The sequence below is a fragment of the Halomonas sp. Cn5-12 genome, assembly GCF_021532545.1.
GTDB classification, from domain to species: Bacteria; Pseudomonadota; Gammaproteobacteria; order Pseudomonadales; family Halomonadaceae; genus Vreelandella; species Vreelandella aquamarina.
Genome location: NZ_JAKGAY010000002.1, coordinates 169,874 through 224,322 on the forward strand (window position 1 = coordinate 169,874; position 54,449 = coordinate 224,322).

Below are 54,449 nucleotides of genomic sequence, written 5' to 3' on the forward strand. Positions count from 1 at the left end.
TAAGCGCCTGCGTGCTGCCCTGCGGCAAGCGGATACGGTTGCCCGGCTAGGGGGCGATGAATTTGTACTACTGCTTACTAATATCGTTGATAAAGGGCAAGTGATTGACGTGGCGGAGCGTTTATTGCCAGCGCTCGCTAAGCCTTACTGTATTGCTGGCCATGAGCTGTATTTGACCGCCAGCGTGGGTATTGCCATGAGCCAGCCCGATACTCCCCAACCACAAACCCTGATTCAGCAAGCGGATATGGCGATGTACAAAGCGAAGCAGCAAGGCCGTAACGCCTATGCGTGGTTCAGCCACGACATCAACGAAGTGGCCAACGAGCGGGTCAGCCTGCGTAACGACCTGCAGGAAGCCATCGACCACCAAGGCTTTGAATTGCATTATCAGCCGCTGTTTAACCGGCATGGGCGAATCGACAGCGTGGAAGCACTGCTGCGCTGGCCGCACCCTATTAAAGGTTATATTTCCCCTGCCCGCTTTATTCCCTTGGCGGAGGCTACTGGGCAAATTATGCCGATTAGCGAATGGGTGCTGCAGCGGGCCTGTAAGGATATGCTCAAGTTACAGCGCAGCGGGTTGGGGGAGCTGCGGGTCGCGGTGAATCTTTCGCCTTTGCAGTTCCACCGTGACAGTTTTCTAGCCACGCTGCGTCAAACGTTATTGGATACTGGATTGCCAGCAGAGCAGTTGGCCCTAGAGTTGACCGAAGGCATCCTGATGGATAATACCGACGCAGCAATCAATATTCTTAATGAGTTACACACTATGCAGGTCAGTGTGTCGATTGATGATTTTGGTACTGGCTACTCAAGTTTGAGCTATCTCAAACACTTGCCGATCAGCACGATCAAAATTGATCGCAGTTTTATCAGTGAGATCACCAACAGCGACGGTGATTCAGCTATTGTGCAGGGGGTGATCTCCATGGCTCATCACCTAGGCCTTAATGTGGTGGCTGAAGGCGTGGAAACCAACGAGCAGCATCAGCGACTGTTGGCGTACCGCTGTGATTTATTCCAAGGTTTTGGGCTAGCGAAACCCATGCCGCTGGCAGAGCTTGAGCGTTTAATGGCCGAACAGGAAGTGTCTACCTCTACGACCAGCTAACGAGCCGCTATGGAAAACACAGCCACTTCTCCATGGTATTTGTACCTGCTTGAGTGTAGGCGCGGTACCTATGTAGGGATTACTAACAACCTCGCCAAACGCTACCAAGCCCACGCGACGGGTAAAGGCGCGCGCTATACCCGGGCAAACCCGCCACTAGCGTTACTGGGCGCGCAACCCTTTGCCGACCGTGCCGCTGCCAGCCGTGCTGAGTATCAGTTAAAGCAGCAGACCCCAGCCCAAAAGCGTCGTTGGGCAGCTGACTGGCCGTATCACGCATAAAGAAGGAAACCGCATGCTAACGTTTTTTTCCGAAGGTAGCCGCCAGCGCCAAGCCCGTAGCGAACTGCACGATGGCGCTTTAGTTACCCCCTTTGAGTGCCCCGAGCGGATGGATTTGGTATTGGCTGCCTTGAGCAAAGCCGCGTTTGAAGTTCGTTCGCCCAGTGACTACGGCCTTGCGCCCGTGCTGGCGGTTCACGATGCTGATTACGTCGCGTTCTTGGAAAACTGCTGGCAGGCATGGCAAGCGGCGGGCCACGCGGGCGAGGCCATCCCCAATATCTGGCCAGCCCGTACGATGCGCGGTGACCGTATTCCCCAGTCGGTGAGCGGCCAGTTGGGCTACTACGCCCTTGCTGCTGAAACCTCAATTACGGAAGGCACCTTTGCCGCTGCCATGGCAAGTAAAGATACCGCGCTGGCGGCAATCGATCATACCCTCGCTACTGGCGAGCCGACCTTCGGCCTGTGCCGACCGCCGGGCCACCACGCGGCGGTGGATCAATTCGGCGGCTACTGCTTTTTCAATAATGCCGCCATCGCTGCCCAGCGCGCGCTGGACGCTGGCAAGCGCCGTGTCGCGATTCTCGACGTGGATTTTCATCACGGTAACGGCACCCAGCAGATCTTCTATCGCCGTGACGATGTGCTGTTCGCCTCGCTCCACGGCGACCCTGACGTGACCTTCCCCTACTTTTCGGGCTACACCGACGAAACCGGCGAAGGAGTAGGTGAGGGCTTCACGATCAATTACCCGCTGCCGCCGGGCACCTCCGTTGCGACGTGGATGGCCGCGCTAGACGATGCGCTGGCGCGCATTCATCAGGCCGAGTGCGAGCTGCTGGTGGTGTCGCTGGGTGTGGATATTTTTGAAGACGACCCGATCAGCGCCTTTACCTTTCAACACGCCGACTTTATTGCGCTTGGGCAACGTCTTGCCGAGGCCGGGCTACCCTGCGTGTTTTTAATGGAAGGGGGCTACGCCGTTGCGGATATCGGGGTCAACGTGGTGAACGTACTGCAAGGTTTTAATGAAGCGAAAAGGGCGTGAAAAAAGGCATTAAGGTGACAGTTACACGAAATTCGGGCAGTCTTATGCCTTTTTGGCCTATCCTGTAGGCGGTTACCTCTTTTTCACCTTATCGTTCAACGTGGGGAGCGGCGCGTGGCAGTTTACGGCGGTATTCAGGCACATGAAGTGGAGCGTTGGCTAAATGCCCTCACCAACGCGGCCTACGACCGACGCTGCCCGCTCACTAAAGTGCACGGGGGCAACGCCCGTGCCCGCACTGCTCGCCAGGATTTACTTCACCTGGCGACCGCGTTTCGAGGCGGCGAGCGCAGCCGCGATGCCGTTGCCGATGGCCTAAGCCGTTGGTGCCAGCACTATCTGACCGAAGCAGAGTGGTACGTGCTGGTAGGCGGGCGCAGGCCAGCTGCCCAAGCGAAGCCTGCCCCGCGTGTGAGCGAGCCATCCTATGACACACTGAACGCCGACGAGCAAGCCGCTGACGATGCCTTGGAAGTGCTTTACCAACACCGCGTGGGTTAACCAACGGTCGCTCGCGCTGTTACAATGGATGCATGAACAGTGCCTCTGCCGCTCCGGCGACCGCCTCCCTCGATGATCCTTTCTACTACTTAGCGAATTTTCGCTTCGTGGTCGCGTGGGTGCAGGCGCGCCACGGGGATTTACTCAGTGCCGATGAGCATCACGTTCTTCAGCAGTGGTCGCAGCTGCCTCGCGCTTCTCAAGCGCTATTAGTGCGGATGGTGATGCGTAAAGGCGAGCTGTTTCGTGTGGATAAGCTCAGCTACCCTGAAATTGGCGACACCCATCAGGCGTTGGCGCCGCTACTGGCGCTTGGCTGGGTAGATGACGCGCCGCTGTTAAGTGGGGAGGAGGTGTTTCGGCTGCTGCGCTTAAGCGAGCTGCGCCACGCCTTGCAAGCTCCTATCAGAGCCGCTGGGCTGTCGTCTAATGCCACCAAAACGGCGCTCCAATCTGTGTTAATACCTGTGCTTACCGATTCAATACCGCTGCGCCAGTGGTGGCCTACCGCCACAACGCACATCGTGCGACTCAACGTCATGGCGCTATGCGACCGCCTGCGGCTGATGTTCTTTGGCAACCTGCGTCAGGACTGGGCCGAGTTCGTGCTCACCGAGCTTGGCTTGCAGCGTTTTGAACAAGTGCCGCTGACCGCAGAGTCTCGCGCGTTTCAGCGCCGGGAAGAGGTGGATACCTACCTCACGCTGCACCGCCTGCGCGAGCGCCTGGAGAGCGGCGAGCCGCCAGATCGACTGGCCGCTGATGTGCCCGCAGCCTCCGGCAACCGCTGGCTAGACGCACGCCGTTCGCGGCTGCTGCTGACCCTGGGGCAAACGGCGGAACGCAGCGGTGAAGCAGAACAAGCGCTTTTGCTGTACGCCGAATCGACTAACAGCGAGGCACGCATACGCAGGCTGCGAGTATTGGAACGCCTGAAGCGCTACTCAGAAGCTTATGAACTCGCTCAGGCCGCGCGCGAGCAGGCGAGAGAGAGCGAAACCCAAGCGCTTGGGCGCTTGTTGCCGCGCTTGGCGCGCAAGTTGAACCAGCCCGCCCCCCAGGTAGTGAAAGCAGCCGAGGCCCCGACCTACGTGCTGGAGCTTCCTGGCCCTCAATCGGTAGAGCGCGCCGTTGCCGAACACTTATCCACCGCCAGTACTCCGGTGTTCTATGTGGAAAACTGCCTAATTACCGGGCTTTTTGGCCTGTTGCTCTGGCCAGCGATTTTCAAACCGCTGCCGGGGGCGTTTTTTCATCCGTTTCATAGTGGGCCTGCGGATTTGTACCGCGAGGACTTTGTTCGCCAGCGCCAAGCCGAGATCGACGCCTGCCTGGCGCAGCTAGACGACGGGCGCTACCGCGAGACGATGCGAGCGACTTGGCACGCGAAGCAGGGCATTACCTCGCCGTTTGTGCACTGGGGTGTCTTGAGCGAACCGCTGTTAACAGCCGCGCTTAGCTGCCTGCCCGCCGCGCACCTACGCGCCTGCTTTATCCGCTTGCTAAGTGACCTAAAGCACAATCGGGCAGGCCTGCCGGATCTTATTCAGCTAATGCCCGATGCGCCCGCCGGGAAGCCTCGCTACCGTATGATCGAAGTGAAAGGCCCCGGTGACCGCCTGCAGGATAACCAGCGCCGCTGGATTGATTTCTTCTGCCGTCACGACATACCGGTCGAGGTGTGCCACGTGCGCTGGCAGCCTACTTCATGAGCCGCTATCGGGTCGCGGTGCGTACGCTGTGCGATTTCACCGCACGCCAGGGCGACCTCGACCACCGTTTTACCCCCGCTCCCAGCGCCCAAGAGGGCATTGAAGGCCACGCGCTGGTGGCCAAACGGCGGGAAAACATAGCGGGCTACCTGGCCGAATTACCGCTCTCCGGCGAATATCAGGGGCTACGCGTGGCGGGCCGCGCCGATGGCTTCGATGTGGCGGCGAATTGCGTTGAAGAGGTCAAGACCCATCGCGGCAGCCTAGCGCGCATGGCGGATAACCAGCGAGCACTGCATTGGGCTCAGGTGAGGGTATACGGCGCGCTGCTCTGCGCCGAGCGCGGCCTTTCACACATCACGCTGGCGCTGGTGTACCTGGATATTGCCAGCGGCCAGGAAACCCGGCTGACGCTTGATGCCCGTGCCGAGGAGCTAGCGGCGTTTTTTGCCGACCAGTGCCAGCGCTTTTTAGCCTGGGCCGAGCAGGAGGCCGCCCACCGCGAGTGCCGCGATGCGTGGCTCGCCACGCTGACCTTTCCCCACGTGGACTTTCGTCCAGGGCAGCGGGCGTTGGCCGAAGATGTGTTCAAAGCCGCCAGCACCGGACGCTGCCTGCTGGCCCAAGCGCCCACCGGCATTGGCAAAACCCTGGGCACGCTGTTTCCCATGCTCTCCGCGATGCCCCGCCAGCGGCTCGACCGCATCGCTTTTCTCACTATGAAAACCCCTGGCCGCCGCCTCGCGCTGGATGCCTTGGCGAGCCTAGATGCCCCCGCGCAGCCGTTGAAGGTGCTGGAACTCGTCGCCCGCGATAAAGCCTGTGAATACCCCGGTGCCGCCTGTCAGGGCGATGCCTGCCCTTTAGCAAAAGGGTTTTACGACCGTTTGCCTGCCGCCCGCCAAGCGGCGGTGGAAAAAGGCTGGCTAGCGCGCGATGCGCTGCGGGAGGTGGCGCTGGCGCATCAGGTTTGCCCCTACTACTTAGGCCAGGAGCTGGCCCGCTGGGCCGATGTGACGGTGGGGGATGTAAACCACTGGTTCGATAGCCACGCGCTGCTGCACGGGCTTGCTCAAGCCAACGACTGGCGAGTGGGGCTGCTGGTAGATGAGGCGCATAACCTGGTAGACCGTGCTCGCGGCATGTACAGCGCCGCGCTCTCCCAGCAGCGCTTGAGCTTCCTGCGCCGTCACTCCCCGCCCGCCTTAGCCAAGCCGCTGGCCCGCGTAGGCAGGCAGTGGCAGGCGCTCAATAAAGAGGTGGCCGCCCAAGCGCCGGAGCGGCGTTACCACTTGCTAGAAACGCTGCCCACCAAACTGGTGAGCGCACTGCATACCCTTGCTGGGGCGATGACTGATTATCTCGTGGAGCACCCCGAAGGGGCGAATCAGGCGCTTCAAGAGCTGCTGTTTGAAGCGCTGGCGTTCTGCCGCTTGGCGGAATCGTTTGACGAGCATTCCCTGTGCGATCTGGAAAGTCAGGGCAAAGGAAGTGCGGTGCTTGGGCTACGCAATGTGATCCCGGCGGACTTTCTCGCCCCGCGCTTTAAGCGCGCTCACTGCACGGTGCTGTTTTCCGCCACGCTGTCGCCCTTTCACTACTATCGCGACCTGCTGGGGCTGCCGGAGCACAGCGTCTGGCGCGAGGTGGCCTCTCCCTTCGTGGCGCAGCAGCTGGAGGTCCATGTGCGTAGCGAGATCTCTACCCGCTACCATCAGCGCACGGCGTCGGTGCCTCCGATTGTTGCGACACTGGCGGCGCACTATCAGCACAAGCCGGGGCACTACTTGGCATTTTTCAGTAGCTTTGCTTACCTCGAACAGGTGATGAACGCATTCGAGCAGGCGCACCCTGAGATTCCCGTTTTCGGGCAAACGCGCGGCATGCAGGAGCCTGAGCGCGAGGCGTTTTTGGCGCGCTTTGCCCCCGGCGGTAAAGGCATCGGTTTTGCCGTGTTGGGCGGTGCCTTTGCGGAGGGCATTGACCTTCCCGGTGAACGATTGATCGGTGCCTTTGTGGCAACACTGGGCTTGCCGCCGTTTAACGACTTTAACGAAGCGCTGAAAGCCCGATTGCAGGCGCGCTTTGGCCGGGGAGACGACTATACCTACCGTATTCCTGGGATGATCAAGGTGATACAGGCCGCCGGGCGAGTGATCCGCAGCCCCGACGATGAAGGGGTTGTGGTATTAATGGATGACCGTTTTGCCCATGCCCAGGTGCGCGCACTGCTGCCGCGCTGGTGGCAGCTGGGCTGATCCCATCACTGTAAGGAAACCTATCAACGCTATGGCAGATTTACTTTGGTATCAGTACGTGCTGATTGGGCTGATCTTTGCCTGGAGCGGTTTTGTGCGCACGAGCTTAGGTTTTGGCGGCGCGGTATTGGCGCTGCCGTTTCTCCTGCTCGTCGTCAACGAACCATTGGTGTTCCTGCCGATTATTGCTATTCATCTGCTGATTTTTTCCAGTTGGATTGCCTGGAATGGGCATCGTCAGCTGCAGCAGGCGGGCAGCAGCGCTGCGGTTCAGAGCAACATCGACTGGGGCTATTTAGGTAAAGCGCTCAAGATCATGATCGTGCCCAAGCTGGTAGGGGTAGTTGGGTTGCTCACTCTGCCCGCCAATGTGATGACCAGTATCATCTTCGGTATCGTGATCATCTACGCTATCGGCTATGTGCTGAATAAACCGTTTAGAAGTAACAATAAGTACGTGGATTATGTACTGCTGGGGCTGGGAGGCTACGTTAGCGGCACGTCGCTGATTGGCGCACCGCTGATTGTGTCCGTGTTCGCCACTCACGTCGCGAAAGAGCAGTTACGCGACACCATGTTTGTGCTGTGGTTTATTTTGGTCGTGATCAAAATGGTGTCGTTTGTGATTGCGGGCGTTGACCTACAGCTCATCCACCAGCTCTGGCTGTTGCCCTGCGCTTTTGTCGGCCACTTACTCGGCGAAAAAGCCCACCGCTACTTGCTGAATGCCGACACCGGGCTGTTTTTCCGCGTGCTGGGCGCCGTGCTGATATTGGTCAGCGTGGTCGGCCTGCTTAACCCGCCGAGCTAACCCGCACGCACACAAAAACGGCCACTTGCTCTAAGAGCTAAGTGGCCGTTTTCATTGAATTCTTGGTCGGAATAGCAGGATTCGAACCTACGACCTCTGCCTCCCGAAGGCGTTTATGGGGTAAATAAGTAGGAACAGGTATAAACAATAATGAATAAATATATCCTTTACATACAACCACTTGCTTTTGTTGTTTAGGTTCTTCCTTGTTCCTTGATGTGCCTAGATATATCCTCTAAGTGTCACCTATCTGTCACCTAGAAAATGAGGCGCATCATGGCAGGCACTGAAACCCGCATAAAGCTGACCTCCAAGAGCGTCGAAAAGCTGGCGCGAGAACAGCCATCCGCCGATGTGTGGGATACCGAGCTTGCTGGCTTCCATGTGCGCTCAAGCATGCGCGGCTTAACCTTTCGCCTTTACTACCGCACCAAGACGGGCAAGCGCCGAATGATGACGCTGGGCACCTATGGCGCGTTAACACTTGCCCAGGCCCGCCGGGATGCTACCGAAGCCCTCGCCATTGTTGCGCAAGGGGGAGACCCCCGCGCTGTTATCGAAGCGGCCAAGGCCGAAAGCCAGCGCCAAGAACAGTTAACGTTACGCGCGTATCTCTCTGGCCCTTATGCCGCTTACCAGGGTCGTCGTAAAGACGGTGCTGGTACGCTGCGGCGCATAGAAAAGGGTTTTGCTGACTGGTTAGATAAACCAATGGGGGATCTGACTCAAGCAGACGTGGAGCGCTGGCAGGCTAAGCAGGAAAGCGCCGATAAACCGCTTGCTTTCAGCACTCTCGAACGCTCATTTGGTGCGCTTTGCTCGGTGCTATCACACGCCGCTAAACGCGGTGTAATTCCCGTTAACCCGCTTGCGCGTATCAGCTTGCAGCGTCCCGCGCTCACTGATGAGGAAATGACCGAGCAAGCCTCACAGCGACGCTATCTTGAGCCGCAAGAGGTGGAAGCCCTGTTTGCTGGCCTAGACGCTTACCAAGAGGGGAGGCGCGAACAGCGACGCAGCAGCCGCGCCCATGGGAAGCCCTACTTGCCCGATCTGGATAGCCTTGATTACGTCGATCATGTGAAGCCGTGGGTGCTCACCATGTATTACACGGGCTTTCGGCCTGGTGACATTACGGGCCTACGTTGGGAGCACGTGAACCTAACGTTCAAGACGATCCGTAAGACCATCGAGAAAACTGCGCACCATCACCCAGAGCCACAAACCTTCCCGCTTTCCAGCGCGGCCACAGCCGTTTTGAATACTTGGCACGAACAGCAGGGAAAGCCCAAGACAGGGCTTGTGTTTCCTAACCCGGAAACCGGTAAACGCTTTGACAGAACCGTAATGCAAAAGCCATGGGCCAAAGTGCGCAAGTTTGCCGAATTACCCAGCGACCTGGTGCTTTATACCCTTCGGCATAACTTCGCGTCCCAGTTGGTAATGGCCGGTGCTGACTTGCTGGCGGTATCCAAACTGATGGCCCATAGCGACATACAGACGACGATTCAGCACTACGCCCACCTTCGCCCTGACCATACGCGCGACATCGTAGAAGCGTTCGCCCAGCAGGTGCCGGGTGGCGACTCACTGACAAGCGAAAGCAATGAGCCCAACGCAACGCTTGCCGTTGTCTCAACCAACGCCTAAACTTATAAAACCTTATGACCTATCAAGTGCAATGGACGCTTAAAGCGGCCAAACAAGCCAAGAAGCTACATGCGTCTGACCGCGCCATGGTCATTGAACGGGTGGGCAGCCTAACCACTTGGCCAGAGTGTAAAGAGACCCACGACATCAAGCCCCTCACCCGCCACCAGTACCAATACCGCCTACGTGTAGGCCGCTATCGTGTGCTGTTCGATGTGGAAACGGGCCTTCAAGTGGTCTCTATCGAGGAGGTGAAAAAACGCGATGAACGCACTTATTGATTACCAAATTAGCGAGCAGGCAGGCCGCCGCTATGCCGTGCTGCCATTAGAGCAGTTTACTGCCCTGGTGGAGCGTGCTGGAGAGGTTGACGCGCTGACGCTGCCGCATGAGATCGTAAGCCGCCACCTGGTCGATGACGTGCCGCTAACACGCTGCTGGCGCGAGTACCTTGATATCACCCAGGCTGAGCTTGCGCGCCGCCTGAGCGTCTCCCAGGCGCAGGTAGCACAGTGGGAAAGCGCCAGCGCCAAGCCTCGCCATACCACCTTGAAGAAGCTGGCCACCGCCATGGGCATTCATATTCGCCAGCTCACGCTAGAAGATTAACGCGGCACATGCCGCCCGCTTTGGCTGGCTAGGGCCGATCACCTGAAAGCGCGGATAACTCCACCGTGTTAGCCAGCCAATCTACTTGGAGTGCGTTAGGAGTAGCGCATGAATTCCGACTTCATGAACCTTGCCAGAAAAAGTCAGTGCGAAAGCCACAACCAACCATCCGATGACTTGTTCTGGCTGGCCCGTCCATCAATACGAGCACAAGACGCTTTATATCTTCTGGCCAATATCCAGCCAAGCAGCTTTATAAACACCCTTGAGAGGCTGCACCCATGGCAGGTAGACGCTCTGGAAGTGGTTTTTAGGCTGATGCAGGAAGAGGGTATTGAGAAACACGAAAAGCCATACCTTCAATGGCTGAAATGGGCGGATAACCACACTGAGCTAGACTTCCCCATGATGACGAAGCGCATCAAGAAGATACTTCGGGCCATAGACGCAAACATTCAACACGAAGCCGATAGCGCTATGCCTGAAGAGCTAGCCATAGCGCTAGATGCCTGGCGATCTGTTAGCCCCCACCTTCCTGCCGGAAAGGCTGTTAAGGCGGCGCTAGATGAGTGGCTGGTTCGCCATCAACCCGGCCTTTCAAAGGAGGCGAGGAGTCGGATTGCCATAATCGCAAACTGGAACAAGCGTGGTGGCGCGACATCAGTAGGAAAATAACCTACCCACCTATAAAAGCCCCTATTAACGGGGCTTTAAAATAACCTACCCACCCTTTTTCCACGAAACCTACCCAACTGTTCTATCTGTTTTGGGCTTAATTCACAGCTCACCATTGTCAGCGTCCATTATGAACAGAGAGACGCTGCAATGACTGACAGAACGCAAACCCCTACCACCCTGCTAGAGGGTGCCCTTGAGCGCTATCGTGCAGGTTTCGACCCTGCATTGATCGAGCTACCCGAACGCGCTGTATTCCCCCACCTGATACCTGCTCAGCCGGGTACGGCACGCAAGAGCCGTATCACTGGCTTATTGCTTGGTCGCCCAGCGCCCAAGTTTGTGCGCCGTGGCCGCCGCATCCGTTATCGCTTGGCTGATGTGCTGGAATGGCTGCGCGCTGGTGACGCCGTGGGCAGTATCGCTGAGGAAAACGTAAAGCGTCGGGAGGTGGCCTAATGTTGACCTCTGCTACCAACCCCGGCTATGCTTCATGTGCTGGCGCAAAATCGTCAGCCGGGCGTAGGAACCCGTTTATCTCTAGGCGCAACAGCGCCCCCATATCAGCAGGCGCTTTTTTTGTGCCCGCTGAACGTCATGGCGGCTGTGCGTGGGCAAGCTTCGGCTTGGCCGGTTTCCTAGAGTGCCGGTTTCCTACCCTGCGTACAGTCGCCACCCAATCCCGTAGGAAGGATCGTGGCGACTCCTCAACTCTAGGAGTGTCACCAATGACGGCATCAATCCGCCTATCCAGCCTGATTACCCGCAGCCTTAAAGGCCGCGCCGCTGCCCATCGTGCAATGGCGAAAGCCGCCTTGTTCGCTGATTCCAGCACCCGTACCCGCCTAAAGCGTTACAACTCCCATATTGAAAAAGCTCAACAGCTAGAAGCCCGCGCCCAGGAAGCCGCCAAGTGCAGCGCTGGGGGTGTGGCATGAGTCGCGTTCAGCCCCAACTCGAAAAGCTAGACGATCTGTTCGGCACCATTAGCGGTCTTACCCACATCATCCAGGAAGACCTGATCCGCAAGGCCAGCGAAGGCGAAAAATCGATATTCGATGATAGTCATATTGGCTGCCTGCTATCCGCCATTGATGAACTTGCCAATCGCGGTTACGGCGCCCTGGATGCCATCGATCGCGCCTCGCAAGAACAGGAGGTGCGCTCATGAGCGACTTTCAAGCCTACAACGAAGCCAGTCAGCATCTTAATATTCTGCGTAACACCGTCGCGCTGGTGGAGATCGCGCTTAACGATGCCGCTGAAGGTGATAAGCAGGTTGCGCCCCACGTCTTGGCGGCTGTTTTGTATGGTACCCAGCACCACCTCGATACGTTAGAGCAACTTACCACCTGCCTCTTTCAAACCACTGCACACAAGCCCCAGCCAGTCCCCGACCCCGGTACCAAGCTCACTGGCCTACTTCGCACGATGCGGCAAGAAGCTGCTGATGCAGAAGAGCGTGGCCACGAAATAATGCCTAGTGCACTTACTCACTACGCGCACCTGTTTGAAGAAGCCCTTGCAGCTAGCCAGATGCAATCGGAGGTATCCCATGGATAAGGCAGCCATTCAGCACATTATGCTCGACGTCGAGATTGCAGAGATTCGCTTTGAGCACGCTAGCGCGCTGTTTGACGCCATCGCAAAGATGCTTGAAAGCGGCGAACACAAGACGGCGGCACGCCTAGCCAAACTTGGGCATGAAATCACCCGGGAAGGTGCTGACGATGTAAGTGAGCTAGGCGGTTCGATTGAGCAGGAAGGGGGCAAACAATGATCACCACCGATATTACTCTGCATGCTGAAGACAGCCTCGAGCTGGTAGCGCAGTTGCGCGCCATGGCTGACCAGATTGAGCAAAACGGTAGCGTCGAACTGCCCAGTGCTGGCGCGTCGAAGCGGATTTATCATGAGGGTGAATTGGCCGGTGAAATGAGCTCGCCAGCCGTCGTAAGCGTTAATGAAGCCGCTGAGTCAGCCATCATTGAGTGCGAATTAAGCGCCGATTTTATGGAGATGGCCGCAAGCGCCCAAGCCACGCTCAATCACTTTATCCGAATCAGTGAGCCTGAGTTCTTAGGCGGCCTGCTGGATGCAAGCGACCTGATCGCGATAGAGATGACCAAGCGTGCCCATGCCTTGGGCAGCCTGGTGGCCGGGGGTGAGTGATGACAGCCACAAAGCAACAAGCCCCGGCCCTCAATAGAGGAGCCGAGGCCCGTGCAAGCGTCCTGCCAACGCAAAACCAGTATAGCAGCATTGAGCAGGCGCTAGTCGATGCCTTAGCCGCTTATGGCGTTACCGGGCTGGCAATCCGCGCAGATGGTGCCCTGCACCGTTTTGATAGTGCCGACAAGCCTAAAGGCAACCGTAACGGCTGGTATGTGTGCCCTTCGCTGGAAGTGGGCGTTTATGGCTTCTGGCATACCGGAGAGCAGCACACTATCGGCATTGGCGGCGAGATTGACCCCACAGCCGCCGCTGAGGCCCGTTTAGCCTACCAGCGGGCACGGGAGAAACGCGAGGAAGAGCAGCGCCAGCAACACGCTAAGACAGCCGACCAGACGCGCTGTGAATGGCCGCTGCTGGTGCCTGCAAGCCCTACCCATGCCTACCTAGCCACCAAGGGAGTAAAACCCCACAACCTACGCCAGATGCGCGGCCTGCTGGTGGTCCCGCTTACCGATGGGCATCGCCTAGTGAATTGGCAGACCATCGCACCGGATGGGTCCAAATACTTCCAGACAGGTGGCAAGGTGAAAGGCTGCTATTCCCCAATAGGGAATATTGTGCAGCACCAACCATTGCTGATAGCTGAAGGCTGGGCAACCGCTGCCACCCTTCACGAAGCGACAGGCTACGCGGTAGCTGCTGCCATGAATGCGGGCAACCTGCTGCCGGTGGCGAAAAGTCTACGCGATCGCTACCCCATGCACCCCATTATCGTATGCGCTGATAACGACCATGGCACCGCTGGCAATCCTGGCGTGACCAAGGGCAAGGAAGCCGCTTCAGCCATTGGGGCGCGCTGTGTGTGGCCTGAGACTCACGAGGGCGTTACAGACTTTAACGACCTATCACGGCTAGGGGGAGGGCTGGCGCTATGACAGCAGCTCCCAACCTTCGAAAAGTGGCCGCAGCCGTGCAGGAAACAGTCAACGAAATGCGCCTGAACGCCGTTAGCTTACCCGGCCTAATTGGCATGGATTTACCAGAGCGCACAATGCTGCTATCCCCATGGCTGCCGTCAAGCGGCTTGGCGATGGTCTACGCACCACGCGGGCTGGGCAAGACGTGGTTCGCAATGGGCGTAGCCTACGCTAGTGCTTCAGGAGGCGATTTTCTTGGATGGGAAGCACCTGAGCCCATCCCAGTGCTTTATATCGATGGAGAGATGCCCGCTGTAGCGCTTCAGGAGCGCTTTGTAAGCATTGTGAACAGCGCTCCCTACCAAGCCCCACCTGATAACCTACAAATCCTTACGCCTGACCTACAGGAACGCGGTATGCCTGACTTGGCCAGCCTAGAGGGGCAACTTGCGATTGAGCCTTTCACCGATCCCGCCAAGCTGATCGTGGTGGACAACATCGCCACACTATGCCGCAGCGGTAAAGAAAACGAAGGTGAGTCATGGCTAGGGGTTCAAGAGTGGGCACTGCGCATGCGCGCCCAGGGCAAAACTGTGCTTTTCGTTCACCACAGTGGCAAGGGAGGCCAGCAACGTGGCACCAGCCGACGAGAGGACGTACTTGATACGGTCATAGCCCTACGCTATCCCAAAGGCGAGGAAGACGCCCAGGGGGCTAAATTCGAGCTTCATTTTGAAAAGAATCGTGGTTTCTACGGCGATGATGCTAAGAGCCGTGAAATAGAGTTAGTAAGCGCACCAGGCGGACGCATTTCTTGGGCCTATCAATCCCTACAGGACAGCACGTATCAGCGTGTCGTTTCTCTGCTTAACGAAGGGCTCACCCAAGTCGAAGTTGCGCGAGAACTGGAGATTAACAAGTCCAACGTCAACCGACACGCGAAACGTGCCGAGCGCGAAGGGTTATACACCAAGCCTAAGCGGGAGCCTAAGCCATGATGCCCACTGATCCAAAGTTGCGGGTTGCGCCCCCTAGGCAACGCAACGCGCAACTTTCGCAGAAAGGAAGCGCAACTTTTTCAGGTGATGGCGCAACCGATAGCGCAACCGTCGATTTAAAAACTCTTGCGAACAGGTACTTGCAGAGAAAAGAGCGCAACCAGCAACGCAACCAAGCCGCAACCGAAGGCCCAAAAACAGCGCAACTTTCAGAGGATTATCAGGGGGTAAAAGTTGCGCCAGCCACAGAAGGTTTTACCTACAGCGAGGAAGCTCCCGATTGGTTAACGTGGATCGCTACACAATGCCCCCTAGCGCCGGAAGATCGCCGCCATGTTGCCATGGGGCTACTACGCCTTCATCCACGTATTCAGCAACGTATAGCCGAGCGTTACGTTGAAACCTGGCAGATGGCAGCAAGCTTAGAGCCGAAGCCACACCGTAAAGATAATGCAGGTCGCAACGCTGCCAATTTGGTTATCACTCGACTAAAGCGAGAGGGTGAGTATGCCCGGTAAACCATCCGCCCAAGCCTACGCCGACAAGCGCCACAATGAATTGAGGGAGGCGGCCGCCATGCTAGATGAAGCCATCATCGAAGCCCGCCGCTTGGCGGCCAACCTTCACGGTATCGCCCCGGACGTTGCACACAGCGCCTACATGGTGTGGATAGCGCTGGGGTCAGACCACGATCACGAAACCTTAATGGGCTGCGCGGCCACGCTGGAAACCATCGACCAGCGGCTACCAACGGGCACACTGGCCGCCCTGGTGCGTGTACGCCTTGTCCGCCTGCAAGGGCTGGTGAACGCCTTGCTTGATGACGATCTACCGCCAATCGTCTAATTCCATATTTGAAGGTGCCTGTATGCAACCACCGAACCGGCAAGAGTTGACAAAAATTAACAAGCAACTCGGAAAGAAGATTCAGGATGCCCGAAGCCTTGCCGGCTTTTCCAGAACGGAGTTAGCCAACTTGATCGGCATTTCCGTTCAGTGGATGAAGTGTCTGGAGCTTGGTATTGATGTAGATGATGGCGTGCCGGGGTGGATAACAAACTGCATCGCCCGGGTCTGCGGCGTGAAAGGTGACTTCTTGCTTGGGCTGACTGAGGAAAGCGAGCCCGACGAGCCGGGACCAACATGGAGAGAGCTCGCCTGCTTGTGCAATAAGTCCGCGGCGCGAGACCGAATGCATTACATCGCCGAGATCGCTCAACGTGACATCCATCTTGCTGAGTTTCGGGAGATGGCTGCTAACGTCGATGCCGCTGCCAAAGCGGCACAAGCTGCCCTGGAAAGGGTGGCAGAGCTCAATACCCAATGGGAAGACATGCGAGGCGGTGCGCGCTTGGCATTGACCATTACAGAGCTCGATGAAGCGGTGGGGATTCTTGGGAAACGCGCCAGCGTCTACGTGAGTCGTCAGGTAATCGCTGAGGCCGCCGAAACTCTGGAAGACTTGAAGATAGCTTGCCCTCCCCCCGAGCCTCACTTCTAGCGCCTCTTTCTTGCTTATAACCCCGCCATGGTGCGGGGTTTTGCGTATCAGGCATTCGCTTTGTTGTAACCGGAAAAATGCCCAAATTGACTGTTTCATATGCCTCATTGTGGTCAGTGCGTTCAAACAGAGGAAGCGCCAATGAAAGCCACCAATGAGTCAAAAGCCCGCAAAGAGAGGCGTGAAGCCATTATCAATGCTGCATATGATCTGGATCCGAGTCTTGTACTAATCCGACCTTGTGAGGCGGCTGATATTTTAAGTGTTTCTCCATCACTGCTAGCGAATGCCCGTAGCAGTGGGCGAATGCTTGGCCGTCCAGCTCCAAAGCACGTCCAGTTAGATACGACTGTCCGTTACCGCCTCAGCGACCTTACTGCATGGCTCGAAAGCGCCTTAGAGGATGCCACCAGTGCGCCAGGTGCTAAGCCAGTCGCCCAAGGAGCCAGTACTCATGCCTAAAACTACTCATAACTACCAGAACGATAGCGATACTTCCGAGCAGTCAGAGCAAATAACGCTGCTCAATGACGTTGAAGGCATCCTCGAAGCCCTAGCCAGTGAGCTGCTCGAGGTGGCCGCAGGTGAGCAGCTTACCCAGGGCCGCGCCATTCTCGGACTAGCGGGTATTGACCTGGCCATTTCCTCCCTTCGTGAATGCATCCTCCTCCAATGCATGGATGCATCAGACGAAGAACCTAACGCGGACGAAGGCTAATGGCTGGCGCACGTAGGCCAGCGCCAGCCAACAACGCCGCTAACCTGAAGGGCGCCGCGGCTGAGGCGCGCAAGGTTCAGAGCGAACAGCTTAGCGAGCGCGCCAAAGCTGAGAACATTCTAAGCCCCGAGCAAATGCGATCGGGCAACGTACCGGTCAATGCTGGCGGCTTGATGATGACCATGTTGGGTGGCGAACTTCGCCCCATGACGTCAGATGATCTGGCACAGCTTCGCCAAAAGGCCCGCGAGCTAGGCCGCCGCTTTGAAGGGGGCATTACGGCACGCCAAGTGGTCGATATGTCCCTGTCTGAAGACCGGAAGCGCGCTCGCTCTCAAATCACCACGGTCATACCCGCTGGCGCTCGTGCGCTGAAGGCAGGCGGCAAGGTAACTGCCCTGGAAGTGCGTTTCATGACCAACGCAGGGCCTGATAGCGATGTAAGCCGTCACCACGTCATGGTGGAGTTTACCGGCTACCCCGAGCAGGTTATTGCAGGCGAAGACACGGCCCAGCGAGCGGCTTGGCAGCTTCGCAAGAAAGGCATCCGGTTCAACTGCGACTGTGGACGTCACCGCTACTGGTACCGCTACTTAGCCACCGTAGGCAACTTTAACGCAGGTCCGCGTGAAGACGGCTTTCCCAAGATTCGAAACCCCAACCTGGTGGGCGTGGCCTGCAAGCACGTACTGCGCGTGATGTCGGAGATCGAGGCAGGCAACGCCGTGCAAATGTTCTTGGCGCGCGCTATCGAGAAAGGCCGTAAGAGCGGCGATGGCAGTGGCCACATACGCCAGCTTCAGAAAGACGCCGATCGCATGGCTGACAAGCAGGCGGCACGGCCTACCGGTGGGCGCGCTGTGACGGGTGATAGGGAGTTTGACCGTTCCCGGGCATCGCTGCGCAAAAAGAGCCGAGCGACGAAGACTAAGCCGGACAAACTCGCCAACGGCAGTAAGAAACTGGAAGTGCTAGCGAAGATGAACACCGCCGATGGTGACGCCGCATTTGAGCGGATGGTAGCTGAAATGGGCGTTGAGCGTGCCGAAGAGCTCCTGACGGGGATGCGCAATGCCAAAAAATAACGCGCCTCTCACGCCACAGGAGCGCCAGCGGCTGGAAGATGCGCTTAGCCGCCGCGTTATCACCGGCGATCGTGCTGCCCACAACCAGCTATGCGTATTGCGCCGTATTTGGGCGAGACAAGCCCAGCAATCAATCACCGCTGCCAAAGGGCAGCTTCAGCAACTCATCAAACACCACTAATCGGAGAACTACCCATGACTGAAAACACCACCACAAGCCTTAAAACCGCCGCTGTTCAACTTGATACCCTGGCAGATCCGCGCTTGGCGGCCGAAGGCCAGAGTCTACTGGCACGACTTGATAAGCTCGCTGCCGACATGGCGAAGGCGCCGCGAAAAGCGCGAATCTCTCTTTTGCTGGATGAACATGACGGATCCGTCACCAATCTGCTTTTAGACCTGAGAGCCAAAGTCGAAGACGCTGAGAAGCTTAAAGAGGCAGTGGGGAAAGAGGATGGTCGTCTGCTGAGCCAAAGGGAAACGCTCGATAATGTGCTTCAAAGCACCACCGTTGCACTTCACAACCAGAAGCGTCGCCTTACGGATGAGAAGCTGGGTATTGAGCAGCGCATTAAACAATTAGACCGTGAGCGCCATGTGGCGATTGAACGCCTTATCGACGCGGGTTTAACGCCTGAAGAGGCAGCCGGTCGAGCGAAACCAGAAAAGTCAGCTGTCAATGAGCTATCAGCGAAACTCGAAGCGTTACCTACCACTGGTGAGAATATCCAATGGCGCTTGGGTAGCTATGTCCATCGCTTACAGATGATGGAGCAAGCCAAAACGCCCGGGGAGTTGACCGCATGAGCATAAGCAACGTGACACCCGCTCCGGCAGAGATCCACGCCACCCTTGAAGAGCAAACCAAGGAATTGCTGAACGTGCTAGAAACCTTCCCGGCAGTGCAGCGCTTTCAGGCCGATAAGCGGTTATACGGTAACGATGAAAACGCTTTAAAGGCTGCCATGATGCGACTTCAGAACGCACGCCTATTACTTCAAGCGGTTCATAAATGCGCTGAGGGAGAAGATTGATATGGCAACGCGGCTTTCTGATATGCGGGTTACCGCTGCCGCACCAGGTGGGGGCATTGGCCCCCACTGGGACGGCATCAATAAGCACCTAATCGCTAGCATCTACGAGGTGGGCCCTAACGGCGACCCGCTTTACGAGAACGGCAGCATCCTTCAGTGCTTGTTCGTGGATGATGCCAACCTAGAAGCAACATTCGACTGGCGATCGCCGTTTGAAAACTCGGGCTCAGATTCACTTTCACCCAGTCTTAGCGCAATGCTCCAATCTGGGACGATTCAGCCAATTATTGAAACCGTGAGGGGGATGCTATCCAGCGAAGAGCGGGAGAAGTTCGACAAGGCCACGCCGGGTAGCTTCGCTGATAAAACGACCGCCGCCGTTGAGCATGCGCGTGGGCGTACGGGCATTACCAAGCTGAATTCGACACAGGTGTTCACCGGAATGGCACCTATCAAGTTGAACGTGACGATCATGCTTCGCGCCTGGCGTGACCCTCAGACAGAAGTAGAGGAAGCCATCAACCTTTTAATGGATTGGGCGTTACCTCGCTACTTAGCACCTGAGGGAACGCTACTCACGGCAGCACTAGATTGGGCGGGATCTGAAAACAGAACGGCAAAGTCTTTGGTTGAAGCTGCGTTGCCGTCTGAAGTCCCCGCACTGTTGGCCGTTCGCTACAAGCAACGTGTTTTTGCCCCGCTGGTTATCGAGAGCATTGGTCTACCGCTTAACTCGCCTTCCGACAAACTCGGTCGCTTTGTACAAATGCAGATACCCGTGACGTTTGCGACGCTGACGGCATGGGATGGTCAAGGCTGGCAAGGGGCGCAGCCTCAAAACGGCTTCTAAAAGACACAGACACGCTTAGCGCAGGTGATGATATGGCAGCGAAGATGACCACGAGGCAGTGGCAGAAAGCCCGTAAGCTGTGGGAGGCGGATTCCCGCGAGGGCTTCGCCTGGTTGGTTCGAGAGCTATCGCTACCTGTATCGCGGGTGGCTGTTAGCAGGCGTGCCAAAGCGGATGAATGGCAAAAGCGGGCACAGCCTACAGACCCTGCCAGCAACACAGAGGAGGAGGTTACGCACGGGGTTACGGTTACGCCCCAGGTTACGCAAGAGGTTACGCCCGTAACCAACGACCGAGGCCGACCCAGTGAATACCAGCCTGAGTATGCAGAGCAGGCTTACCGCTTGATGCTGCTGGGCATGACGCGCAGTCAGGTGGCGGAATTCTTCGAGGTGAGCGAGGCCACAATCTACAACTGGTGTAATGAATACCCGGAATTTTTAGAGTCCATAAGGCGAGGGGCAGCGCTGGCAGATGCCGAGGTAGCTGAAGCACTCTACAAGAGAGCTGTCGGGGTGGTACTGCCAGAGACCCACGTCTCCAACTACCAAGGCGAGGTCACGTTAACCGGGCTTCATCGCCACTACCCACCGGACACCCAGGCCGCTCGCTTGTGGCTGAAGAACCGGCAGCCTGAATTGTGGAAAGACAAGGTGGAGATCGAAGAGAAGCCCACTATTACTCCCATTGACCATGAAGCCATGCGAAAGAACATTGAGGCTGCGTTAGAGCATGCTGCTGAAGTCGAGCGGAATATGATTGGTAGGGCTAGGCGCCTTGGCTTACAGCATGACGATGGCACCTATCCCGGTGAAACCTATGAGAGCGACTACACGGAGCTAAGCGGGGATGATGCAGGGATGGAACAATGAGGATACTCCCCGTTGGGGGTTATCGTCACACTGAAGGGCTGCGTTCGTCACGGCCCTTCTCTTGTTCTGGAGAGCTTAGAAAAGCCGAAATTTCAGACGGGTGTCACCTATATGTCACCTAGCGCCAGACCCAACGAAAAACGGCCACTTGCTGGTTTAGCTAAGTGGCCGTTTTTGATGGATTCTTTGGTCGGAATAGCAGGATTCGAACCTACGACCTCTGCCTCCCGAAGGCAGCGCTCTACCAAGCTGAGCTATATTCCGAACGTTGCTGAGGCGCGCTCAACAACGGGACGAATCATACGCAGGCGAAGGGCTTTTTTCAAGCCTCTTTTTTCATCTAGGGTCTCCCCATTTTTTCCGGCGTGTCATCGGCATAGTCCTCCTGAGGAGGTGAACAAGCCTGGTATTCGTGCCTCGGCGTCTGGCGCTCTTCTCCAGAGGGGGTAGAAAACACTTCGGCCTTGAGCAAACAGCCGTTGCCAGCCTCGCTGCAGGCTATAGAACGGGAATATCAGCCGGTGGTGTCGCTTCTGACGTTGCGCGTGCCGCACCAACTCCGGCGCTCGGTCCTGATAGGCCGCAAGCAGTGCCCAGGCCAGGCTGGCCAGCGCCACCAGGTTCTGCAGCGTCGTGAAACGGCGCGCCTGGACACCCTCCAGGCCGAACCCCTGCTTGGTGAACCGGTACCCCTCCTCGCAGGCCCAGCGATCCAGGTAAGCCTGAATCATCCGCTCGCCTTGGCGGCGACCACGCACCGGGCGCGTCGTCACCAGCACCAGGCGCTCCGACTTCTCATGATCGACAACGATCATCCACAGCGGCGTCTCCGGATGCTCCCGCAGTGTGACCTTGGTGATGCCGAACCGCACCGGGATATGCTGCCCACGGCGCAAGTGGCCGCGGTGTTTCAGTGGCAGATCTCGGGCAATCTGCTGCGATGTCTTGGCGGTATCTCGCCACTGCCAGAAGCGCTGATTGGCGGCCCGGACCAGCACATGACGCTCGGCGCGCAGCCAGGCATCCCACAGCCGCCCTCGATCGCCGCCACGATCGATGACCCACAGTGGCCGGCCCTCCACATGGCGCTGCACGGTATCCATCACGCTCAGGATATCGGTGTTTTCACTGCGGTAGCTGCCGCGAGCCGGCGATAGCAGCCGCGTGAGCAGTGGCCAGGTGGTGCCCCGCTTCAGGTCGCGTGCCACCACGCTGATCAGCGGATAACCGCCGACGATCTCGCCGGTATCACCGTCGCGAACGCGGGTTCGGTATTCACTGGCCGGGGCGCCATCCCGGTTCAGGTCGCCCGGATCGATGGCCAGCACCATGTCATCGGTGATGTAAGGCGTGATCCGCTGGAGCTGCAGTTGCTCCGCGGCCCAAGCAAGCTCGCTGTGCCGGGACAGCATGCGCGACAACCGCTTCTGCGTGTGGTGCAGCCGACAGGGTTCCTTCAAGGCGCGGGCGATCTCGGCCTGGCGCAAACTACCGCTGGCCAGGATGCCAAAGAGCGTTTCTGCCGCCAGCTTCACGACGGGGCGAGCGAGGTGATCCGACAGGTCGTCACACCAGCCGATCAGGCGAGCTTTCCATTTGGCGCGGTCTTTGGCATCTTGAAGCATCGGGGTTTTCCTTTTGGTTCATGGTGTTAGGGGTAACAACATGATACCGGCGGGAAAGCCCCGATCTCGTTGATAGCACTGAAATTTTCAACGCTATTCAGGCAGTTACAGCACCACCTGTGGAAAAGTGGGGAGACGCTAGTCTTTTTTCATGCCCTTTCTTTGTGCAACGTGAAGAACGCTGGCAGTTAGGCTTGGCGGTCCACGGCTAAGCGGGCAAGTTGAGCCATGCTGTCGCGATAAGGGCTGGGGGGCAGGGCATCTAGCTCAGCCAGTGCTTTGTCCGCCATCTCTTCTGCCCGTGCTCGGGTGTACGCCAGCGCCCCGGTGTCGTGAATAATTGCCAGTACGTCGTCTAATTGTTCCAGGCCGCCTTTACGAATCACCTGACGAATCAGCTTGGCTTGCTCAGGGGTGCCGCGCTCCATGGCGTGAATGAGCGGTAGCGTGGGCTTGCCTTCGGCCAAGTCGTCGCCAACGTTTTTGCCCATTGCCTCGGCGTCGCCTTGATAGTCCAGCAAGTCGTCAATCAGTTGGAAAGCGAGACCCAGGTAGCGGCCGTAATGCTGCAGGGCGCGCTCCTGTTCTGGCGTAGCTTCTGCGAGCACTGCGCCGCTATGGGAGGCCGCTTCAAACAGCATCGCGGTTTTGCCTAGGATGGTCTCGAAGTAATCCGCCTCGGAAATGCTGGGGTTGCCAATGTTGGTCAACTGCAGCACTTCACCTTCTGCGATCACGCAGGTGGCTCCGGATAGGATCGCCATGATGCGCATGGAGCCTACATCCACCATCATTTGGAACGAGCGGGAGTAGAGGAAATCGCCTACCAGCACCGAGGGCGCATTGCCCCAGGCGTCGTTGGCGGTTTTTTTGCCCCGGCGCATGTGCGACTCGTCCACCACGTCGTCGTGCAGCAGGGTCGAGGTGTGCATGAACTCGATCAGCGTGGCGAGGGTGATGTGCTTGTCGCCTTCGTAGCCCAGCGAGCGCGCTGCCAGCAGTACCAGCAGCGGGCGCAGGCGCTTGCCGCCGCTTTCGATGATGTACTGGCCGATGGTTTCCACCAGCGGCACGCGAGAATTCAACTGCGTCACAATGGTGCGGTTGACGGCCTCAAAATCATCGGCCACCACGGCGTGCAGCGGTGAAGGCGAAGGGCTGGCAGGCGGGGTTGGGGAGACGTTGGCTGTCATGGGTTCCGTTCATCGCGGCAGGTAAGAGTGGGGGTCATGCTATGGGGCTGCCTGTAAGGCGTCAAGGCATAGCCGCGCTAAGCAGGCATAGGCAGGCGTTTGGAAGATTGACAAGCCCCGGTGGCCTTGTGGTATGAAGCGATAGTCGTTATAATCCGCGACCCACTCATCATGCTCCCTGTCAGATGGCTGCCAAAAGAGGCGCCACTCGCAGCAGGTCGATAAGAGCGGAAGGCGATGAGCGTTGGTTACGCGGGGCGTAACCGGCATTAACGACAAGTCCGGAGAGCGACATGTACGCAGTTATTAAAAGCGGTGGTAAACAGTACCGCGTTCAAGAAGGTCAAACCCTCAAGCTCGAGAAAATCGAAGTCGCTACCGGCGAAACGATTGAGTTTGATGAAGTGCTGCTGGTTGCAGACGGCGATGACGTAAACATTGGCGCACCTTTCATTAGCGGTGCCAAAGTTTCCGCTGAAATCGTTTCCCACGGCCGTGGCGATAAAGTGACGATCATCAAATTCCGTCGCCGGAAGCACCACATGAAGCGTCAGGGCCACCGTCAGTGGTTCACTGAAGTCAAAATTACCGGAATTTCTGCGTAAGCAGCCAATTCCCTTTAGGAGGATTTTGCAATGGCACATAAAAAGGCAGCCGGCTCCACGCGTAACGGTCGCGATTCCGAATCCAAACGCCTTGGTGTAAAACTCTTCGGTGGCCAAGCGGCAACCGCTGGTAACATCATCGTGCGTCAGCGCGGCACGCGCTTCCACGCTGGCACTGGCGTTGGCCTGGGCCGTGACCACACGCTGTTCGCTCTGAACGACGGTGTCGTCAAGTTCGAGACCAAAGGTCCGAAAAACCGTAAATTCGTCAGCATCGTTTCTGCCTAAGCAACTCAGGTTGCGCAGTGCGAAGATGACGAAAGAAAAGCCCCGCCATGGCGGGGCTTTTTTGTCTTTTCGATCCCTTTTTCCCGCATAAGGCGGGTGGGGATAGTGCAGTGAGGGCGGCGGAAGCGGCCGGGAGAATCCAATGCAGTTCGTCGATGAAGCCTCGATTATTGTTGAGGCAGGTAAAGGCGGCAATGGCTGTCTGAGCTTTCGCCGCGAGAAATATGTGCCCAAGGGTGGCCCCGATGGTGGCGATGGCGGCCACGGTGGCAGCGTTTATCTGATTGGTGATGATTCGCTCAACACCTTGATTGATTTCAAATTTCAGCGTTTCTACAAAGCTGAAAATGGGCAAGGCGGCATGGGCCGCCAGATGAGCGGTAAAGCTGGTGAAGACTTGCACGTAAAAGTGCCGGTAGGCACCACGGTGATTGATGAAGACACCCTTGAGGTGATTGCCGATGTGACCGAGATCGGGCAGGTCGTGCTGGTGGCGGCCGGTGGTCGTCGTGGCCTGGGTAACATTCACTTCAAATCCTCTACCAACCGCGCGCCGCGGCGCACCACGCCGGGCACCGAAGGCGACCGTCGTAACCTGCGCCTGGAAATGAAAGTGATGGCGGATGTGGGCCTGCTGGGCATGCCCAACGCCGGTAAGTCGACGCTGATTCGTTCGGTCTCTGCGGCCAAGCCCAAAGTGGCCAACTACCCGTTCACCACCCTGGTGCCAAACCTGGGCGTGGTGAAGCTGGGGATGCATGAGCACTTTGTAATGGCCGACGTACCGGGGCTGATTGAAGGTGCCTCCGACGGTGCTGGCCTGGGGCTGCGCTTCTTGAAGCACCTGACCCGCACGCGGCTGCTGTTCCACGTGGTGGATGTGGCGCCGTTCGACGAGTCTGATCCGGTCGAGGCTGCCCAGGCCATCGTGCACGAGCTGGGCCAGTTCTCCCCGGCGCTCTCCGAGCGGCCGCGCTGGCTGGTGTTGAACAAGTTCGACCTGCTGCCGGAAGAGGAGCGCGAAGCGCGGGCCCAGGCGATCATCGAGGCGCTGAACTGGGATGGTCCAGTGTTCCGTATTTCGGCGATCAGCAGCGAAGGCACTGACAAGCTGGTGCAGGCGGCGTACCGCTGGCTCACCGAGCAGCAGCGTCTGGAAAACGAAGACGAAGAGGCCCATGCCCGCGAGCAGGAGATGCGCCGTCGCATGGAGGAGGAGTCGGTGGCCCGTACCGAAGCCCGCCTTGGCCGTCGTCGTAAGCGCGATGATGAAGAAGACGATGACGATTTCGACGACGATGATTACGATGTCGAAGTGGAGTACGCCCCGTAAGCCAGTGGCGTACTAGCTAGGATTAATCGCGTGAGCGCAATGGCGTGGGAGAGTCGCGACGTGGAAAGCAACGAGCAGTTGCCGGGCCGTGAGGCGCTGAGTAGCGCCCGCCGGGTAGTGGTCAAAATTGGCAGCGCGCTGCTCACTAATGATGGTCGCGGTCTGGACGAAGCGGCCATTGGCGGCTGGGTGGATCAAATTGCCGCCCTGCATCAGCAGGGTAAAGAGGTGGTGCTGGTCTCCTCCGGTGCGGTGGCAGCTGGCATGGTGCGCTTGGGCTGGCAGGCGCGTCCGAGCGCCGTGCACGAGCTTCAGGCGGCCGCCGCCGTGGGCCAAAATGGCCTGACCCAGTGCTACGAGCAGCACTTTGCTCGCCACGGCATGCTCACCGCGCAGATTCTGCTCACCCACGACGACCTCTCTAACCGCAAGCGCTACCTGAACGCGCTCTCGGCATTGCGCACGCTGGTCGAGATGCGCGTGGTACCGGTGATCAACGAAAACGATACCGTCGTCACCGACGAGATCCGCTTTGGCGATAATGACACCCTCGGCGCGCTGGTGGCGAACCTGCTGGAAGCCGATGCGCTGCTGCTGCTCACCGACCAAGAAGGCCTGTTCGATGCCGACCCTCGCCACAACCCTGACGCCACGCTGATTACTGAGGGGCGTGCTGACGACCCCCGCTTGGCCGCCGTGGCAGGCAGCGGCGGGGCGTTGGGCCGGGGTGGTATGAGCACCAAAGTGCGCGCTGCCCAGCTCGCGGCGCGTTCCGGCGCGGTAACTGTGATTGCCAGTGGTCGCCAGCCGGAGGTAATTACTCGGGTAATGAACGGTGAAGCACTCGGCACGCTGCTGCGCCCGGATCAAGCCCCTATGGCAGCGCGCAAGCGCTGGCTAGCGGGTCAGCTTCAGGTGCGCGGTACGCTGGTGCTGGATGCGGGCGCGGTCAACGTGCTGCGTGGTAAAGGCTCTAGCCTGCTGGCCGTTGGCGTGCGTGACGTGCAGGGCAGTTTTAAGCGCGGCGACATGGTGCTGTGTGTGGATGAGCAGGGCACTCGCGTGGCCAAGGGCTTGGTCAATTACGGGGCCGACGAAGCTCGCCAGCTAGCGGGCCAGCCAAGCCACCAAATCGAAGCCATCCTTGGTTACGTGGAAGCCCACGAGCTGATTCATCGCGATAATCTCGTGGTGGTATAAGGCGGGTGGATTAACCACGCCGCTTAGGCGGTAGCGGTACCTGGCGCGGCCAGTCGTTGGGTACCACCATCAACCGCGTTAGCAGTCTCTCCTGGCTACTATTTTCCTGGCAACTCTTTTCCCAGTAGTTCTCTTCCCAGCAGTTCTCTCCTCCCTTCGGGTCGTACAGCATCACTTGCTGCGGCCCGTAGCGGTTGACCTGTGTCATCACGGCCTCCATCCGCTCATTGGCGTTGCCAAATGCGTCGAGCGATGGCGGCGCTAACCAGTGGGGCTTTGCTAGCCACGCGACTTTTAGCGCCGTGCTGTAGCGTTGGGCCACGCTGGGCCAAGCGTGTTGATGGCACCACCACCCCCGCCGATGCTCGGCCGTTGCCCCGACAGGCGGTGGCAAATTGGCCTGCCATGGATAAAACAGTACGCCGGGCATGGCAAGCTGCTGAGTCAGCAGGTTGCTTAGCGTGGTCGCTTCGCCCGTATCTCTGGGCGTTAACCAGTGAGCAATATTCGCCTGCGCCGTGCGAGTACGGGAGAGCGGTAGCTGATGATGGAGCAGGTGGCTGCACTTCAAGGCCAAACTGTCCAAGCCACCGGGCCCAATCCAGCGGCTTTGGCTGTTGGCTTCGCCTGGCCCGTCGGGAAGCCCAAGATAAAACTTGATCGCTACTTCCAAATGCACCGGCACTGGGTTTGTCCGCGTGCGATAAAGCATATCCAGCTCGCCCAGCGTCGTGCGGCGTTGAGTAATACGCAGATTATTGGCCAGCAGGCGGGTATTAGGGGCGTTATCCAGTAACAGCTGCCACAGCCGCTCATGGTAGTGGCCCATGCGCGTCGCTAGCTTGCCATTCAGCGCCTCAACGCCGGGCAGTAGAGCGGTCAGCCACGTATGGTGATTGTCTGTAAGGCCCAGCGTTAAGCCTGTGGGCCGTCCAGGATAAGCGCCAAGGGTGACTAAATCGGGGGTTGCTAACAGCCAAGCGAGATCGCGCAGCACTGTATGGCGTATCGCGTCGCTGACACCTTCGGCGGAGGTCGTCAAAAAGTCTCTCCTATTCGCTAGCTTGAGAGGCGGCTGTGCTAACCGCCGGTGGCTACGCTAACGACATTCATGTGGGATGCCAATCAAATCCTAGTGAATGCGTAGGTACAAAAAAGCGGCGAGCCCGAAGGCCCGCCGCAGAGAGTGTATGAATAGAGTGTATTAACAGAGCGTACTAACAGAATGTACGGCTAGATGTACGAGACGCGAATGCGATTAGTCGCGATCCATCTGGGTGACTTCAAAAGAACCCTGGCGCAGGCTCAGTTCCAGCTCGCGACCGTTTTGCTCGCGGCCTTCAACATCGATGATGCCGCTTTTATCGATATCGATGCTTTCAAATTCGGTCATACCTTCCTGGCTGGCAGCATTGAGTGCTTGGCGAACGTCATCTTCGCTCATACCCCAGGCACCGGTAATCAGGCGCTTACGCTCTTCTTGCAGGGTGTCGCCGTTATCCATGGAGAAGTCCACATCGGCGTACCACTCATCGTCTAACCAGCCTTCTACTTCTACACGGCCACGGTCATCAACATTAATCTCTTCAAGCTGAGTGAACCCGTAGTCGGCAGCGTAGGTCAGAATGTCATCAATCCGGTCGACCGGCTGAGTGTCTGCCTGGGCGCTACCTGCAGCAGCGGCAAGCAGAAGAGCAGAAGTTGGGATCAGCAGCATTTTTTTCATAACGTTCATATCAAATTCCTTCTTTGCTTAGTGAATGCATTGTCGGATGATGCCTAACGAAGGTCAGTTAGCGAATGCGACAGGGTATTTATATCATTGTGGTTCTTTCCTTAACCTGACAAAGCTGTTCATCTAGCGTTCATGTTGCCTTTGGCATCCTACTGTTATGAAAAATACGTCTCTTCTCCCACTCAAGCAGCGCTCCTGGCAACGGCTCCCCTATAAGTTTGCGCTGATGTTGGCGTTGGTGCTCATGCTGATGCTGATGCTGATGCTGATGGGTAGCGCGACCGGTGACCAACATTGGGAAGCGTTACACAGCGAGGTTCGGCGTGGTGATGTAGTGCCGTTGGAGACCATTCTTGACTGGCTGGACGCCCACTACATCGGTGATGTGTTGGAAGTCGAAATTGATCGTGATGACGGGCTGGTTGAGTATGAAATTAAGCTGCTTGGCCCCCAGGGGCAGGTAGTGGAGTTTGAGTTCGACGGTCACAGTGGCCAGCTTATGCAAATAGAGGGCGTGCGCATCCGCGAGATGCAGCGTTAAGACGTTTGCCTGCGTCCCCCACCTTCCTGCCTCCATTGGGTTTATTGATAAGGTTTTTTTGATGAAGTGTTTACTGGTAGAGGATGACCAGGCGCTTGCCCGTGAGCTGAGTCAAGCGTTGCAAGATGGTGACTGGATCGTTGAGCTGGCGGAAAACGGCCAGGAAGCAGATTTTTTGGTGCGCACGGAGGCGTACGATACGGTCATTTTGGATATTGGCCTGCCCGATGGCGATGGCACTCGCTGGCTCTCTTCTTGGCGGGAGGATGGTATTGATCTGCCGGTACTGATCTTAACGGCCCGTGAACGCTGGGCCGATAAAGCCGCTGGCTTTACCGCCGGGGCCGATGACTACGTCACCAAACCCTTTGAACCCGCCGAAGTGCTGTTTCGCCTGCGGGCCTTGGTGCGCCGTACCCATGGCCATGCGCACCCGGTGCTTAAAGTGGGCGAGCTTAGCCTGGATACTCACACCCAGCATGTCACCTTGGCGGGGCGTCCCGTGAGCTTAACCGCTCAGGAAACCCGCCTATTAAGCTACTTAATGCATGCCGCGCCGCGAGTGGTCAGCCGCAGCGAGCTGTCTGAGCACGTTTACGACCGTGACCACGAGCCCGACTCCAACGTCATTGATGTTCAGGTCAGTCGGTTGCGGCGCAAGCTAGGCGCGTGGCGCATTGCCACGCTGCGCGGTCAGGGGTATCGCCTGTTAGCCGATGAGCCGAGCGATTCATGAGCGCCGATGTGCTCTCTTGGAGTCAGCGCTGGGCTAGCCGCTCCATCAATCTACGCCTGCTGTTGGCGGTGCTGCTCATGGTGCTGCTGGCGCTGCCGGTTGCTGGTTGGCTATTGGCCCACCATTACCGCACCGCTGCGGTCAATGCGTTTGATGAACGGCTGGAAGCGACGCTCAATGTGGTGATTGCTGGGGTCACCTACGACCCGCTGAACCAGCAGCTGAACTATGAGCGCGCCCTGGGCGACTCGCGTTTTGACCATGTCTATTCCGGCTGGTATTGGCAAATCACCGATGAGGCGAACCGCTCGGTCGCATCGCGCTCGTTATGGGATCAGCGTTTGCCGGTGCTGGAGAGCGAGCGGGTGACCGCCCGCACGTTACCAGGCCCAAGGGGACAGCAGTTACGTGTCGTTGAACGCGATATTTATCTAGCGCCTTTAGAAACACCGCTGCACGTGAGCGTGGCTGCGCGGGACGATGATTTACGCGAAGATATTCAGGAGTTTCAGCAGATGCTGTGGCTGGGCCTGCTGGGCCTAGGGGCGCTGCTACTGGGCGTACTGGCGCTTCAGGTACGCTGGGGGTTAGCGCCGCTGCGGCGTATGAATGCTAACCTGCGCGAGGTGGAGCAGGGGCGAGCAGAGCAGTTAGAAACTCGTTTGCCCGACGAGCTGGCCACATTGGCAAAATCCATGAACGCCGTGCTGGCCCGTGACCAGCGGCTCATCGAACGGGGCCGCCACACGGCAGGTAACCTCGCTCACGCCCTAAAAACGCCGATTAGTGTGATGCGGCTGTTGGCCAAACAGCTACCGGGCGAGAGTCGCGATACCTGGGAGGCCGAGCTGTCGCGTATCGACAGTGCCGTGCGCCACCATCTGGCGCGAGCTTCCGCTGCGGGCGAGGGAGTACGCTTTGCTCCGGTGGCTCTCCAAGGCACACTGGCCCCGCTCATCACCGGGCTTGCCCGGCTAGCGCAGCGCCGCCATATTACCCTGCGCCAAACCGTGGATAGCGGCGTGCGGGTGCATATGGATGGTCAGGACCTGCAGGAGATGGTGGGTAATCTACTGGACAACGCCCTGCGCTGGGGCAAAAGCGATGTGCATATCCGCTTGCAGGCTCAAAGCGAGATGCTGTTGCTGGTTGTCAGCGATGACGGCCCCGGCATGACGCCGCAAGAGTGTCAAGCCGCTGTCCAGCGCGGCAGGCGGCTGGATGAGCAGCGCTCTGGCAGCGGATTGGGATTAGCCATCGTGACGGACCTTGTCACGCTTTATCATGGCCAGATGCGTCTTCAGCGCGCCGAGTCTGGCGGTTTAGAGGTAGTCATTGAACTGCCTGTGGTCGCTACTTAACGATCTTAAGAGCGATGCAACACACAGCACAGAGGGTGTGAAATGACACAAATCGCCACGACGTTACCCGACGTACTGGTTGGACCTTTGCTGCGTCGCCTCTCGCCGTCGCGGCTGATTTTATGGCTGGTAGCGACCCGTCCGCTGACCATGCTGCTCGTGCTGAACCCCGAGCAAGAGGAGCAGCAAACCCACGCGTTAGATAACGCCCACCAGCGCGTGGCGATTGGTCGGCATGCTTATATTCACTGTATCGACCTTTCGCTGCCCACCGCGCTGCCCACCGACACCCGCATTGCCTACGACCTGCAGGTACAAAGCACTGATGGCGCGTGGCAGCCCCTGCCGGAGTGGGCGCCGTGGCTATGCCACGATGACTATGACTACCCAGGGTTTGTGTTGGCCTCTCGCCACCACCGTCTGATGCACGGCTCCTGTCGTAAACCCCATCACGATAGCGCCGATGGCTTAGTGCGGGCCGATAACTGGATAGCCGAGCGCCAGGAGTCCCCTACCGAGTGGCCCGCTTGGCTGCTGATGACCGGCGACCAAGTGTACGTGGACGACGTGGCAGGCCCCATGCTGCGGGCGGTTCATGCGCTGATCGCCCGCCTGGGGCTGGTGGATGAGCTGCTTGAGGGCGCTACCGTCGATGACAGCCAAGCGCTGTATAACGCCCCGGAAAGCTACTACCACCGGGAAGCGCTGCTGCCGGATGTCACCAGCAACGCGGCGCTGCGTGAGCGCTTTTTTGGCGGCGTAAAAAAGCCGGTATTCACCTCGGCGAACGCCCAGAACCACCTGATGACGCTGGCCGAGATGCTCGCCATGTACTGCCTAGTGTGGTCGCCCGTGCCGTGGCAGGTGATTGCCTATGACGCCCCGGCGTTAGGCGAAAAAGATGCTGAGGCTTACCAGGAAGAGCAGGCGATCATCGAAGCGTTCGTAGAGGGTCTGCCTCAGTGCGCGCGGCTGATGGCCCACGTGCCCAGCCTGATGATTTTTGATGATCATGATGTCACCGATGACTGGAACCTGACTGCCGACTGGGAGCGCTGTGCCTACGGCCACCCGTTCTCAAAACGTATTATCGGCAACGCGCTGGTGGCGTACCTGCTCTGCCAAGGGTGGGGGAATGCGCCCGATAAACTTAATCCGTTGCTTCACCAAGCGATCACGCTGTTCGACGATGTCGGCCCGCTGAAGCCTGACCGCCAGGACGCGTTTATCGAGCGGCTGCTGCGCTTTCAGGGCTGGGAGTTTCAGGTGCCGGGCACGCCCGTACTCATTGTGCTGGACACCCGTACGCGCCGCTGGCGCAGCGAGCGCAGCCCCAACCGCCCGTCAGGCTTGATGGATTGGGAGGCGCTGATGGAGATGCAGCAGGCGCTGCTGGGTACTAAAAGCGCGGTGATCGTCTCGCCTGCGCCCATGTTTGGCGTCAAGCTGATCGAAAGTATCCAAAAACTCTTCACCCTGGCGGGCAAACCGCTGGTGGTGGATGCCGAGAACTGGATGGCGCACCGCGGTGCGGCCAACGTGCTGCTGCATATCTGGCGGCACTCCAAAACCCCCGGTAACTACGTGATCCTCTCCGGTGATGTTCACTACTCCTTTGCCTACGATATCGTCGTACGCCGCCAGAAGCGGGCTCCAAAGCTATGGCAAATCACTTCGAGTGGGGTGAAAAATACTTTTCCCAAGCAGTTGCTGAATACCTTCGACCGTTTGAACCGTTGGCTCTACGCGCCGCTGTCGCCGCTGAACTGGTTCACCAAGCGGCGCAAGCTCAGTATTTACCCACGGGACCCAGACCAAGCCAGCGCCGGAGAGCGGCTATGGAACGCTAGCGGCATTGGGCTGGTAAGCCTGGATGAGCAGGGCAAGCCAACGGATGTTCGCCAGCTCGATGCCAGCGGCGGTGACGTAGTCTTTCCGCCCCCCAAGGTGCCTATCGACCCGTAGAGAACCGCTGTCTGTCATACAAATGTCATCACAATGACGCACGCTTGCTGCCCTAGAACCTTCCTCATGAAGCGTTACAAATCATAGGGATAGTTTACGTTTGATAGGGCAGCAGGCATATGACCGCACAAGAAGCGCAGTGGCTAAATCAAATTATTGCGGCAGAAGAGCTGCACGTGCTATTCCAACCGATTGTGGACGCCAATCAGCAGGCCATTTATGGCTATGAAGCGCTGATCCGCGGGCCAAAAACGTCCCCGCTTCACTCCCCTCTGCGGCTATTTGATGTGGCGACCCAGGCTGGCCTGCTGGTTGAACTGGACTTGCTGTGTCGGCGGCTCGCCATTCGCCGCTTTGCCGAGCTTGAGCTGCCGGGGTTGTTGTTTCTCAACGTGATGCCGTTAACCATCGTGGAGCGTGACTTTCGCGAGGGGCTGACGCTGAGCTTTATTCAAGAGAGCGGCCTGCCCCCTGAGCGCGTGGTCATTGAGTTGACCGAGCACGTGCCGATTCACGACTACGAACTGATGCGTCAAGCGGTGGACCACTACCGCGATATGGGCTTTCAGGTGGCGCTGGATGATTTAGGGGCCGGGCACTCCAGCCTGCGCCACTGGTCGGAGCTGCGGCCCGACTTCGTCAAGTTAGATCGCCACTTTATCTCTGGTATTGATCAGGAACCCGCTAAGCGCGAGTTTCTGCGCTCCATTTTGGATGTGGCGCGTAGTCTGGATTGCCAGCTCATTGCGGAAGGGGTCGAGACGGCTGCCGAGCATCTCTGCCTATGGGAGCTAGACCGCGGGTTGGCACTGCTGCAGGGGTTTTACTTTGCCCGGCCAAGCCTTCAGCCGCCCATGCAGCTCAATACGCTATTACCCGCGACGACCCAGCTAAAAAGCCCGGCAGGGCGCACTGCGCACTCTATTTTGCGCCCCATTGAGAGTGTATCCGTGACTTACTCGGTGCCAATGCTTGCCGAACGCTTTCGCGAAGACCCGCGTCTGCGCTGCGTGGCGGTGATCGAAGAGGGCGTTCCCGTGGCGGTGGTGCGCCGCAATGCTTTCCTCACGCTGTTCACCAACCAGTACAGCCACGCGCTGTACGCCAAACGCTGCGTACTGGAGATCGCCGATCCTAAAATGATCGTGGCGGAGGCGGATCTCTCCCTGGAGGCGCTGAGTCAGCAGCTCACCGACAGCCGCGATATCGAGCAGGAAGATTTCGTCATCGTCGATAGCGACGGTCATTACCTCGGCATGGGCAATATCGTCGACCTGCTGCGGGAAATTACCGCGATTCAAGTGCGCCAAGCGCGCCACGCGAACCCGCTCACCGGGCTGCCCGGTAATATTCTGATTAACGAAACCCTAGCCTCCTATTTAGCCCAAGGCAGCGGATTTGCGGCTGCCTATGTGGATTTAGATAACTTCAAAGCGTTTAACGATGCCTACGGCTACGCCCGCGGCGACCACGTGATTATTTCGCTCTCAAGGCTGCTACAGGCCCAGGTAGAGAGTGCGGGTGGCTTTATCGGTCATATCGGTGGCGATGACTTTATGATGCTGCTACCGCTGGGCCATTGGGAAACCGTTTGCCAGCAAATCCTTCACTCTTTTGAAGTGATGGCGCCTGGATTTTACGAAGAAAAAGACCGCCAGCAAGGGGGCATTTCGATAGAGAGCCGTCAGGGAGGCGTGACGTTCTTCCCCTTTGTCAGTGTCTCCATTGCGGTTAAACCGATTACCGACCCCGCCCCTTGCAAGGCGCTGGAGATCGCCGCGCAGCTCTCGGAACTCAAGCACCAGGCCAAGAAAACCGCGGGCAATAGCCTGTTCGTGGAGCGGCGCGGCTGCTGCGTGGGCGGCGGCTGCTAAGTCGTCACGGATTCGTCACCTAGGCGTCATGAGAGTGTCCCGAGGCTGTCACATCGGCTCGCCACTATGGCGTTAACACTTCTTAACTCGCTTAGGTGATGCATGCATACTCTCTCTTTCTCTCGTACGCTGTTGAGCGCCGCCGTCGCAGGCACGTTTGCACTGGCAGCGGTCACTGCTTCTGCTGATCTCTCTTCGCGCTACGTGGACAACGACGGCGATATGATCGCCGATGTGCCCAGCGATGAGTCGCAGTGGGTTGATCCGGATACGCTGGTGTTTGCTTACACGCCGGTAGAAGACCCAGCCGTTTATGCCGACGTTTGGGCGAGTTTCCTGGATCATCTGAGCGAGGCTACCGGTAAAAACGTCCAGTTCTTCCCGGTGCAGTCTAACGCTGCCCAACAGGAAGCGCTGCGCGCCGGTCGTCTTCACGTGGCGGGCTTCAACACGGGCGGTGTGCCGGTGGCGGTCAACTGCGGTGGCTTCCGCCCCTTCGCCATGATGGCTGCTGAAGACGGTAGCTTTGGCTACGAGATGGAAATCATCACCTACCCCGATAGCGGCATTGAGTCGGTGGAAGACCTAGCCGGTCGTCAGCTGGCCTTCACCTCCGAAACGTCCAACTCCGGTTTCCGCGCGCCTTCCGCGCTGCTGCGCTCTGAGTACGGCCTGGAAGCGGGCGAAGATTTCGAGACAGCCTTCTCTGGCTCTCACGACAACTCCATCCTGGGCGTGGTGAACAAAGATTACGACGCGGCCGCCATTGCCAACTCTGTCGCCAAGCGCATGCTGTCACGCGATGTGGTGAGCGAAGGCGATTACAACGTCATCTACACCTCGGAAACCTTCCCCACCACGGCCTACGGCTTGGCGCACAATCTGAATCCTGAGCTTGCCGAGCAGATTCAGGACGCGTTCTTCAGCTACGACTGGGAAGGCAGTGCGCTGGAAGCCGAGTTTGCCAACTCTGGTGAAGCTCAGTTCATTCCGATCACCTACCAAGAGAACTGGTCAGTGATCCGTACCATCGCCGATGCCAACGGTGTGACGTACGACTGCGACTAACCCATCGGTCGGTCCATGATTTTCTCGGCCAGGAGGGCGACCTCCTGGCCGAGCCGCTATGTAGCCATTAGAGAAGTGCTTGTGAACGCAAGCACGGACGAATAAGACACTGAGGCACCCTCCATGTTGACACTCACCGGCGTTGGCAAACGTTACCCTACCGGCGACCGTGCGCTGACCGATATCCAGCTCTCGCTGCCGAAAGGGCAGGTTATGGCCCTCATTGGTCCGTCTGGCGCGGGAAAGAGCACGTTGATCCGCTGCGTGAATCGCTTGGTAGAACCCACCCAAGGCAGCATTCGACTGGAAGACGTGGAGCTGACGAAACTCTCAGGCAGCCGCCTGCGCCATGCCCGCCGCTCCATGGGGATGATTTTCCAAGAGTACGCCCTGGTGGACCGCCTGAGCGTAATGGAGAACGTGCTCTCTGGTCAGCTGGGCTATGTAGGGTTCTGGCGCAGCTTTCTACGCCGCTACCCGCAGGAAGCCGTGGCAGAAGCGTTTCGCTTGCTTGAGCGTGTAGGCCTGCCCCACGCGATTGATAAGCGCGCCGATGCGCTCTCCGGTGGCCAGCGCCAGCGGGTGGGCATTGCTCGAGCGCTGCTGCAAAGCCCCAAACTGCTGCTGGTGGATGAACCCACCGCGAGCCTGGACCCTAAAACCTCTCGCCAAATCATGCGCTTGATTCGCGAGCTGTGCGCCGAGCGCGAGCTGGCCGCCATCATTAACATTCACGATGTGGCGCTGGCTCAGCAGTTTGCCGACCGCATCGTCGGGCTGCGTGTCGGGGAGATTGTCTTTGACGGTAAGCCCAGCGATCTGACCAGCGAGATGCTGACCACCATTTACGGCGAAGAGGATTGGGACACCACCCCTGAGCCTGCCGATGATGACGAAGAAGAGAACGTTATCTCTACCCCCAGCGTCACGTCGACCCTGGCGTCCAGCGTGCCACACACGCCGCGCCAGAACCGCCTAGCGAGTGGAGGCGCGCAATGAGCATGACGGACGCTCAAGCCCGCCAGCAGGCCGCCCGCCAAGGCCAGTGGCGTCGGCTGCCGCTGATAGAGAGCCGCCGCCTGCGTTGGGCGCTGGCGCTGGGTGGCGTGGTGTACCTGATGCTGGCGCTGGCATCGGTGGAAGTGAACTGGGCGCGGGTGGCGGAAGGTGCCGGGCGTGCACTGAACTTTCTCGGCGCGTTTTTGCAGCCGGACTTCGTTAGCCGCCAAAGCGATATTCTGGCGGGGCTAATGGAAAGCCTGACCATGACGCTGACCTCGACGGTGATCGGCGTTCTGCTGGCCATCCCGGTGGGGCTAGGGGCTGCGCGCAATATCGCCCCCTTACCGATCTACGCGGTATGCCGGGCCATCATCGCCGTTTCGCGCACCTTTCAAGAGGTAATCATTGCCATTCTGTTCGTGGTGATGTTCGGCTTTGGCCCCTTTGCGGGCATGCTCACGCTGGCCTTTGCCACCATCGGCTTTATGGCCAAGCTGCTGGCAGAAGATATCGAAGACCTCGACTGGAAACAGGTAGAAGCCGTGCGCGCCACCGGGGCGAGCTGGTGGCAAACCATGAACCACGCCGTGCAGCCGCAGGTGATGCCGCGGTTGATCGGGCTTTCTATGTACCGGCTGGATATCAATTTCCGCGAGTCGTCGGTGATCGGCATTGTCGGGGCGGGAGGGATTGGCGCAACGCTCAACACCTCGCTCAGCCGCTACGAGTACGGCACCTCGGCCGCCATTCTGCTGATCATCATCGCCATCGTGCTGATGAGTGAGTACGCCTCCAGCCATGTGCGTCGCTGGACGCAGTAGCGCGCCGTCGCACGCTTGTTGCCAACCCTTTACGTAAAGCCTGAAGGCAAAAGGAATTCTCCATGCCGGTGTCAACTTCCTCAAACGGTATGCCGCAGTGGCAGAGGCGCACCACCCGCGCCCAGTGGCTGCAGTACCTCGCTTGGCTGGCGGGCGTTAGCCTGTTCTTACTCTGCTGGAAAGTGATCTCTGACAACACCATGTGGGTGTTTGTGGAAGACGCTGGCCGCCAGGGTAGTGACCTGATTAGCCGTATGATGCCGCCCCGCTGGGAGTACGCCAGCGAGCTTTGGAAACCCATGTGGGACACGCTCAATATCGCCACCTTGGGCACCGCGCTGGGCATTATAATGGCGTTTCCGGTGGCGTTTTTAGCCGCGCGTAACACCACGCCGCATCCGCTTGTGCGCAGCTTGGCACTGACCATCATCGTCTCGTCGCGTTCGATCAACTCGCTGATTTGGGCGATGCTGCTGGTGACCATTCTTGGCCCTGGCGTGCTGGCGGGCATCATCGCCATCGCGCTGCGCTCGATTGGCTTTGTGGGCAAGCTGCTCTATGAAGCCATTGAGGAGATCCATCCCACACCGGTGGAAGCCATCAGCGCCACGGGCGCTAGCCGCCTGCAGGTGATGAACTACGGCGTGCTGCCGCAAATCATGCCTGCCTTTGCGGGGATCAGCGTGTACCGCTGGGATATTAATATTCGCGAATCGACGGTGTTGGGGCTGGTGGGCGCAGGTGGCATAGGCCTGCAGCTGAACGCCTCCATCAACAGCCTAGCGTGGAATCAGGTCAGCGTTATCTTCGCGTTGATTTTCGCCACGGTACTGGTGTCGGAGTGGGTCTCGGCTCGCGTTCGTCACGCCATTATTTAATCTGTCCGTGAGGGGGAGAACCGCTATGCGCTTTGCCAATGCCGAGATCACAACGATTGACCTGATGCGCCACGGTGAACCGCAGGGTGGGCGAATGCTACGGGGCAGTACCGACCATCCGCTCAGCGATACTGGCTGGCAGCAGGTGACCGATGCAGTGATGCGCCATACGGTGGAGGGTCGGCCACCCTATGATGCCATCGTTAGTTCGCCGCTGGCCCGCTGTCGCGAATTTGCGCTCTGGTTAGGGGAGGAGTTCGACCTGCCGGTGCAGGTGGATGATGATCTGGCCGAGCTGCATCTTGGTGGGTGGGAAGGTAAAACCTATACCCAGGTATACGAGCAGGAAGGCATCGAGCAGATGAGCGCTTTCTGGTTCGACCCCGCCCGCGCCGCACCGCCTGGCGGAGAAACCTACGCCGAGCTGGATGCTCGGGTCAGCGAAGCATGGCGGCGGCTGTTGGCGAATCCGCCCGGCTACCATGTGCTCGTGGTAGCCCATCTGTTCGTCTGCAATGCCTTGTTCCGTCAAGTGTTAGAGCAGCCGTTCAGCAACGGTCTAGTGATGGATCTGCCCTATGCCGCCATGAGCCGCCTACGCCACGAACGCCATGCTATGGGCGAGAGCACATTTATCGAGTGGGTCGGCCGGTAAGCGCGCGTGAAGCAGTATCGGGTCAACGGCGCTTAGGCCATGATAAGAGCAATACGTTTTTTGGAGCGTTGCCATGCCGTTGACTCGCCGCTCATCTCTTTTTGCGCTGCTCATGCTGCTCTTGGCAGGGTGTGCCAGTAACGACGTGGCCATGGCCCCCGCGCCCAGCTCGCCAGCGGGTATGTCGATGGAGCGCGCGTTGATACTCTCCCATGCCCAGCAGGCGATCGGCACGCCTTATCGCTTGGGTGGCAACTCTCCCGACGGTTTGGACTGCTCCGGCCTCGTCGAGATGACCTACCGCGCCGCAGGTATTCGCGTGCCACGCACCGCCGACGGCCAGTTTCGTGCGCTTCCCCAAGTAGATGCCCCACGTCCCGGCGACCTGCTGTTTTTCGGCGATGGCAACAAAGCCACGCACGTTGGCATCTATGGCGGCAATCGTCAGATGATTCATGCTCCCGGCAGTGGCCGAGCGGTGGTCAGCGTGCCGCTGGATATCGACTACTGGCAGCAGCGCTTTTTAGGGGCGGCAGGTCCAGCCCCTTAAATGAGCTGCCAGGGTGATACAGGTCAAGGTATATTTTTCTTATCGCTATACACTCGGACTGTTTTGCCAGCTAATCGTATTTAATTGCCTGGCAAAATGCGGCAAACTTGGTAAATAAAGAGTCTATATAGGCCAATAAAAAAACGAGTACGCCGCTTACCTCCCTGAACGATGTAAATTGAGGCTAAGCAACGCGATGAAAGAGATTCTCCACCGCTTACCGATGCGGTTTAAGTTTGCCCTAGTATTGGTGCTGCCTTTGATAGCGCTGGGATGGTTTGCTGCCAGTGGTGCCATTGCCCGGCAGGCAGCGGTTAACGAGCTGTCACGTATGCAAGCACTAACTGCACTGGCTCAACAGGCAGGGGGCTGGGTACATCAAGTGCAGCGGGAGCGCGGCATGACGGCTGGCTTTTTAGGCAGCCAGGGAAAGGTGTTCGGAGATCGGTTGCGCCAGCAGCGTTCAGATACGGATGCTGCTGCGGAAGCTTTTTTCCAACAGCGTGATCAACTTGATGCAACGCTGCTGACCTCCACGATCAGCTCTCAGTTGGCTGCGGTTGAGCAACAATGGCAGCAAAACCAGTCGCTGCGTGACCAGGTAGACCTGCTTAGTGTGGCAACACCGGAAGCGCTAGGCCACTATACAGGGCTTAATAGCTTGCTGATGGTACTCGTTGGCGAGCTTGCCCACTTAACGGGAGAGGGCGCGATTACCCGTCAACTGGCAGCCTATTATAATTTGTTAGAGGCAAAAGATTTGGCAGGTATTGAGCGTGCGCTTCTTTCAAATGTATTTGCTGCCGATGCGATGCCTGAAGCGACCCTGCAGCGTCTCTTGTCATTAATAGGTGAGGAACGTGCATTTCTAGAAACTTTTCGTGTCTTATCTGGTGCTGCTAACCGTGAGGCACTGGAGGCAGCTTTGAGTGGCCCGGAGGTTGAGCGCGTGCTGGAGCGGCGCGCACTAGCGATTCAGCAAACGGCAGGCTACGGGGTAAACCCAGAAGAGTGGTTCGATTGGCAAACAGTAAAAATTGGCCGCTTAAAGGCGCTGGAGGATAGTGTGTCTGCATCTATCGTGAGCACCGCTGATGAGCTTAAGCGCCAAGCACAGCGAGATCTATGGTGGTACTTAGCGATTGCTGTAGTGACTGCTGTAATTGCCATTGGCATGGCAATACTCATTGTTCGCACCATAACGAGACCGCTTCAGCGAGCGTTAGTAAGCATTGCGGAACGCGGCGATGACTTGACGCAGCGCCTGCCGGTGCCCGGTAGTGATGAGCTTTCTAGGCTTTATCAAGCGGTAAACGATGCGTCAGCGCAAACAGAACAGTTGATTGCTGAAATGAAGCGCAATGCACAGTCGGTAGCGCTTGCCAGCAATGAAATTGCTCAGGGCAACCAAGATCTTGCTCAGCGCACTGAGGAGCAGTCAGCGTCACTCGTGCAGACAGCTTCCAGTATGGAGCAGATGACCGCCACCGTGCGGCAAAATGCGGATAACGCACACCAAGCTCAGCGTATGACTGGTGGCGTTGCTAACCAGGCACAAGAAGCTACTGAGGTGGCAATGCAGGCCCGGCAGGCAATGCAGCACATTCATCAGGCGAATGAGCAAGTGACAACCATCGTAACGGCTATCGATAATATTGCCTTTCAAACTAACCTATTGGCACTGAACGCATCGGTAGAGGCGGCGCGTGCTGGCGAGCATGGGCGAGGGTTTGCAGTAGTCGCTGATGAGGTACGTAAGTTGGCAAGCCGCAGTGCCGAAGAGGCTAGTCAGATCCGCCACTTGGTCAACAATAACGTAGCGCGTATTAACGAAGGTGAAGCGTTAGTTGCCACGACAAGTGACACACTGGAAAAAATTGCTGCGCGTGTGCAGCAGGTGGCGACACTGGTAGACGAGATTGCGACAGCTAGCCATGAACAGTCAGCGGGAGTTGAGCAGATTAGCCATGCGATGGCACAGCTTGAAGATGTTACCCAGCAGAATGCTTCTTTGGTTGAGCAAGTCGCCACGGCAAGCCGCTCGCTAGATGACCAGGCTGAAGAAATGACCACGCTGGTTAGCCGTTTCCGCGTTGCAGAAATATCGCCACGCCATAGTCAGCAGCTTGCCTACAGTTAATGGCGCTAAGTAAAACGCGAAAAAGGGAACCCTGTGTTCCCTTTTTGTGAGGGAGAGGGGCGTTGGCTTATGTCTGCTGAGGCTAAAGTAGCACGTTGATTTAACGCTATTTAATCTAAAACATATGTAGCAAGACGGTGTTAATATAATCGAAAGCCATTAAATTTAACCAGCTTATACGAGGAGAGCAGAGACGTATGCGCCCGCCCTTGAACGACTCGAAGGAGCAGTCTTTGCCTCACCCCGCTGCCCAAGCAGTATCTTGGCCGTTTAGCGCCGCCACAATGTCAGTGACCGATTCTAGTACGCTTTTAGCGCCTGCTGAATCGGCGTTTCGCTACGCTAATGAGGCCATCATCATTACCGATGCTGATAATCTTGTGGTGGATGCTAATCCAGCCTTCTGCGAGCTAACGGGGTTGGCGCTGAGTGAAATTCGAGGCCGGTCGCCGGAAGCGTTTAGCATTTTGCCACTTGATGATAGTCGCACCACGCGTCTGTTACGCGAGGAGCTTCAACTGCGTGACCGCAGTAAAAGTCAGATTAGTTATCGTAGCCACGACGGGCAGTTTTACCCCGGTATGATGTCAATTAACCGGGTACGGGATGAGCAGGGTCGAATTGATCATCATGTGATTGTGCTGGCAGATCTTTCTGCCATTCCTTCCCACGCCCGTCACTTGAACCGTGAAGTCTATTTTGATGCGTTAACAGGGCTGCCAAACCTGCAGCTGCTAACTCAGCTTATCCAAGAGTCTATTCAGCATTCGGAACATCGGCAGCTACCGCTGGCGATTTGTTCTCTGGATATTGATCACTTCCAAGCCATTAATGATCGCCTTGGCCCCCAGATAGGCGATACGTTATTATCAGCATTCGCGCAGCGCATCAGTCATCTGCTGTTTGGTGATGATGTACTTGCTCGTATTGGCGGTGATGAGTTTGTACTGCTGCTTCACCATGGTGTCGAGGACTCGTTTTTTGAAAAGCTGTTGGCCTCCATTCGCCAACCGCTAATCGTTGAAGGCCAAGCAATTTACCTGACTGCCAGTTTAGGCGTTACTTCTTACCCAAGCGATCATGCTCAAGGCGATGTGCTTTTGCGCCATGCCAACCAAGCTATGTATCGCGCCAAGCAGCGCGGCCGGGATACCTACCACCTTTTTGATCCTACCCATGACCTTCTGCTTCAGGTACGCCATGAGCAGCGTCAGCGCTTTATGGATGCACTAAAGCATGGCGAACTACGACTTTTCTATCAGCCGCAGGTAGATATGCGCAGCGGCCAGGTTGTGGGTGTTGAGGCATTAATTCGCTGGCAACATCCCGAGCGTGGGCTGTTATCTCCTGGGCAGTTTTTGTCAACTATAGATGCCACCCCGCTGGAAGTGGATCTAGGCGAGTGGGTGTTAGAGCATGCGCTACAACAGCTGACTCAGTGGCAAAATGACGGTATTGAAATGCCGATTAACGTCAATATCAGCCCTACGCACCTTTTGGTGAGCAACTTTAGCCAACGCTTAGCAGAGCTACTTGCCCGCTACCCCATGGTGTCGCCTTCACTGTTAAAGCTGGAAGTATTGGAAAGTGCGGCAATGCATGATGTAAAAGCTGCGCTAAAAAATATGGCTAGTTGCCAAGCGCTAGGAGTCAGTTTTGCCATTGATGATTTTGGTACTGGGTTTTCGTCGTTAACTCATTTACGCCAACTGCCTGTCAGTCTAATTAAAATTGATCAAAGCTTTGTGCGCGATATGCTGAGCGACCAGGATGACATGGCAATTGTCGAAAGCGTTATTTATATGGCGAATCGATTTAAACGCCCAATGCTGGCCGAAGGCGTAGAGACGCTTGAGCATGCCAAGGCGCTAATGGCACTGGGATGTGAGTTAGCCCAAGGGTATGGTATTGCTCGGCCAATGCCACCAGAAGCCGTATCAGAGTGGCTAACACATTGGACCCAGCGTCATGAGTGGCGAGCGTTAGCCACGCTATAGTCGCTCAAATGATTTAGCGTTTAAGCTGCCAGCTCGGGCGGCTCGTCATTGGCAGGCTCACTATCATGCTCGCCACGCGCTTGGTTCATCTCGCTCTGTTTTTGTGCGGCCTCTAGCTTTGCTTCGAGTAAGTACTGCCGTGCTTGAGCGGCAACTTGCAGATCCTTTGGCGATGGATCAGCTGGTGCCATGGCGGCTGCAATCACTGTCTGCATCTTTTCGACTGTAGCTTGTGGATCGCCAGGAACCGGGCCGTAATCAATCGGCACCTCACCGGCTACTGCATAGCGTTTGCCGTCAGGGCCGACCTCATAATCATAAGAAGCACCGCCTGTGTAGGGCCCGCCTGCTGTTTGATGAGCCATTTCATGCTGGCGCACTTCTCGATCTGTCTGCTTTAACTGCTCAAGTTGCTGAATCTCTTCCGGGGCTAACGGAGTGCCATCAGGGCGAGTAGGGCCCGCCGTCTTTTCGCTACTCTCTGTACGCTCGTCTGTCTCTTTGCTTGGCTCAGCGTTGGAAAGCGGGCCGTCGGCCTTAGAGCGTTGACTGCTAACCTCGTTCCGCTCTACCCGCGGAGTAGGCAGGTTGGAAGCCGACCAAGTCGCAGTGGAGCCGGAAAACGCATTTAAAGCAGAAATATCCATAAGCGATTACCGATGTTTAGGCCATTTCAGTTAGTATAGAGTATCTGCGAGCCAGCCGAATTGCGCAACGTTATGCTCTCAATAGACGTCATTATTCATCTAAGTGCCAACGAATGCCTTGCCCACTATGAAGGGCAGTACGACAATGTGCGTACACGAAGTGTAGATGGTCGCTGGGTTGTTTTCCCTGCTCAAGCGCTTAGACGCGTGGTAGGGGAGGAGGGGGTTCATGGTGTTTTTCGGTTAACGTTTACCGAGCAAGGTCGTTTTCACGATATTGTTCCACTTAATCGCCGCTGAGCCTGCTTATGCCCCAATATGATGCAAAAATGACGCTGAATGAGCTTGTTTACTCCGTCATACCTAATTTAAACACCGCCGAACGTTTAGTGTGCAACACCTTAGATAGCTTGATTGAGTCAGCAGAAAACCCTCTTGATGTCTTTAAGCGCACCGAACAGCGCCAAGCATTTAATTTAGAACTACACCGAATCCGCATGAATATTAAGCATTTGCTGGATCGCTATCGCGCCGATGTTGATGAAATAATGCGAAAAAATGGCGGTGTGGATGGCCCGGTGATTGAGCCAGATGCGTTAGAGGCCGATGCCATTCAAAGTGCCATTGATATTTATCAGCATGTTCGAGCGTTTCAGCGTGGCGAGCAGCGTCATCCAATCCCGCGCCGGTGATACATACATGGCATTAATATTGCCTGTATAATGTGGCACGTGCTTCAGGACTACCCGCCTGAATGCTTGCAGCTCGCCTACCCGGCAGCAGCTGCTTACACATTAGGAGATTACCCATGTCTGCCTCACCTGTCACATTGATGGTGGCTCGTCGCGTCGCGAATAGTCGCTACCAAGACTTTAACCGTTGGCTAAATGAAGGTCGTGAACTCGCTGCTGACTTTCCTGGCTACTTGGGGTCCGGTGTATTGGCGCCCCCTAAAGAAGATGATGAGTATCAGATCATTTTTCGCTTTGACAGCCAGGAAACCCTTTCTGCTTGGGAGCATTCGGCCTCTCGCCATGCTTGGCTTGAGCGGGGTAAAGGCCTTTACGATGCGCCCCATGAGCACCGGGCAACAGGCTTGGATGCGTGGTTTAAGGTAAGCCCTGGAGCTACCCCACCGCGCTGGAAGCAAGCCGTAGCCGTCTGGCTGGCGTTTTTCCCCATTTCACTACTGTTTCAGTGGACGTTTGGCAGTGTGTTAGCCGAGTGGCCGCTCATTCCGCGGGTGCTGATGAGTACCATGATGCTGACTCCTGTGATGGTGTTTGTGTTTATCCCGCTTTCAACACGTTTACTAGCGCCGTGGTTACAAGGAAAGTGGTCGCCCATGGATCTTTTTGCCCGCTTTCGACAGCAGCATAGAACGTGAGTGTTTATCAATTAACGCAGCTCGACTGGTTGAAAGGCCACGGTTGCTATCGCTATTAGGGCTATCTATTTGGGCGACCCACGCCCATTGAATATCTTTTCGAAGCGTATTAAAAAGCCCGCCCAGTGCACGAGCGCTGGGCGGGCTAGCGTGTTTACCTACTAAGGCTAGCCAAACAGCGCGAAGCTTTCGGCATTGAGCCACATATGAACCAGGATACTGGCGATATACCCCAGCAAAATCACGGGCGACCAGCGCAAGTGCCCCATAAAGGTATAAGAACCGCGCGCTTGACCCATCACGGCCACGCCAGCGGCTGAGCCAATCGATAGCAGGCTACCACCTACGCCCGCCGTCAACGTGATTAGCAGCCAGTGCCCATGAGACATTTCTGGTTCCATGGTAAGTACGGCGAACATGACCGGGATGTTATCAACCACTGCAGACACTACCCCTAGCGCAATATTCGCCCACGTAGCGTTCCAGCCGGTGTAGAGTGCTTCTGAAAGCAGCCCCAGGTAACCCATAAAGCCAAGGCCACCGACGCACATCACTACCCCGTAGAAAAACAGCAGTGTGTCCCACTCTGCCCGAGCAACGCGGTTGAAGACATCAAACGGCACGACGCTCCCTAGCTGTTCCAGCTTTTTGTTGTCACCCAGGCGGCTATAGCGTTCCCGCTTGCGTTCCAGTGAACGGGGTAGGCTCTGGCGTAGGTAGTAACCAAAAAACTGTAAGTAGCCTAGGCCGGTCATCATGCCCAGCACGGGCGGAAGGTGAAGCAGTGTATGACACAGCACCGCTGTGCCAATGGTCAGCAAGAAGAGCGCAATAATGCGTCGCGCTCCGCGCTTGAGCTGTACATCCTCATATACGCTGCTGGGCTTTTGATCTTTAATAAACAGGCTCATTACCATCGCTGGGATCAGGAAGTTAACCAGCGACGGAATAAACAGGATAAAGAACTCCTGGAATTCAATCAGACCGGCCTGCCATACCATCAGCGTTGTAATATCGCCAAACGGACTAAAAGCACCGCCTGCGTTTGCTGCGACCACAATATTGATACAAGCAAGGTTAATAAAGCGTTTGTCGCCTTCGGCTACTTTAGTGATGACGGCACACATTAGCAGCGCAGTGGTTAAGTTGTCGGCAATCGGAGAAAGAATAAAGGCAAGGCCGCCCGTTAGCCAAAAAAGCGTACGATAGTTAAATCCTTTGCGCAGCATCCAAGAGCGCAGCGCATCAAATACTCGGCGCTCCTCCATGGCGTTGATATACGTCATGGCGACCAGCAGGAACAACATTAGCTCGGTAAACTCCAGAAGCGTCACGCGAAACGCGTACTCGGACGTATCCGACATGCCGTTCTGGACATATACCCAGCCAATGAGTCCCCAAATAATACCGGCGGCCACCAACACAGGCTTGGATTTGCGCATGTGGATTTTCTCTTCGGCCATGACCAAGGAATAGGCCAGGACAAAGATTGCCACCGCGAAGAACCCTACCGCAGAGGTGGTTAAATCAATCTCACCTGTGACCGCGAAAGCGGCTGGGCTAATAAAAAATAATAAGGCCGCTAACAAAAAAGGCCAGCAACGAGTCACTCGAAGCTGGCCTGGGTCATGATGTAACGTCATCATAGTGTGTTTATCCTTATAATGGTTAAAAGAAGGGGGAATAAGCGACGCTAGTTTAGCAAGCGATATTGCGCTGCAATACGGAATAAAACCGAATGAAAGCCTGTGATAAATAAGTTATTGCGTCTTTTTTTTGGAAATTATCCGTTTCGCTAATAGTAAATTTCGCCAGATAATGTAATGAATTTAGGCTGAATTAGTTAGACGATAGTCGGCTATAAGTAACCCTACCATTACCAGTCAATGTGCTAGACACGGCTTATCGGCACAATGAAAGCCACTTCCAGCCGTCTCAGCACTCGTGAGAAATCAAGACGAAGGCCGGTAGGGGGCAACACACAGGCGGGGTGCGGCTATGATGAAGGGGCGCACCTGCGTACAGGCCAGAACATGCCGCCAGGGTAGCGTTTTGGGGGATGGCTAATGGGATGGCCAATAAACAAAAAAAGCACCCGTAGGTGCTTGATTTGTAGGGGTGTCTGGTGGAGGCGGCGGGAATTGAACCCGCTTCTGTTCCAATAAAAACAATAAGTTATAAATAAAAATGACTTAAAGCTGACTGGCTCATATACCGAATGCTTTCCTGGGGAACCCGCTATCAGGTATGCCCATTGCTGTAAACGTGCATATAGGAAGCTGTGGCGCACTATCTATCAGATCGGCAATACGGTAGATCCAGTCAGAGTTTGGCCCAATTTGACTGATGAGATACCAGATGACTGCAATCAGTCCCATCAATCTTTTCCTGTTATTATTAGAGCTTGGTAAGTTTTTGAAAAAATTAGAATTTTCATATCTCAAAGGGTTGGAGCAAGACTGGTTCCAAAGGCGAGAATGGTGAGCACAGCGGTTGCGCGCAGTATTAATTTCTTTCAGCCAATTCTTTAAGTTTCTTGGGTATTGAACATTCACCTTTCTGGCAATAGGTACTTGATATTTCTCACATAGCATTTCGAAATATTTGGACGTGTTCCTAAAATCCCAAGCTTCGACTGCTACCCAAAATGGTATAGATCTCTTACTAGCCCTATGCCATTCAATATGATCCTCGGTGCATCGGTCAATCTTATCCTGCTGGCTGCTCAGCCAGTTTTCCCAAGCATTGAGGGTTTTTCCGTTATTCACATAATCTTTAGTATGGAATTCGGCGATATATTGAGGATCAATATAGGCTAAAGGATCTTTCCTTCCCATCTCGTGTGCTATAACGGTTCGGAAATAAACTTCAATTCTTTCAATGGCATCCATCAAGAGCATGCGAAGCTTTTTGTCGAAAAGGTATAATTCGAAACACGCAGAAAAATTTGTACCTTCGAGAAATTGACTCATGCGTTTAGGCTTGCCAAATTCCTGACGTTGGTATCCCTTGCTATCGATATCGATCTTTCGACATGGGTACCAATACCCGCTAAGACGGTAATATCCCACTTGAGAGATTTTGCGAATTGCGCGCTCAGGATCATCGACCTCCATTCCTCGTTGCCGAAGGGTATCGATCAAGTCCGAGTATTCTGAGAATGGTTTGGGAGGGGTGGGGGATGTCATAAATGCAACACGCAGAAATAAGAAGGCCCACACATAACCAATTTAGGTCAGAGGAGCGGGCGCTGTTATTTGTTAAGTTACACGCACTCGCATTGCGCGTCAATGTTAATTATCCCTTTGTTTTAAGCTTCTATTAAGTCGCTGTCATCGGATCGCGTGCTTGTCATCACCATTCAAATTACACGAATGCCTTTGTAGCCAGCATCCCCGCCTGGCTATTCGTCGTCGGTATCCACCCTGCATAGATCCGCGCCGTGGTCACTACGCTGGTATGCCCCATCTGCTTGGATACCCACGCGAGTGGCTCGCCAGCGCTGACCATCATGGATGCGTAGGTGTGGCGGGTTTGGTACGGGCGGCGGTACCGGACGCCGGCGCGCTTTAATGCGTGGGCCCATAGTGTTTTGCGTATCGCCTGATCGCCTGTCCATGGCTCGCCTGTGCGGGGGTTGAGGAACACGCGGCCGCTGGGGTGTAGGTAGCTGAGTGTCTTCTGCGTTTTCAGGGCTTCCAGTGCACGGGGCAGAAGGTCAATAGTGCGTGTGCCTGCTGTGGTCTTAGTGGTTTCCGCTTCGCCTTTGGCTGCCTGGGTGATGGCCCGTGTGATCCGGCAGCGCTTTTGCCGCCAGTCGATATCTCCCCACTCCAGCGCGACTAGCTCTGATGTGCGTAGCCCGCTCCATAGTGCAAACTGAATCAACGGTAAGCCGTCGCTGGGGAGGGCGGCTAGTATCGCGGCTTGCTCTTCGGCTGTGAACGGGTCGATATCATCCACCTCTTTGGGCGGTTCTATTTTCCGGTAGTGCCAGCCTGCTAGGGGATTGCCTGCAATCATCTCATCGTGCATGGCATCATCCAGCGCTGCTCGCAGTGGGCTAATGAGGTTTGATATTCGTTTGTTGCTGCAGGTCAGGCTTGATGCCCAATCACGAACATGGCCACGCTTTAGCTCTGCCAGTAGCAGGTGGCCGAACTCGGGGATCAGCTTACCCTCAATGGTGTTTTTATAATCTTTGTAGCTGCTGGCTTTCAGAGTGGGCTTTTTGGTGGCCAACCAGGTGCGCAAGTACGTATCGACTCGATCCTGGCGCATGAACTTGCGGGCGTTCTTACTGCGGGGAAACGTCACTTGATAATCAAACGTGCCGGCATCGATCGATGAAATGACCGCGGCGCGATGGCGCGCCGCTTTCTTCAGGTTAGCGGGGGTGGGCTCGAGCTTGAGCCGTTCGCGGCAGCGGGTGCCCTGGTAGTAGAAGTCGATTTCGATACTGCTGGTCGAAGCGATCCGGACCCCTTCGTAACTGCTCCCTTGGTTACCCACCGTGCATACCCCTCAAGTGACATTAGTATTCGCCCGTCCGGCGCTTTGAAAAACTGCTCATCCTGGCGCCAATCCCCCCGCTTGATCTTCGATCTGATCGCAAACTCGCTGTATCCGGTCAGCTCGCTGAAGCGCTCAATGGTGACGTGATCAATGGCTAGCATGGTCGCCTCCTGGAAGTGTGCAGGTTGCAGGGGCGCTTTGGCTTGGCATCGTTTCGGACTTAATGCCAAAAGTGTGTTCCTTCATGCCACGCCCTCCATGTGACGTTCGATGACTTGGTGATCGTTAGCGGCCGCGAGCGCGGCCATGGGCAGCGGGCTGACGCTGTTGCCGCACATGCGGGTTTGCGCGGTGATGGTGAACGGTTTTCCATCGTGTCCGCGATCGATGATGTAGCTATCGGGAAACCCTTGGGCGCGGTAGAGCTCGCGGGGTTTGAGCATGCGAAGGCAGATATCCACGATGACGTAGGGCGTGCCTTTGATATAGACGGTCACTAACGCCAGCCGGTCTTTGGTGGTGATGGTGGTCATCGGCTCTTGCAGGTCTGCCCACTGGCCACCGGTGCTGTGGTAGCGCATTAGGAATGCGGCCACCTGCAGGGCGCTTTCTTCTACCTGAGGCGATAGGGTGCAATGCACTAAGCCGTGGTGGTTGGCCCCGGCGGTGATGGTGTGCAGCGGTTCGTTTACGTCTGCACCGCTTTGGTTTCTGCGCTGTACCATCAGGTGCGCTGTCACGATCTGCTGCTGAGTACCGCGCCCGGTGATCGTGCTTAGCGGGTCATCGGCGGCGCGGCCTGCGCCTTCGTAGAATCCGCCGTTCATTTGCGCCATGAACGCGGTTGCCACTGCCATGCCACTGCTGGCGGTGATTGTGTTCATCGGCTCTTCAATGTCGCGGCTGCCGATTCCCCAGCGTTGAACGCCACCGGGTTTGCCTTGGCCGTGAGCGAGCTGGACTAAGCAATGAGATGCCACGGCGAAGCTGCCGCCTTTGGGCCATGCGGTAATCGTGCGTAGCGGCTCGCTGATGGGTTGAACGACTTCGCCGGACCCGTAGTTGGCGATCGGCACGATGAAGGGCTGGGAAGAATTGATCACGAACTTATCAATGCCCTTGGCGATGCGCTTCAGCGTGTTCTCTGCGAGTGGGCGGGGGCGATTGAAGATGCTTTTGCCGAGATCCGACCAGTCAATGCAGGATGCCGCCGAAGCATAGCGCTTTTGGCCTTTGGCAGGCTTGCGGGCGTTGGTAGCTGCAGGCCAGACGATGGGTTGGCCATCCCGGCGGGCAATGAGGTAAAGCCGTTTGCGGGTAGTGGGTGCGCCAAAGTCGCAGGCGGCAATGGTCCGCCACTCGACGACGTACCCCAATGCACGCAGGCCACTGATAAAGTGCCGCCAGTTCTGGCTGCGGCGCTTCTTGCAGGGCACCAGGAACTGCTCACTGATCGGTGTTTGCTCACCAGGTGCGGCAAAGGTGCCGTCTATCTTCATGACTCGGCCGGTGGCTTTACAGCGTTTGGCAACCAGTGGGCCCCACTGCAGAATTTGCTCGACGTTCTCAAGCGAGATCACGCGGGGGCGTACCAGGCCTGCCCACTTGTGAACGACCCAGCTGAGCGAGCGGATAGCGCGCTTACGCGGTTGCCCGCCACGGGCTTGGCTGTGATGGGTGCAATCCGGGCTGGCATGCAGCCAGCCAACCGGCTGGCCGCGTGTGGCGGTAAGCGGGTCCACTTCGTACACATCGGTTTCATAGTGGTCGGCGCCTGGATGGTTGGCCTTGTGCATGCTGATCGCGTCGGGATCGTGGTTGATGGCGACGTGCACGGGGCGCTTCAAGCCCATCTCTAGGCCGGTGCTGGCACCGCCGCCGCCCGCAAATAGGTCGACGTTGATTTCGCCTTGGTAGTCTAGGGCGTACTGGGTGCGCCAGTGGGGAGGCTGTCGTTTCATTGGGTGCCTCCCGCTTCTCTTCTGATCTGGTTTCCCACCAGGATGACAACGTTCGCGGCTTGCTCTCTGGGGGTGTCGCCAAACTTATTCCAGTCGATGGTGCCGTTTCGCAGTTCTTCAGCAACACGCAGGCAGCCTTGCTGCTGCTGGTCAGCGCACAATGTTTTTAGGCTTTCTTTAGGTGCGCGTTTCAGCACAGTTTTAGCGTCATCGGCGTAGGCGGGGGTTACTTCGCCGTCATGCGCCAAAGTGTGCAGTACCGCTTGGCAGGCGGTGAGCTCACGGATCAGATCCGCTTGGTAGGCAGCCAATGCATCGCGTTCTTCTTCAGCAGCGGCTGTTCTTCTACCTAGCTCGCGGTAGCCGCCAAGGTAATTACTGGCAGCCTTGGCGACCATTTCCCGGTTAAATTGCTCAGCCTCCAGCGCCCGGGCTTTCCACTTATCCCGCCGCTTTTTCAGCTTCTCAATCGCGGCCAATGCCTGGACGGTGCCGCCCATGGTTTGATCTTCTTTGCGGATACCCGCGGCTTCAGTCAGTTCAACAATGCTGTCGATCGACATGGTGAACATTCGCTTATATCGCTGAGCTTCTTCAAAGGCCGCTTTCGCGGCCTGCTCAGAGTCTTGGAATGAAATACGCCATGCTTCGTAACTCATCCCCGGCCCCCTTGCCCGTAGGCCTTGAGCGCTTCGGTCAGTGCTTCGTGTGGGCCCCACTGGCGAATGTTGTTCTGGAGGTCGCCCGCGCTCATCCAAATGCAATCCATATCGCCTTCTGCATAGATGATCTCGATACGGGCGCATTCAGCCCCGCGCATTTGGCGGCGCTTGTTGAACTCGATGAAACGGAACTGGGGGTATTGCGGGCTGGCTTCGGGGTGCTGTGGTTGGGTGCTCATGCGTCACCTCCTGCAGCTGCGGCTTTTGCGGCTGCGCGGTCTAGGCGTTCGATCTCTGCCGCAATCAGGGCACCCGCTTTTACTAAGTCGCGGCGTGGGTCGGTGGGTTTCCACCAGTGGCGCTTGAAAGGCCAGTCACTGGTGGAAACCCTTTCCGTTTGAGGCCATCCTTTTTGTATGGCGAGGCCTGCCACAGAGGCGTAGCAACTAGCGGCGGTGGCCAGCTCTCCTTTGGTGTAGCCGTCATCGTCTTCACGGCTGAACTCTTCAATGGTGATTTGCCGCATGCGCTCGCGGTAAACGTCAGAAAACGGGCTGGATACCCGGCTGTTGTCGCCTGCGTAAGTGCTATCGGCACACAGCAGTAATTGGGCAAAAACGTGCTTAGCGAGGACGGACACGATCAGGATGCCGTATTCGTTCTCGAAGCGGGCTATCTCGGTGTAGCCTTTGGGTGCTGTATTCTCTAGCTGCTCAATGTACGCCGTGGAGTTCGCTTTGTAGCGCGTAAACTCTTCGCCATCGCTTTCATCAAGGGGAAGCTCGTAGGTGTTGGTATGCACTAGGAAGCCGAACGGTTCCAGTACGTCTTTTACTGGCTGCTCTTCAAAAAGGGGGTGGTCGAACAATAGGTGAAAGTGCATCGGTTTGCTCCGTG

The 54,449-nt window shown here is 57.0% G+C and carries 62 protein-coding genes and 1 tRNA gene (1 of these 63 cut by a window edge); 50 read left to right on the forward strand and 13 right to left on the reverse strand.

The genetic code is table 11. The features are described from left to right. The 30 genes from L1249_RS02215 to L1249_RS02360 form a co-directional block, all read left to right on the forward strand. Nucleotides 1-1,114, forward strand: the 3' end of a protein-coding gene (locus L1249_RS02215) for a bifunctional diguanylate cyclase/phosphodiesterase (RefSeq protein ID WP_172415828.1). Its footprint begins 2,381 nt before the window's first position; the window shows 1,114 of its 3,495 coding nt (coding positions 2,382-3,495); the start codon falls outside the window, past its left edge; the stop codon is at nucleotides 1,112-1,114. Between the two features lie 9 nt (nucleotides 1,115-1,123). Continuing rightward, the gene (locus tag L1249_RS02220) at nucleotides 1,124-1,396 is read left to right on the forward strand and encodes a GIY-YIG nuclease family protein (RefSeq protein ID WP_062360488.1); all 273 of its coding nucleotides are present in this window, start codon (nucleotides 1,124-1,126) and stop codon (nucleotides 1,394-1,396) included. 13 nt (nucleotides 1,397-1,409) lie between these two features. Then, the gene (locus tag L1249_RS02225) at nucleotides 1,410-2,447 is read left to right on the forward strand and encodes a histone deacetylase family protein (RefSeq protein ID WP_137092829.1); all 1,038 of its coding nucleotides are present in this window, start codon (nucleotides 1,410-1,412) and stop codon (nucleotides 2,445-2,447) included. A 114-nt stretch (nucleotides 2,448-2,561) separates the two neighbouring features. Continuing rightward, nucleotides 2,562-2,948: a hypothetical protein gene (locus L1249_RS02230; RefSeq protein ID WP_137092831.1), complete on the forward strand. Its 387-nt coding sequence runs from the start codon at nucleotides 2,562-2,564 to the stop codon at nucleotides 2,946-2,948. A gap of 32 nt (nucleotides 2,949-2,980) precedes the next feature. Continuing rightward, entirely contained in the window at nucleotides 2,981-4,660 is a 1,680-nt protein-coding gene (locus tag L1249_RS02235; RefSeq protein WP_235253009.1) for a VRR-NUC domain-containing protein, read from the forward strand. Next, nucleotides 4,657-6,918: an ATP-dependent DNA helicase gene (locus tag L1249_RS02240; protein WP_235253010.1), complete on the forward strand. Its 2,262-nt coding sequence runs from the start codon at nucleotides 4,657-4,659 to the stop codon at nucleotides 6,916-6,918. The genes L1249_RS02235 and L1249_RS02240 overlap by 4 nt, the downstream gene beginning before the upstream one ends. A gap of 31 nt (nucleotides 6,919-6,949) precedes the next feature. Further along, nucleotides 6,950-7,729, forward strand: a complete 780-nt coding sequence (locus L1249_RS02245; RefSeq protein ID WP_058578208.1) for a sulfite exporter TauE/SafE family protein — start codon at nucleotides 6,950-6,952, stop codon at nucleotides 7,727-7,729. 276 nt (nucleotides 7,730-8,005) lie between these two features. Next, nucleotides 8,006-9,379 (forward strand): site-specific integrase, encoded by a 1,374-nt coding sequence (locus L1249_RS02250; protein ID WP_058578207.1) that lies wholly within the window; start codon nucleotides 8,006-8,008, stop codon nucleotides 9,377-9,379. A 14-nt stretch (nucleotides 9,380-9,393) separates the two neighbouring features. After that, nucleotides 9,394-9,660, forward strand: coding sequence for a type II toxin-antitoxin system RelE family toxin (locus L1249_RS02255; RefSeq protein ID WP_058578206.1), 267 nt, complete (start codon nucleotides 9,394-9,396; stop codon nucleotides 9,658-9,660). After that, the gene (locus tag L1249_RS02260; protein WP_058578205.1) at nucleotides 9,644-9,988 is read left to right on the forward strand and encodes a helix-turn-helix domain-containing protein; all 345 of its coding nucleotides are present in this window, start codon (nucleotides 9,644-9,646) and stop codon (nucleotides 9,986-9,988) included. Before L1249_RS02255 ends, L1249_RS02260 begins: the two co-directional genes overlap by 17 nt. A 108-nt stretch (nucleotides 9,989-10,096) precedes the next feature. Further along, nucleotides 10,097-10,663 carry a hypothetical protein gene (locus L1249_RS02265; protein WP_058578204.1) on the forward strand — a complete coding sequence of 189 codons (567 nt, stop codon included), beginning with the start codon at nucleotides 10,097-10,099 and terminating at the stop codon, nucleotides 10,661-10,663. 150 nt (nucleotides 10,664-10,813) lie between these two features. Continuing rightward, nucleotides 10,814-11,122 (forward strand): hypothetical protein, encoded by a 309-nt coding sequence (locus L1249_RS02270; protein WP_058578203.1) that lies wholly within the window; start codon nucleotides 10,814-10,816, stop codon nucleotides 11,120-11,122. Between the two features lie 269 nt (nucleotides 11,123-11,391). Continuing rightward, on the forward strand, nucleotides 11,392-11,601 hold the full coding sequence (locus L1249_RS02275; RefSeq protein ID WP_058578202.1) for a hypothetical protein: 210 nt from the start codon (nucleotides 11,392-11,394) through the stop codon (nucleotides 11,599-11,601). Further along, the gene (locus tag L1249_RS02280) at nucleotides 11,598-11,834 is read left to right on the forward strand and encodes a hypothetical protein (protein ID WP_058578201.1); all 237 of its coding nucleotides are present in this window, start codon (nucleotides 11,598-11,600) and stop codon (nucleotides 11,832-11,834) included. The genes L1249_RS02275 and L1249_RS02280 overlap by 4 nt, the downstream gene beginning before the upstream one ends. After that, entirely contained in the window at nucleotides 11,831-12,226 is a 396-nt protein-coding gene (locus L1249_RS02285; protein ID WP_058578200.1) for a hypothetical protein, read from the forward strand. The genes L1249_RS02280 and L1249_RS02285 overlap by 4 nt, the downstream gene beginning before the upstream one ends. After that, the gene (locus L1249_RS02290) at nucleotides 12,219-12,443 is read left to right on the forward strand and encodes a hypothetical protein (RefSeq protein ID WP_058578199.1); all 225 of its coding nucleotides are present in this window, start codon (nucleotides 12,219-12,221) and stop codon (nucleotides 12,441-12,443) included. Before L1249_RS02285 ends, L1249_RS02290 begins: the two co-directional genes overlap by 8 nt. After that, nucleotides 12,440-12,835: a hypothetical protein gene (locus L1249_RS02295; RefSeq protein WP_058578198.1), complete on the forward strand. Its 396-nt coding sequence runs from the start codon at nucleotides 12,440-12,442 to the stop codon at nucleotides 12,833-12,835. Before L1249_RS02290 ends, L1249_RS02295 begins: the two co-directional genes overlap by 4 nt. Beyond that, nucleotides 12,835-13,773 carry a toprim domain-containing protein gene (locus tag L1249_RS02300; protein ID WP_058578197.1) on the forward strand — a complete coding sequence of 313 codons (939 nt, stop codon included), beginning with the start codon at nucleotides 12,835-12,837 and terminating at the stop codon, nucleotides 13,771-13,773. Before L1249_RS02295 ends, L1249_RS02300 begins: the two co-directional genes overlap by 1 nt. Next, nucleotides 13,770-14,753 carry an AAA family ATPase gene (locus L1249_RS02305; protein ID WP_197931367.1) on the forward strand — a complete coding sequence of 328 codons (984 nt, stop codon included), beginning with the start codon at nucleotides 13,770-13,772 and terminating at the stop codon, nucleotides 14,751-14,753. The genes L1249_RS02300 and L1249_RS02305 overlap by 4 nt, the downstream gene beginning before the upstream one ends. Continuing rightward, nucleotides 14,750-15,271 carry a hypothetical protein gene (locus L1249_RS02310; RefSeq protein WP_058578196.1) on the forward strand — a complete coding sequence of 174 codons (522 nt, stop codon included), beginning with the start codon at nucleotides 14,750-14,752 and terminating at the stop codon, nucleotides 15,269-15,271. Before L1249_RS02305 ends, L1249_RS02310 begins: the two co-directional genes overlap by 4 nt. Next, a complete protein-coding gene (locus L1249_RS02315; RefSeq protein WP_137092837.1) occupies nucleotides 15,261-15,599 on the forward strand; it encodes a hypothetical protein in 339 nt (112 codons plus the stop codon). Before L1249_RS02310 ends, L1249_RS02315 begins: the two co-directional genes overlap by 11 nt. A 22-nt stretch (nucleotides 15,600-15,621) precedes the next feature. Beyond that, on the forward strand, nucleotides 15,622-16,254 hold the full coding sequence (locus tag L1249_RS02320; protein ID WP_137092839.1) for a helix-turn-helix domain-containing protein: 633 nt from the start codon (nucleotides 15,622-15,624) through the stop codon (nucleotides 16,252-16,254). Nucleotides 16,255-16,395: 141 nt separating this feature from the next. Continuing rightward, nucleotides 16,396-16,716: a helix-turn-helix transcriptional regulator gene (locus tag L1249_RS02325; RefSeq protein WP_058578193.1), complete on the forward strand. Its 321-nt coding sequence runs from the start codon at nucleotides 16,396-16,398 to the stop codon at nucleotides 16,714-16,716. Beyond that, nucleotides 16,709-16,972: a hypothetical protein gene (locus tag L1249_RS02330; protein ID WP_058578192.1), complete on the forward strand. Its 264-nt coding sequence runs from the start codon at nucleotides 16,709-16,711 to the stop codon at nucleotides 16,970-16,972. The genes L1249_RS02325 and L1249_RS02330 overlap by 8 nt, the downstream gene beginning before the upstream one ends. Further along, nucleotides 16,972-18,057, forward strand: coding sequence for a hypothetical protein (locus L1249_RS02335; RefSeq protein ID WP_058578191.1), 1,086 nt, complete (start codon nucleotides 16,972-16,974; stop codon nucleotides 18,055-18,057). The genes L1249_RS02330 and L1249_RS02335 overlap by 1 nt, the downstream gene beginning before the upstream one ends. Next, nucleotides 18,044-18,238, forward strand: coding sequence for a hypothetical protein (locus L1249_RS02340; RefSeq protein WP_058578190.1), 195 nt, complete (start codon nucleotides 18,044-18,046; stop codon nucleotides 18,236-18,238). Before L1249_RS02335 ends, L1249_RS02340 begins: the two co-directional genes overlap by 14 nt. Before the next feature lie 14 nt (nucleotides 18,239-18,252). Further along, nucleotides 18,253-18,864 (forward strand): hypothetical protein, encoded by a 612-nt coding sequence (locus tag L1249_RS02345; RefSeq protein WP_058578189.1) that lies wholly within the window; start codon nucleotides 18,253-18,255, stop codon nucleotides 18,862-18,864. Then, nucleotides 18,861-19,091 carry a hypothetical protein gene (locus L1249_RS02350; protein WP_058578188.1) on the forward strand — a complete coding sequence of 77 codons (231 nt, stop codon included), beginning with the start codon at nucleotides 18,861-18,863 and terminating at the stop codon, nucleotides 19,089-19,091. The genes L1249_RS02345 and L1249_RS02350 overlap by 4 nt, the downstream gene beginning before the upstream one ends. Nucleotide 19,092: 1 nt before the next feature. After that, entirely contained in the window at nucleotides 19,093-19,941 is an 849-nt protein-coding gene (locus L1249_RS02355; RefSeq protein ID WP_058578187.1) for a hypothetical protein, read from the forward strand. A 32-nt stretch (nucleotides 19,942-19,973) separates the two neighbouring features. Next, complete coding sequence (locus tag L1249_RS02360) at nucleotides 19,974-20,813, forward strand: helix-turn-helix domain-containing protein (RefSeq protein ID WP_170968083.1); 840 nt, start codon at nucleotides 19,974-19,976, stop codon at nucleotides 20,811-20,813. 187 nt (nucleotides 20,814-21,000) lie between these two features. On the opposite strand, the gene L1249_RS02365 is transcribed toward L1249_RS02360, so the two are convergent. From L1249_RS02365 to ispB, 3 genes are all read right to left on the reverse strand, one after another. After that, a tRNA-Pro gene (locus L1249_RS02365) sits at nucleotides 21,001-21,077 on the reverse strand. 104 nt (nucleotides 21,078-21,181) lie between these two features. Continuing rightward, on the reverse strand, nucleotides 21,182-22,438 hold the full coding sequence (locus tag L1249_RS02370; RefSeq protein WP_235253011.1) for a transposase: 1,257 nt from the start codon (nucleotides 22,436-22,438) through the stop codon (nucleotides 21,182-21,184). A gap of 188 nt (nucleotides 22,439-22,626) precedes the next feature. After that, on the reverse strand, nucleotides 22,627-23,631 hold the full coding sequence (gene ispB / locus L1249_RS02375; protein WP_058579730.1) for an octaprenyl diphosphate synthase: 1,005 nt from the start codon (nucleotides 23,629-23,631) through the stop codon (nucleotides 22,627-22,629). A gap of 293 nt (nucleotides 23,632-23,924) precedes the next feature. Between ispB and rplU the strand changes: the two genes are divergently transcribed. From rplU to proB, 4 genes are all read left to right on the forward strand, one after another. Then, nucleotides 23,925-24,236, forward strand: coding sequence for a 50S ribosomal protein L21 (gene rplU, locus L1249_RS02380; RefSeq protein ID WP_016915863.1), 312 nt, complete (start codon nucleotides 23,925-23,927; stop codon nucleotides 24,234-24,236). Nucleotides 24,237-24,266: 30 nt separating this feature from the next. Next, nucleotides 24,267-24,524 (forward strand): 50S ribosomal protein L27, encoded by a 258-nt coding sequence (rpmA, locus tag L1249_RS02385; RefSeq protein ID WP_058579731.1) that lies wholly within the window; start codon nucleotides 24,267-24,269, stop codon nucleotides 24,522-24,524. A gap of 142 nt (nucleotides 24,525-24,666) precedes the next feature. After that, entirely contained in the window at nucleotides 24,667-25,857 is a 1,191-nt protein-coding gene (gene cgtA / locus L1249_RS02390; protein ID WP_058579732.1) for an Obg family GTPase CgtA, read from the forward strand. Nucleotides 25,858-25,896: 39 nt separating this feature from the next. Continuing rightward, a complete protein-coding gene (proB, locus tag L1249_RS02395; protein WP_228169070.1) occupies nucleotides 25,897-27,057 on the forward strand; it encodes a glutamate 5-kinase in 1,161 nt (386 codons plus the stop codon). Nucleotides 27,058-27,067: 10 nt separating this feature from the next. Here the strand turns inward: proB and L1249_RS02400 are convergent, their stop codons facing one another. Then, nucleotides 27,068-28,099 carry a DUF1853 family protein gene (locus L1249_RS02400; protein ID WP_058579733.1) on the reverse strand — a complete coding sequence of 344 codons (1,032 nt, stop codon included), beginning with the start codon at nucleotides 28,097-28,099 and terminating at the stop codon, nucleotides 27,068-27,070. A gap of 216 nt (nucleotides 28,100-28,315) precedes the next feature. Further along, the gene (locus L1249_RS02405; RefSeq protein WP_054640965.1) at nucleotides 28,316-28,792 is read right to left on the reverse strand and encodes a PepSY domain-containing protein; all 477 of its coding nucleotides are present in this window, start codon (nucleotides 28,790-28,792) and stop codon (nucleotides 28,316-28,318) included. Nucleotides 28,793-28,949: 157 nt separating this feature from the next. On the opposite strand from L1249_RS02405, the gene L1249_RS02410 reads away from it, so the two are divergent. The 13 genes from L1249_RS02410 (at nucleotide 28,950) to L1249_RS02470 (ending at nucleotide 44,380) form a co-directional block, all read left to right on the forward strand. Beyond that, entirely contained in the window at nucleotides 28,950-29,333 is a 384-nt protein-coding gene (locus tag L1249_RS02410; protein WP_442908416.1) for a PepSY domain-containing protein, read from the forward strand. A 61-nt stretch (nucleotides 29,334-29,394) separates the two neighbouring features. After that, entirely contained in the window at nucleotides 29,395-30,069 is a 675-nt protein-coding gene (locus L1249_RS02415; RefSeq protein WP_058579734.1) for a winged helix-turn-helix domain-containing protein, read from the forward strand. Then, nucleotides 30,066-31,430 (forward strand): sensor histidine kinase, encoded by a 1,365-nt coding sequence (locus L1249_RS02420; protein ID WP_172415833.1) that lies wholly within the window; start codon nucleotides 30,066-30,068, stop codon nucleotides 31,428-31,430. The genes L1249_RS02415 and L1249_RS02420 overlap by 4 nt, the downstream gene beginning before the upstream one ends. A gap of 42 nt (nucleotides 31,431-31,472) precedes the next feature. Continuing rightward, nucleotides 31,473-33,395 carry an alkaline phosphatase D family protein gene (locus tag L1249_RS02425; protein WP_137094410.1) on the forward strand — a complete coding sequence of 641 codons (1,923 nt, stop codon included), beginning with the start codon at nucleotides 31,473-31,475 and terminating at the stop codon, nucleotides 33,393-33,395. Nucleotides 33,396-33,514: 119 nt separating this feature from the next. Further along, nucleotides 33,515-35,269: a bifunctional diguanylate cyclase/phosphodiesterase gene (locus L1249_RS02430; protein WP_172415834.1), complete on the forward strand. Its 1,755-nt coding sequence runs from the start codon at nucleotides 33,515-33,517 to the stop codon at nucleotides 35,267-35,269. 102 nt (nucleotides 35,270-35,371) lie between these two features. Next, on the forward strand, nucleotides 35,372-36,337 hold the full coding sequence (gene phnD / locus L1249_RS02435) for a phosphate/phosphite/phosphonate ABC transporter substrate-binding protein (RefSeq protein ID WP_172415835.1): 966 nt from the start codon (nucleotides 35,372-35,374) through the stop codon (nucleotides 36,335-36,337). A gap of 123 nt (nucleotides 36,338-36,460) precedes the next feature. Beyond that, on the forward strand, nucleotides 36,461-37,336 hold the full coding sequence (gene phnC / locus L1249_RS02440; protein ID WP_228169068.1) for a phosphonate ABC transporter ATP-binding protein: 876 nt from the start codon (nucleotides 36,461-36,463) through the stop codon (nucleotides 37,334-37,336). Continuing rightward, a complete protein-coding gene (phnE, locus tag L1249_RS02445) occupies nucleotides 37,333-38,160 on the forward strand; it encodes a phosphonate ABC transporter, permease protein PhnE (RefSeq protein ID WP_054640967.1) in 828 nt (275 codons plus the stop codon). The genes phnC and phnE (L1249_RS02445) overlap by 4 nt, the downstream gene beginning before the upstream one ends. 62 nt (nucleotides 38,161-38,222) lie before the next feature. Then, the gene (gene phnE, locus L1249_RS02450; RefSeq protein WP_044628759.1) at nucleotides 38,223-39,038 is read left to right on the forward strand and encodes a phosphonate ABC transporter, permease protein PhnE; all 816 of its coding nucleotides are present in this window, start codon (nucleotides 38,223-38,225) and stop codon (nucleotides 39,036-39,038) included. Between the two features lie 25 nt (nucleotides 39,039-39,063). After that, nucleotides 39,064-39,693, forward strand: a complete 630-nt coding sequence (locus L1249_RS02455; protein ID WP_044628758.1) for a histidine phosphatase family protein — start codon at nucleotides 39,064-39,066, stop codon at nucleotides 39,691-39,693. Nucleotides 39,694-39,766: 73 nt separating this feature from the next. After that, nucleotides 39,767-40,243: a C40 family peptidase gene (locus L1249_RS02460; RefSeq protein ID WP_044628757.1), complete on the forward strand. Its 477-nt coding sequence runs from the start codon at nucleotides 39,767-39,769 to the stop codon at nucleotides 40,241-40,243. A gap of 196 nt (nucleotides 40,244-40,439) precedes the next feature. Beyond that, entirely contained in the window at nucleotides 40,440-42,383 is a 1,944-nt protein-coding gene (locus L1249_RS02465) for a methyl-accepting chemotaxis protein (protein WP_044628756.1), read from the forward strand. Nucleotides 42,384-42,667: 284 nt separating this feature from the next. After that, a complete protein-coding gene (locus L1249_RS02470) occupies nucleotides 42,668-44,380 on the forward strand; it encodes a putative bifunctional diguanylate cyclase/phosphodiesterase (protein ID WP_235253052.1) in 1,713 nt (570 codons plus the stop codon). A gap of 20 nt (nucleotides 44,381-44,400) precedes the next feature. On the opposite strand, the gene L1249_RS02475 is transcribed toward L1249_RS02470, so the two are convergent. Further along, nucleotides 44,401-45,027 (reverse strand): putative metalloprotease CJM1_0395 family protein, encoded by a 627-nt coding sequence (locus tag L1249_RS02475; protein ID WP_172415837.1) that lies wholly within the window; start codon nucleotides 45,025-45,027, stop codon nucleotides 44,401-44,403. A gap of 72 nt (nucleotides 45,028-45,099) precedes the next feature. Between L1249_RS02475 and L1249_RS02480 the strand changes: the two genes are divergently transcribed. From L1249_RS02480 to L1249_RS02490, 3 genes are all read left to right on the forward strand, one after another. Next, nucleotides 45,100-45,327, forward strand: coding sequence for a DUF2835 family protein (locus L1249_RS02480; protein WP_137094401.1), 228 nt, complete (start codon nucleotides 45,100-45,102; stop codon nucleotides 45,325-45,327). Nucleotides 45,328-45,335: 8 nt separating this feature from the next. Further along, on the forward strand, nucleotides 45,336-45,719 hold the full coding sequence (locus tag L1249_RS02485) for a hypothetical protein (RefSeq protein WP_054640968.1): 384 nt from the start codon (nucleotides 45,336-45,338) through the stop codon (nucleotides 45,717-45,719). A gap of 116 nt (nucleotides 45,720-45,835) precedes the next feature. Next, nucleotides 45,836-46,414, forward strand: a complete 579-nt coding sequence (locus tag L1249_RS02490; protein ID WP_054640969.1) for an antibiotic biosynthesis monooxygenase — start codon at nucleotides 45,836-45,838, stop codon at nucleotides 46,412-46,414. 167 nt (nucleotides 46,415-46,581) lie between these two features. On the opposite strand, the gene nhaD is transcribed toward L1249_RS02490, so the two are convergent. The 7 genes from nhaD to L1249_RS02525 all read right to left on the reverse strand — a co-directional run bounded on the left by nhaD (nucleotide 46,582) and on the right by L1249_RS02525 (nucleotide 54,435). Beyond that, nucleotides 46,582-48,060 carry a sodium:proton antiporter NhaD gene (gene nhaD, locus L1249_RS02495; protein WP_054640970.1) on the reverse strand — a complete coding sequence of 493 codons (1,479 nt, stop codon included), beginning with the start codon at nucleotides 48,058-48,060 and terminating at the stop codon, nucleotides 46,582-46,584. Between the two features lie 561 nt (nucleotides 48,061-48,621). Beyond that, on the reverse strand, nucleotides 48,622-49,530 hold the full coding sequence (locus L1249_RS02500; protein ID WP_235253012.1) for an Abi family protein: 909 nt from the start codon (nucleotides 49,528-49,530) through the stop codon (nucleotides 48,622-48,624). Nucleotides 49,531-49,780: 250 nt separating this feature from the next. Further along, nucleotides 49,781-50,926, reverse strand: coding sequence for an Arm DNA-binding domain-containing protein (locus tag L1249_RS02505; protein ID WP_235253013.1), 1,146 nt, complete (start codon nucleotides 50,924-50,926; stop codon nucleotides 49,781-49,783). A 245-nt stretch (nucleotides 50,927-51,171) separates the two neighbouring features. Beyond that, the gene (locus L1249_RS02510; protein WP_235253014.1) at nucleotides 51,172-52,890 is read right to left on the reverse strand and encodes a DNA cytosine methyltransferase; all 1,719 of its coding nucleotides are present in this window, start codon (nucleotides 52,888-52,890) and stop codon (nucleotides 51,172-51,174) included. Then, complete coding sequence (locus L1249_RS02515; protein WP_235253015.1) at nucleotides 52,887-53,549, reverse strand: hypothetical protein; 663 nt, start codon at nucleotides 53,547-53,549, stop codon at nucleotides 52,887-52,889. The genes L1249_RS02510 and L1249_RS02515 overlap by 4 nt, the downstream gene beginning before the upstream one ends. After that, a complete protein-coding gene (locus L1249_RS02520; RefSeq protein WP_235253016.1) occupies nucleotides 53,546-53,791 on the reverse strand; it encodes a hypothetical protein in 246 nt (81 codons plus the stop codon). The genes L1249_RS02515 and L1249_RS02520 overlap by 4 nt, the downstream gene beginning before the upstream one ends. Continuing rightward, nucleotides 53,788-54,435: a hypothetical protein gene (locus tag L1249_RS02525; RefSeq protein WP_235253017.1), complete on the reverse strand. Its 648-nt coding sequence runs from the start codon at nucleotides 54,433-54,435 to the stop codon at nucleotides 53,788-53,790. The genes L1249_RS02520 and L1249_RS02525 overlap by 4 nt, the downstream gene beginning before the upstream one ends. Nucleotides 54,436-54,449: the final 14 nt, after the last annotated feature.

Bases quoted from the DNA above. Each gene is read 5' to 3' on its own strand.
- L1249_RS02220 (WP_062360488.1), top strand. From the start codon at position 1,124: ATGGAAAACACAGCCACTTCTCCATGGTATTTGTACCTGCTTGAGTGT.
- L1249_RS02225 (WP_137092829.1), top strand. From the start codon at position 1,410: ATGCTAACGTTTTTTTCCGAAGGTAGCCGCCAGCGCCAAGCCCGTAGC.
- L1249_RS02235 (WP_235253009.1), top strand. From the start codon at position 2,981: ATGAACAGTGCCTCTGCCGCTCCGGCGACCGCCTCCCTCGATGATCCT.
- L1249_RS02240 (WP_235253010.1), top strand. From the start codon at position 4,657: ATGAGCCGCTATCGGGTCGCGGTGCGTACGCTGTGCGATTTCACCGCA.
- L1249_RS02245 (WP_058578208.1), top strand. From the start codon at position 6,950: ATGGCAGATTTACTTTGGTATCAGTACGTGCTGATTGGGCTGATCTTT.
- L1249_RS02250 (WP_058578207.1), top strand. From the start codon at position 8,006: ATGGCAGGCACTGAAACCCGCATAAAGCTGACCTCCAAGAGCGTCGAA.
- L1249_RS02255 (WP_058578206.1), top strand. From the start codon at position 9,394: ATGACCTATCAAGTGCAATGGACGCTTAAAGCGGCCAAACAAGCCAAG.
- L1249_RS02260 (WP_058578205.1), top strand. From the start codon at position 9,644: ATGAACGCACTTATTGATTACCAAATTAGCGAGCAGGCAGGCCGCCGC.
- L1249_RS02265 (WP_058578204.1), top strand. From the start codon at position 10,097: ATGAATTCCGACTTCATGAACCTTGCCAGAAAAAGTCAGTGCGAAAGC.
- L1249_RS02270 (WP_058578203.1), top strand. From the start codon at position 10,814: ATGACTGACAGAACGCAAACCCCTACCACCCTGCTAGAGGGTGCCCTT.
- L1249_RS02275 (WP_058578202.1), top strand. From the start codon at position 11,392: ATGACGGCATCAATCCGCCTATCCAGCCTGATTACCCGCAGCCTTAAA.
- L1249_RS02280 (WP_058578201.1), top strand. From the start codon at position 11,598: ATGAGTCGCGTTCAGCCCCAACTCGAAAAGCTAGACGATCTGTTCGGC.
- L1249_RS02285 (WP_058578200.1), top strand. From the start codon at position 11,831: ATGAGCGACTTTCAAGCCTACAACGAAGCCAGTCAGCATCTTAATATT.
- L1249_RS02290 (WP_058578199.1), top strand. From the start codon at position 12,219: ATGGATAAGGCAGCCATTCAGCACATTATGCTCGACGTCGAGATTGCA.
- L1249_RS02295 (WP_058578198.1), top strand. From the start codon at position 12,440: ATGATCACCACCGATATTACTCTGCATGCTGAAGACAGCCTCGAGCTG.
- L1249_RS02300 (WP_058578197.1), top strand. From the start codon at position 12,835: ATGACAGCCACAAAGCAACAAGCCCCGGCCCTCAATAGAGGAGCCGAG.
- L1249_RS02305 (WP_197931367.1), top strand. From the start codon at position 13,770: ATGACAGCAGCTCCCAACCTTCGAAAAGTGGCCGCAGCCGTGCAGGAA.
- L1249_RS02310 (WP_058578196.1), top strand. From the start codon at position 14,750: ATGATGCCCACTGATCCAAAGTTGCGGGTTGCGCCCCCTAGGCAACGC.
- L1249_RS02315 (WP_137092837.1), top strand. From the start codon at position 15,261: ATGCCCGGTAAACCATCCGCCCAAGCCTACGCCGACAAGCGCCACAAT.
- L1249_RS02320 (WP_137092839.1), top strand. From the start codon at position 15,622: ATGCAACCACCGAACCGGCAAGAGTTGACAAAAATTAACAAGCAACTC.
- L1249_RS02325 (WP_058578193.1), top strand. From the start codon at position 16,396: ATGAAAGCCACCAATGAGTCAAAAGCCCGCAAAGAGAGGCGTGAAGCC.
- L1249_RS02330 (WP_058578192.1), top strand. From the start codon at position 16,709: ATGCCTAAAACTACTCATAACTACCAGAACGATAGCGATACTTCCGAG.
- L1249_RS02335 (WP_058578191.1), top strand. From the start codon at position 16,972: ATGGCTGGCGCACGTAGGCCAGCGCCAGCCAACAACGCCGCTAACCTG.
- L1249_RS02340 (WP_058578190.1), top strand. From the start codon at position 18,044: ATGCCAAAAAATAACGCGCCTCTCACGCCACAGGAGCGCCAGCGGCTG.
- L1249_RS02345 (WP_058578189.1), top strand. From the start codon at position 18,253: ATGACTGAAAACACCACCACAAGCCTTAAAACCGCCGCTGTTCAACTT.
- L1249_RS02350 (WP_058578188.1), top strand. From the start codon at position 18,861: ATGAGCATAAGCAACGTGACACCCGCTCCGGCAGAGATCCACGCCACC.
- L1249_RS02355 (WP_058578187.1), top strand. From the start codon at position 19,093: ATGGCAACGCGGCTTTCTGATATGCGGGTTACCGCTGCCGCACCAGGT.
- L1249_RS02360 (WP_170968083.1), top strand. From the start codon at position 19,974: ATGGCAGCGAAGATGACCACGAGGCAGTGGCAGAAAGCCCGTAAGCTG.
- L1249_RS02370 (WP_235253011.1), bottom strand. From the start codon at position 22,438: ATGCTTCAAGATGCCAAAGACCGCGCCAAATGGAAAGCTCGCCTGATC.
- ispB (WP_058579730.1), bottom strand. From the start codon at position 23,631: ATGACAGCCAACGTCTCCCCAACCCCGCCTGCCAGCCCTTCGCCTTCA.
- rplU (WP_016915863.1), top strand. From the start codon at position 23,925: ATGTACGCAGTTATTAAAAGCGGTGGTAAACAGTACCGCGTTCAAGAA.
- rpmA (WP_058579731.1), top strand. From the start codon at position 24,267: ATGGCACATAAAAAGGCAGCCGGCTCCACGCGTAACGGTCGCGATTCC.
- cgtA (WP_058579732.1), top strand. From the start codon at position 24,667: ATGCAGTTCGTCGATGAAGCCTCGATTATTGTTGAGGCAGGTAAAGGC.
- proB (WP_228169070.1), top strand. From the start codon at position 25,897: ATGGCGTGGGAGAGTCGCGACGTGGAAAGCAACGAGCAGTTGCCGGGC.
- L1249_RS02405 (WP_054640965.1), bottom strand. From the start codon at position 28,792: ATGAACGTTATGAAAAAAATGCTGCTGATCCCAACTTCTGCTCTTCTG.
- L1249_RS02410 (WP_442908416.1), top strand. From the start codon at position 28,950: ATGAAAAATACGTCTCTTCTCCCACTCAAGCAGCGCTCCTGGCAACGG.
- L1249_RS02415 (WP_058579734.1), top strand. From the start codon at position 29,395: ATGAAGTGTTTACTGGTAGAGGATGACCAGGCGCTTGCCCGTGAGCTG.
- L1249_RS02420 (WP_172415833.1), top strand. From the start codon at position 30,066: ATGAGCGCCGATGTGCTCTCTTGGAGTCAGCGCTGGGCTAGCCGCTCC.
- L1249_RS02425 (WP_137094410.1), top strand. From the start codon at position 31,473: ATGACACAAATCGCCACGACGTTACCCGACGTACTGGTTGGACCTTTG.
- L1249_RS02430 (WP_172415834.1), top strand. From the start codon at position 33,515: ATGACCGCACAAGAAGCGCAGTGGCTAAATCAAATTATTGCGGCAGAA.
- phnD (WP_172415835.1), top strand. From the start codon at position 35,372: ATGCATACTCTCTCTTTCTCTCGTACGCTGTTGAGCGCCGCCGTCGCA.
- phnC (WP_228169068.1), top strand. From the start codon at position 36,461: ATGTTGACACTCACCGGCGTTGGCAAACGTTACCCTACCGGCGACCGT.
- phnE (WP_054640967.1), top strand. From the start codon at position 37,333: ATGAGCATGACGGACGCTCAAGCCCGCCAGCAGGCCGCCCGCCAAGGC.
- phnE (WP_044628759.1), top strand. From the start codon at position 38,223: ATGCCGGTGTCAACTTCCTCAAACGGTATGCCGCAGTGGCAGAGGCGC.
- L1249_RS02455 (WP_044628758.1), top strand. From the start codon at position 39,064: ATGCGCTTTGCCAATGCCGAGATCACAACGATTGACCTGATGCGCCAC.
- L1249_RS02460 (WP_044628757.1), top strand. From the start codon at position 39,767: ATGCCGTTGACTCGCCGCTCATCTCTTTTTGCGCTGCTCATGCTGCTC.
- L1249_RS02465 (WP_044628756.1), top strand. From the start codon at position 40,440: ATGAAAGAGATTCTCCACCGCTTACCGATGCGGTTTAAGTTTGCCCTA.
- L1249_RS02470 (WP_235253052.1), top strand. From the start codon at position 42,668: ATGTCAGTGACCGATTCTAGTACGCTTTTAGCGCCTGCTGAATCGGCG.
- L1249_RS02475 (WP_172415837.1), bottom strand. From the start codon at position 45,027: ATGGATATTTCTGCTTTAAATGCGTTTTCCGGCTCCACTGCGACTTGG.
- L1249_RS02480 (WP_137094401.1), top strand. From the start codon at position 45,100: ATGCTCTCAATAGACGTCATTATTCATCTAAGTGCCAACGAATGCCTT.
- L1249_RS02485 (WP_054640968.1), top strand. From the start codon at position 45,336: ATGCCCCAATATGATGCAAAAATGACGCTGAATGAGCTTGTTTACTCC.
- L1249_RS02490 (WP_054640969.1), top strand. From the start codon at position 45,836: ATGTCTGCCTCACCTGTCACATTGATGGTGGCTCGTCGCGTCGCGAAT.
- nhaD (WP_054640970.1), bottom strand. From the start codon at position 48,060: ATGATGACGTTACATCATGACCCAGGCCAGCTTCGAGTGACTCGTTGC.
- L1249_RS02500 (WP_235253012.1), bottom strand. From the start codon at position 49,530: ATGGAGGTCGATGATCCTGAGCGCGCAATTCGCAAAATCTCTCAAGTG.
- L1249_RS02510 (WP_235253014.1), bottom strand. From the start codon at position 52,890: ATGAAACGACAGCCTCCCCACTGGCGCACCCAGTACGCCCTAGACTAC.
- L1249_RS02515 (WP_235253015.1), bottom strand. From the start codon at position 53,549: ATGAGTTACGAAGCATGGCGTATTTCATTCCAAGACTCTGAGCAGGCC.
- L1249_RS02520 (WP_235253016.1), bottom strand. From the start codon at position 53,791: ATGAGCACCCAACCACAGCACCCCGAAGCCAGCCCGCAATACCCCCAG.
- L1249_RS02525 (WP_235253017.1), bottom strand. From the start codon at position 54,435: ATGCACTTTCACCTATTGTTCGACCACCCCCTTTTTGAAGAGCAGCCA.